Source organism: Streptococcus hillyeri (genome assembly GCF_003686955.1).
GTDB lineage: Bacteria > Bacillota > Bacilli > Lactobacillales > Streptococcaceae > Streptococcus > Streptococcus hillyeri.
Genome location: NZ_RCVM01000006.1, coordinates 1 through 57,671, shown reverse-complemented (window position 1 = coordinate 57,671; position 57,671 = coordinate 1). Strand labels below are relative to the sequence as shown.

Sequence of the window (57,671 nt, the reverse complement as noted above, 5' to 3'; positions counted from 1 at the left end):
TCACGTTCTCCCAAGTGGACAATATTGCCAAAAGAATCTCCCAAGATTTGCACTTCGATATGACGTGCTGGATAAATCACTTTCTCAATATACATAGCGCCATTACCAAAAGCAGCTTGGGCTTCTTGAGAGGCAGATTCAAATGCCGGCTCCAATTCTTCGTGACTGTTCACTTTTCGAATCCCTTTTCCACCGCCACCCGCTGAGGCTTTAAGCATTACAGGATAACCTAATTGGTCTGCGACAGCTATTGCTTCTTTAGCAGTAAAAACTTCTCCATCAGAACCTGGGATTACTGGGACCTCTGCCTTTATCATTTCAGCACGAGCGTTGATTTTATCGCCCATTTTATCCATGACTGCTCCAGATGGTCCTATGAATTTAATATTCATCTCTTCACACATGGTTGCAAATTTTGAATTTTCACTTAAAAAACCAAATCCTGGGTGAATCGCTTCCGCCTTTGTCACAATCGCTGCTGATAGCACCGCGTTCATATTAAGATAGGAATCTGTGGATTTTGCAGGACCGACACAGATAGCCTCATCAGCAAGAGCTACATGAAGAGCTTCTTTGTCAGCTTCTGAATAAATCGCAACCGTTGCAATTCCCAGTTCACGCGCTGCACGGATAATGCGCACCGCAATCTCGCCACGATTGGCAATAAGAATTTTTTTAAACATAATTATGAGTCCATAAACAACATCTCAACCTATCGCAGAAATGCCATTTACGTTTCATCCTCTCTCATTTTTTAAAGACTAATGCGTCATCATTTGCCACTACCATTATGGCTAGACAAATGAAACCATCCCGATATAAGTTATCCCATTTAATACAACTTAATCGGTTCACAGGAAGATGCCATTAGTTTCCAATGGCAAATGTGAGGACACCACTCGCAGCTAGTTTGCCATCAACTTCTGCTTTCGCTTCAACGACAGCAATAGTCCCACGACGCTTAACAAATTTAGCTGTCATCACAAGTTGATCTCCTGGGATAACTTGTTTTTTAAATTTAACCTTATCCATCCCTGCGTAGAAGACCAATTTCCCCTTGTTTTCTTCTTTAGATAGCTCCAAAACACCTGCAGTCTGTGCCAAGGCTTCCATGATAAGAACGCCAGGCATTACAGGGTATTGTGGAAAATGACCTTGGAAAAACGGCTCATTAATCGTTACATTTTTGATGGCTACAATTTCATCTTCTGAAACTTCAAGAACACGGTCAACCAACAAAAATGGGTAGCGATGTGGTAAGGCTTCTTTGATTTGAGCAATATCTATCGTCATTTGATACGCACCAATCCTTTTCCAAAGTCTACCACTTCTTCATTGGCTACTAAAATTTCTGTTACCACACCATCCTTTGGTGCTGGAACTTCATTCATCACCTTCATGGCTTCAACAATGAGAAGCGTCTGACCTTTTTTAACGGTATCACCAACGGATACAAAGGTAGGTTTGTCTGGTCCTGGTGACAAGTAGGCAATTCCAACTAGAGGACTTTCAACCACATCCCCCTCTGCTGCAAGTTGAGCTGGCGAAGAACTTTGACCCTCTTCTTTTTGAGGAGTTGGCACAGTCTCAACAGCTGCCGTTTGCATAACAGGTGCTTGGCTTTCTACAGGGGCTGCAGAAAAATTGCTTTGCTTATTTTTTGAAAACGACAATTCGTTTCCGTCTTTTTTATAAGTAAATTCACGAAGACTCGATTGATCAAATTGAGCCATCAAATCTTTGATTTCACTAATATTCACGTTTTAATCCTCCCAACGCTTCAAGGCAAGAACCGCATTATGCCCACCAAATCCAAAGGTATTTGAAATCGCATATTTAACTTCTCGTTCTAAACCTTGTCCCATAACGACATTGGCCTCAATGTCTTCTGATAATTCTTGCGTTCCCGCAGTTTTAGGAATAAAGCTATGGCGAATGGCTTCAACAGTTGCAATCGCCTCAACAGCTCCAGCAGCACCCAATAGGTGACCTGTAAATGATTTTGTTGATGATACTGGGACATCTTTGCCTAAAACCGCTACGATAGCTTGGCTTTCACCTTTTTCATTAGCAGGAGTTGACGTTCCATGAGCATTAACATAATCAACATCCGATGCTTCAATACCTGCTTCTTGAAGGGCAAGTGACATTGCCTTACGAGCACCCAAACCTTCTGGATGCGGTGAAGTCATGTGGTAAGCATCGCAGGTATTGCCGTAACCAACTACTTCTGCTAAGATAGTCGCTCCACGTTTTTGTGCATGCTCAAGACTTTCTAGGACAAGCATCCCTGACCCTTCTCCCATGACAAAACCATTACGGTCTTTGTCAAATGGAATAGAGGCACGTTCTGGATTTTCTGTTGTAGACAATGCTGTTAAACTTTGGAAACCAGCAATCGCAAAGCGCGTAATTGACGCTTCTGCTCCACCAACTAGCATGATATCCTGTAAACCAAATTTGATAGTACGGAAAGCATCACCAATAGCATCATTCGATGAGGCACAAGCTGTGTTTACAGACTTACAAACACCGTGAGCATTAAATGCCATTGCAACATTTCCTGCCGCCATATTTGGCAAGCATTTTGGTAGCGTCATTGGTTTCACACGTTTTGGTCCTTTTTCGTGCAAACGAATAACCTGCTCTTCAATTTCTTGGATACCACCAATACCTGAGGCAACGATAACACCAAAACGGTCTGTATCAATCGTTTCAACATCTAAATTAGCATGATTGACAGCTTCGTTAGCGGCATAAAGAGCATATAATGAATACAAATCGTAACGGTTTGTATCTTTCTTGACAAAATACTTATCAAAAGGAAAATCTTGAATTTCAGCTGCATTTTTAACTGCAAAGTCGCTTGTGTCAAACTTCGTAATTGGCTTGATTCCAATCTTACCATCACGAAGACTAGCCCAAAATTCTTCTGGTGTATTTCCGATTGGCGAGGTCACACCATAACCTGTGATTACAACACGATTTGTCATCTTCTTTCTCCTTGGCAATCTGCCTTCTCACTTATCTTTCCTATTTAGCAACATAAACGCTTTATTGACTTGGCTTAACCTTGCATGGTCATGCCACCATCAATAGCAATCACTTGACCAGTTAGGTACTCTTGTTGGGCTAAGAAAACCGCAACTTCTGCAACTTGTTCAGGTTTTCCAATCACTTTCATTGGAATTTGTGACAACATTGCTTCTTTCATTTTTTCTGGAATAACATCAGTCATATCTGACTCAATAAAGCCAGGAGCAATAGCATTGACACGAACACCACGCATGGCTACTTCTTTAGCCACAGACTTGGTAAAACCAATGAGCCCCGCTTTTGAAGCTGCGTAATTAGCCTGACCAATGTTACCAGCTAAACCGACAACAGATGACACATTGATGATAGCACCTTCTCTGGCTTTAGTCATCGGTTTTAAGACTGATTTTGTCATGTTAAAGGCACCAGTCAAATTGATCTTGAGAACTTTTTCAAAGTCTTCCTCAGTCATTTTAAGCATTAATTTGTCATTAGTGATACCAGCATTGTTGACTAAGATATCAACACTACCTAAAATAGCAGTTGCTTCCTTAACCATACGTTCGGCATCTTCAAATTTTGAGATGTCGCCAGAAATAGCACACACTTTAACGCCATAATCAGCAAATTGCGCCAGCAATTCTTCAGAAATAGCAGAGCGACCATTAAGAACGACATTAGCACCAAGGCTAGCAAATTTATGGGCAATCGCGAGACCAATTCCTCGAGTTGACCCTGTGACAAAAACATTTTTTGATTTAATTTCCATTTAATTACACTCCAGAAGATATTGTAAAGAATCTAAATCCTCTACTGTTTTTACTGGAAGGTTTTTATCAATTTTTTTAATAAATCCTGACAAAACCTTACCAGGCCCAATTTCAATCACTTCTTCTATACCAAACTCCTGAATAGTTGCTACCGAGTCATAAAAACGAACAGGTTCCATCACTTGACGAGCAAGTAAAGACTTAATAGCCTCTTTAGCCATTATGTTAGCTTCGGTATTTCCAACTAAAGGACAATTAAAGTCCGAAAAATCAACCTTATCAAGTTCACTAGACAATTTCTGAGAGGCCGATGCTAGTAGAGCTGTATGGAACGGCCCAGAAACATTAAGCGGAATTAATCGCTTAGCTCCTGCTTCTTTCAACAACTCGACAGCATAGTCGACTGCTTCCACTTCACCGCCGATAACAATTTGTGCGGGAGTGTTGTAGTTAGCAGGAGTTACCACACCCTTTTCAGAGGCTTTTTGGCAAATCTCTTCAATTAAAGCAGGATCTGTATTCATAACCGCGACCATTTTACCACTACCAGCCGGTGCGGCAGTCTCCATAAATTCACCACGCTTAGCAACCAGAGCAACTGCATCTTCAAATCGCAATGCACCACTTGCTACAAGAGCTGAGTATTCACCAAGAGACAAGCCAGCTACAATATCAGGAGTCATTCCCTTTTCAGCTAAAAGACGGTAAATAGCAACCGATGTTGTTAAAATAGCTGGCTGAGTGTAACGAGTCTGATTTAATTTTTCCTCATTGTTATCAATCAACTCACGCAAGTCATAACCCAAAATGCTACTAGCGGTATCAAAGGTCTCCTTAACAATAGGATAGGCATCATAAAGATCTCTAGCCATCCCAAGTTTTTGAGCACCCTGTCCTGCGAATAAAAAAGCTTTTTTAGACATGTTAATATCCTTTTTGAGCATTTGCCCATCTTTTCTTTATTTTTAATAGTTATTAGATAGCTACTATTATTAAACTAATAACAAAGACACTTGCTTCGTAGCAAATTCTTAATCCATCCAGCGTTTTGCTTCTGCCAGAATGACTTGACGTGCTCCGTTATAGAGGTCTTCCAAGATTTCTTGACAGGTTTCTTCTTTGCGTACAAGTCCTGCAATTTGACCTGCCATTACAGAACCGTTAACGACATCACCATCAACAACAGCATTTTTGAGGGCACCTGCACCAAGTTCTTCAATTTCTTCTGCTGTTTTTCGACCTGCTAAAAATTCTTTTTCTGCGTTAGCATAGCTCGTCGATAATTTATTTTTAATCGCACGAACTGGGTGACCAACGACAGAAGCTGATACTACGGTATCAATGTCTTTAGCCTTCAAAATTTTATCTTTGAAATTTTGGTGAGCATTTGACTCTTTAGCGACAACAAAACGAGTTCCAACTTGAATCGCCTCAGCGCCTAGCATAAAGGCAGCAGCTGCGCCATTTCCATCAGCAATACCACCTGCTGCAATCACTGGAATATCAACTGCATCAACCACTTGGCGAACAAGCGTCATTGTGGTCAATTTACCGATGTGACCACCAGCTTCCATCCCTTCCGCAATAACGGCGTCTGCCCCTAATTTTTCCATACGTTTAGCAAGAGCTACTGAAGGAACAACTGGAATAACCGTGATACCTGCTTCATGGAAACGTTCCATGTATTTTCCTGGGTTTCCAGCCCCTGTTGTCACAACCTTAACTCCCTCTTCAATCACAAGATTGACAATGTCATCAGCAAAGGGAGATAAAAGCATGATATTAACCCCAAAAGGTTTGTCAGTGATTGCTTTTACCCTATCAATATTAGCTTTTACTACCTCTTTCGGAGCATTTCCACCACCTATAATTCCAAGGCCTCCTGCATTTGAAACGGCACCAGCTAAATCACCATCAGCCACCCAAGCCATGCCCCCTTGGAAAATAGGATAGTCAATCCCCAAAAGTTCTGTAATGCGAGATTTCATTTTTCTACTAACCTTCTAACAAATAAACTTCATATAATGATTTGAAAATCAAAGTATAGATTTAAGAAGAAAGGTTGGATATTACTCACAACCTCATTTCTTCTTTTAAACATTCACTGTTTTATTTTGTTTTTTCTTCAACGTAAGCAACAAGGTCACCTACAGTGTTAAGACCTTCTTCAGTTTCAATTTGGATGTCAAAAGCATCTTCAATTTCTGAGATAACTTGGAAAACATCAAGTGAGTCTGCATCAAGATCATCAAAAGTTGTTTCCAATTTTACTTCTTCTGCTTCTTTACCAAGTTCTTCAACGATAATTTCTTGTACTTTTTCAAATACTGCCATGAGATTTCTCCTCTGTATAATATAAAATTTTATTTGCGTTTTACGCAGATTAACTAAATTCTAACAATTAAATTGCCCCAAGTCAAACCTCCACCGAATCCTGATAGAAGAATTTTTTGAGAGCCATCTAATTTAAGGGTTCCGTTTGCGACATTTTCAGAAAGCAAAATCGGAATAGATGCTGCACTTGTATTACCATAGTGTTGCATGTTGGCTAAAAACTTGTCGCGACTGACGCCAATTTTTTTAGCCATTTTATCTAAAATACGTTCATTGGCCTGATGGAGCAAGAAATAATCTGGTTCTCCAGCTTCCTCCATGATAGCCAAAATACTCTTAGAAACTGTTCGAATGGTGAAGTCAAAGATAGCTCTCCCGTCCATCTGAATGAAGGGATTTACCTCTTCTTGTTCTTCTGAGAAAGGAGAACAAACCTTAGTATCTCCTCCTAGAAGTCCACCTTTACTTCCGTCAGTATTAAGCGATTCTGCTAAAAAATGCGGAGTTGACGCCTTTTCCAAAAGGACACCACCGGCACCATCACCAAACAGAACGGCGGTTGAGCGGTCTGACCAGTCTAATTGCTTAGACAAGACCTCTGCTCCAATAACTAGACCTTTGCCGTAGGCACCTGAACGAATTAATTTTTCAGCTGTTGCAAGAGCAAAAACAAATCCCGAACAAGCAGCTGATAAGTCAAAAGCAAAGGCATTTGTTGCACCAAGGGCACCTTGAACACGCGCTGCCGTTGATGGCATCATTGAGTCAGGAGACATTGTTGCGACAAGGATAAAGTCAAGTTCCTCTGGAGCTAGATGAGATTTTTCGAGCAATTGCCAAGCTACTTTAATCGCCAAATCACTCGTATTTTCATTCACTGAGATATGGCGCTCACGAATACCTGTTCTGCTTGAAATCCATTCGTCTGAGGTATCCATAATCTTAGCTAAGTCATCATTACTCACTACCTGTTGAGGAACATAATGTGCCACTTGACTAATTTTTGCAAAAGTCATTATCGTCTCTCCTCCAAGAATGTATGGAGATTAACAAGGCCACGTTCTAAACCTTCCAATTCATTTTCTGACATGCCAGCTAAAATCTGGTCAATCATCACGCGATGGAATTTCTTATGCAAGTGATAGACGACACGACCTTTTTTGGTCAAACTGAGGTAGACAACCCGACGATCTTCTTGAGAACGGGTACGGACAACATATCCTTTACTCTCTAATTTGTTAAGAGCAGTTGTGACTGTTCCCAAAGTGACCATCAGTTCTTTGGCAATATCGCTTGGCGTCACCAAACGGCTCTTACCAATAATATCAATGGTATGCACTTCCTTGATCGTACAATCGCTAAATGGGCTACTACGCAAAGTGTTTTCTTCAATAACTAAAATGCGATTAAAGATGTCAACGAGATAATCATTAATCTGATGAAAGTCCATATCAGACTCCTTTATAATTTGATGATAAAATTATATCTCATTGTAAATCATTTGACAATTAGAACAATCTACCATTCACCTGAAAAATTTGGTCTACGGCGTTCAGAATAAGCTTTCACACCCTCTTTAAAATCCTCTTTAAAGGCAAGAGCTTCTTGAAGCTTTAATTCCATACCAGCATATTCTTTCCAACCGGAAAAGAAACTTTGCCAAACCAATTCTTTCATCGCACGATAAGAATTGAACGATCCTCGCTTTAAGCGTTTAATGAGCTGTTGCGTTGTCGTTTCTAATTTCTCCGACAAACAGGTCTTATAAACAAAACCATAATCTAAGGCTTTTTCAGCAGTAACAGCTTCACCTGTCATTACTAAATGCGTTGCCTTATTCATGCCGACAGCTCGCATGAGTAGGTAGAGACCACCTGCATCAGGTGCTAACCCAACATTGACAAAGGCCTGAATAAACTTAGATTTTTCACTAGCAACACAAAAGTCTGCTGCCAAAACCATGTTAAATGCCGCACCAGCAACAGGGCCATCAACAGCCATGATAACTGGTTTAGGAAGTCGTTTCATCTGATAAGAAATGTCTTGAACCAATTTAGCAATATCAACTAATGACTGAATGTCATCAGATTCAACTGCTCTTTGCATTTCAGACAAATCGCCACCGACAGAAAATACTTTCCCCTCTGCACGGATTAAGACTAGTCTGACAGAAGAGTCTTCCTCAGCAAGTTTCAGTGCTGTTAAAATCTCCTCACACATTGGAATATTGAATCCATTTGACACTTCTGGACGATTAAACGTCACAGTCGCTAAATCACCCGACACATCGTATAGGATGGTTTGAAAGTTCATATAACCTCCTCCTTAAAATTATTTATTTGATTTATAAATAATTTCTGTATCAAATTATATCACAAAGAAATTATTCGTCAAGCAAAATATCGATAAGATTTTTTAAATTTTTAAAGTAAATGACAAATTATCAGAATTTTGCTATAATTATCTCACTTTTGATTTTTAGAGGATTTATATGAAAGTTATCAAATTTGGTGGCAGTTCCTTGGCTTCAGCTGAGCAGCTTAAAAAAGTTTTAAACATTGTAAAAAGTGATTCTACTCGTCGTTTTGTCGTGGTTTCTGCACCTGGTAAACGCCATTCAGAAGATACTAAAGTTACTGATGCACTCATCAAATACTATAAACACTACATTACCGACTACAATTTTAGTGAAGATCAAGATTGGATTATCAACCGTTACCAGTCAATCACTGACGAACTAGGACTTCGCCCTGCTATTTTAGAAGAAATTGCTGGCGCTATTAAAGATTTAGCAACGCTACCAAAGGAAGATAACGCCTTTTTATACGATACTTTCTTAGCAGCTGGAGAAGATAATAATGCCAAGCTCATTGCAGAATATTTCCGTACCGAAGGCTTAAATGCACGTTACATCCATCCTAAAGAAGCTGGGTTAATCGTTACTAGCGAACCTGGTAATGCTCGTATTTTGCCATCTAGCTATGATAAATTAGAGGAGCTTCGCGAAAGCGATGAGATTTTAGTCATTCCTGGCTTCTTTGGGGTGACCGTTGACAATCACATTTGTACCTTTTCTCGAGGCGGTTCTGACATTACAGGTTCTATTATCGCTGCAGGTGTTAAGGCAGATCTTTATGAAAACTTTACAGATGTTGATGGGATTTTTGCCGCCCACCCTGGTGTTGTCGACAAACCACACTCCATTAAAGAGTTAACCTATCGCGAAATGCGTGAATTAGCCTATGCTGGTTTCTCTGTTCTCCACGACGAAGCGCTTATTCCAGCCTATCGTGGTCAAATCCCGCTTGTTATTAAAAACACCAATAATCCAGATCACCCTGGGACTCGCATTGTACTTGAACCAAGTAGTAGTGCTACCCCTGTTGTGGGAATTTCTGGCGATAACGACTTTGTAAGTATCAATATGTCCAAATACTTGATGAATCGAGAAGTTGGCTTTGGACGAAAAGTCCTCCAAATCCTTGAAGAACTCAATATCCGCTTTGAACACATGCCAACTGGAATTGATGACATGTCCATTATTGTCCGTGGACGTGAGTTAACCCCTATCAAGGAACAAGAAATCATCTCTCAACTGACCCGTAAATTAGAAGTAGATGAAGTTTCTATCGAGCGTAATCTCTCTATTCTAATGATTGTGGGCGAAAACATGAAGAGTAAAATCGGTGTTACTGCAACTGCTACCAAAGCACTATCAGAAGCAGGCATCAACCTGATGATGATTTCGCAAGGAGCCAGCGAACTTTCTGTCATGTTTGTCGTTAGAACTGAGGACGAAAAAACAGCTGTGCGCGCACTCTACGACGCTTTCTTTGAGTAGAATAATCCGTTAATAACACTTAAAAAGAGGTTGGAAATCCCCAGCCTCTTTAATATTACTTCGGATATAGTGTTTTAGCTTTAATACTTAACCAAAATCAAAAATTACTTTTTTGCTTCTTTCTAAAAAGGTGCGGACGCAAGCAACCTCCTTTGGAGTTTCATTGCTACTTTTTGAGCCTAGGTCTCAAAAAGTCCGTTATAATCAAGAGTAAACTCTTGATTATAATACCACCATGGCGAAAGAAGCGCTGGGAAATTGATACCTTTATTGGTCCTTGAGTTTGCTCAATATGCTAATTTTGATTTTGGTTGAGTATAAAATAGTAAACTCGTTTAAGATAAATTGTCTCAGTCACAATGAATTTCCCTTCAACATACGGTTGTTTTATAATATCTTATTGCTGGTATTTTCTGCAATCACTGCGAGCGACGAAGTCGCCACAACTAGCACTTTCCGCAATTTCGAAGAAATTGACTTCGTCGTCCCACCTCCGCACAGTTTGATTAGGATGTCCGCTAACGATTGCGTGGTAGTAAAATAGTCCAGTGGACTATTTTAGGTGGACACTTGAAAATGAAGAAGTGTCCAGTTGCAGACCTCCAATCAACCACTGCGTCAATCTGTTATTACCATTAAAAATAGAAGGTTGAGATATTTATGTCCCAACCTCGTGGGGCTGAAATTGTCCAGTGGACAGTTTCAGCCTGAGCTTAGAAAATAGAGAGCGAAGGAAACCTAGGCTTGCCAAGAAGAAATGGAACTCTGTAGGAGGGGAGGTTCTGACACTGACTTAGTCAGCTTCATTTCCCACCTCAAAAGGTCTCCTAGACCTTTTGAGCGTCCCACACCACATTAGGAGAAGTGCTAACAAAAATACTAAATAAAAACTAATTGACTTTAAAACAAAAAACAACCGATAGATTCTTGAAAACATAACAAGATAACTATCGGTCTTTTTGGTGAGATAACTTACGATTTGGGAGCGGCGTGTCGTTTTTGCTGATAAAGGTCTTTAAGTGATATTAAAAAGACGGCTAGTAAAATCAAGAGCATTCCCAGCAAATCAATCAGATAAAAAGTCTCTTTCATGATGAGTATGCCAAAGACGACAGAGGCAATTGGTTCTACTGAAGCTAGTAAACTGCCTTTGACGGCTCCGACTATGGTTGTTCCTTTTAGAAAAACGGTATAGGCAAAAATGGTACCAATCCCTACTATTCCTATCAGCGCCAGCACATTTTCCGTAGAAAACGTCAATTCATACCGCCACGCTTGAACGGCAACTGGAAAAAAGATGCCACTCAATAACATGCCTGGTCCAATAACGATTAAACTTCCTAATTTACGGATTAAGCGAGCAGGAATTAAAATGTATAGGGCGTAGGTCACCGCGGATAGAAGTCCCCAGAAGAGCCCTTTGGGTGTCATCGCTAAACTCGTCCACTGCCCGTGGGTAGCAATGATATAGGTTCCCAAAATAGCTAAGATAATGGCAGACAATTCACCAACTGTCGGCATTACTCGGCCTTTTAAACATACAACTGCCAATATTAAAACTGGCGTAAGATACTGTAAAACCGTTGCTGTTCCTGCATTTGTATAATGAATGGCTGATAAATAAGCATACTGATTTAATAAGAGCCCAAACAGGCTAAACAAGGCTATTCCAAGCCAGACATCTTTTCGCTTCATAGCTGACATAAGACGTTCTCGCTGAGTCATGAACGCTAGGCCCGTCAAGGCTATTCCAGAAACCAACAATCTCAAACTAGTCAATAAATTAACATGCACACCATTCGCCATCAAATATTGCCCTGACACTCCTGAAATCCCCCAAGCGATACCTGCAATAACAACCATGAGTGAACCTTTTAATGCTTTACTCATTCAAATCTCTCCCATCTATAATGTTATTATTTTAGCATATTCATCATGTTTTAAAAGAGTTTTCTTCTAATTTATTATAAAAATATGACAGGCCGTATTTTCAACTTATTACTTAACAAAAATCAAAAAACTTAAAATCCGATTAAGTGATTTTAAGTTTCTAAAATGCTTATTATAATGATTGGACTAGATAGTTAAAAAGTCCTTGACTTTGTGTTTCCCCATCTTCTAATAAAAGTTCTGGGTGCCATTGTAAACCTATGAGTGGCGCTCCGTTTTTAGCCTCATAAGCTTCAATTGTCCCATCACGAGGGTCACGAGCCGTAACTTTAAGACCTGGTGCTAATTTTTTAACCGATTGTCTGTGGATAGAATTAACACGACTATTAGGTGATAAGAGTTGACTAACACGGCTATTTTTTTCAATGATAACTTCATGAGAAGTTCCTGTGTATTCATTTTGCCAATGGTTCTCAACCTTTTGATTAAGGGTTCCACCAAGAGCAACATTAAGCAACTGCATCCCACGACAAACCGCCATAATAGGCTTGCCTTGTTTCAAGGCTTCCTTAACAAGAGCCAATTCAAATTCATCACGCTCTACATGATAATCATCACAATCAATTTCACGATCTTCACCATAAAATCGAGGATCAACATTTTGACCACCAGATAAGATTAATTTATCAATCATATCAATGTAGGTTTTAGCTAAATCTGGAGTCCCTAGGGGCAAAATAATCGGCACGCCCCCAGCCGCCTTAACTCCTTCAGACAAGTGACGTGAGACGGCATCAAGACGAACGCCAGCCATAGATGTACATGTCCTTTCATTTCCTGTAATGCCAATAATAACTGGTTTCATGCGATACCCTCACTTTCCATTTCTAATATCTTATATTTTATCGTAAAATTAAAACGCTGGCTAATACAGAAAAGTTATCACTGATATAATATAAAACTATCATCGCCGGAGAAACGTTAACTTCAAAAATAGTCTTTGTTCAGAAGGTAGCGTATTGTAATTAGCCACAACCTATCACTACTGAAAGAGATAGGGACTGAAGTCACGATTCCAAAGAAATCGGATTCCCTTTGCTATCTTATTTCTAAAATCAGGCTGGAACAATCTGGTATATGCTGAATGTGACGAACAATGGTTATATGATGACCGCTAACGATTGTGGGGTATAAACCATCCAGTATGTTTAGGTTCAAGTTTGAAAATCATAGAGCGAGGATAATCCAGTGAATGTTTTAGGTAGATACTGGAAAATGAAGAAATATCCAGTTATATACCTCCAACCACCCACTACATCAAATAATCAGTACTAATGCTCATTCAAAATCAAAATTAGCAGTTTAAGTAAAATCAAGAACCAATAAATGGCTTGATTTACCAGAGCTTCTTTCGCTATAGTGGTATTCTTATTAGTGAAACGGTCCAGTGGACAATTTCAGCCTTAGCTTAGAAATCAAAAAGCGAGGGTAATTGGCTTGATATGAACGGATTTTTGGGAGAACTACAGAAATTGAAAGTCAATTTCGTAGTAGTTCCTCCGCAAGGATGATTGGGGTGGACGCTGTCGAGTCGTCGACAAGTACAGCCAATCATCTACTGCGATAGAGATAAGCTCAAATCTAGTAATGAAACTCCGTAGGAGGTTTTGACGCCGAATTCTTCAGCTTCATTTCCCACCTCCAAAGGTCTCCCAGACCTTTGGAGCGTCCGCACTTTTAAGAAAGAAACAAAAAGTAATTTTTGATTTTTGTTAAGTATAAAAAGACTGGAATACATTTTATACGAAAACTTCAAAAAAGCCCTCACTAAGAGTATAGCACTTAGCGAGGGTTCTTTGCCTATTGGTTTTCATTGTTTTGAGGGCGTGGGCTTTGCCATCGTGCTGGTTTGTCTCAGCCTCTTTACGTTTTTATGACTTACCCATCGTAACGTTACCCATTATTTTTTTCTATATGCTTTTTTACTAAGCATACCTAAAGTAAGTAGGGCGGCTCCAGCAACAAAAGCACTAAGTCCTGAAGCATCACCCGTTTTAGGTAATTTAGGAGTCTTTTTCTTGCCTTCTGTTGTTGACTCGGTGGTAGACTCGGTCGTTGTTTCAGTTGTACTTTCCGTTGTTGACTCAGTCGTTGCTTCAGTTGTACTTTCCGTTGTTGACTCGGTCGTTGCTTCAGTTGTACTTTCCGTTGTTGACTCGGTCGTTGTTTCAGTTGTACTTTCCGTTGTTGACTCGGTCGTTGCTTCAGTTGTACTTTCCGTTGTTGACTCGGTCGTTGTTTCAGTTGTACTTTCCGTTGTTGAATCGGTAGTAGACTCGGTCGTTGTTTCAGTTGTACTTTCCGTTGTTGAATCGGTCGTTGCTTCAGTTGTACTTTCCGTTGTTGACTCAGTCGTTGCTTCAGTTGTACTTTCCGTTGTTGACTCAGTCGTTACTTCAGTTGTACTTTCCGTTGTTATTGGAGTATAAACATTTTTAAATACAGGCTTCTGATCATAGCTAACCTCTCCCATTTTAACTCCATTCACATCTGTCACTGAAACAGTAACATGATATTCTGTCGAGTCGTAACTAATTTCTTGATTTGAACCTGCAAGCTCTTTGATGACATATTGATAGACTCCCTCTTGACTGTAACGGATCGTATCAAAGGTTACTGTACCATCATTGGCATTTGTCTTTGTTTGAAGTGGCGTTGTTAAATTATCTGCAGCATAAAGTGCAAATGTAAACTCACCCTCTTTCAACTCACGTCCCTCTAGAAGTTTCGTTGCCTTTAAAACAACATTTTCAGATTTTTCAGAGGAAGCTTTACCAGAACCAGCCTGCAATTTAACAAGAGCTTCGATAACTTTACCAGCAGTAGTTGTCGAGGACCATGACAAATCATTGCTAAGCGTTGCACCTTCCACAGTATCTTCTGGAATATGAGTCGCATACTCAAAATAAACCACGCGCCCCTCGTTATTACCGTATGGTAAAGTAAAACCTGTAACATCACCTGTAACATTACGGTTAAGAATAGCTTTATCTGTAAGATTTGTTAAGGCATCCAATCCCCATAGCTGATCTTCTGATTTTATCGCCTCAGGCTGTTTTGCGTAATCAACAATACGTAGACTTCCCTCAACTAAGGTTTGATTTTCGCCAAAACTATCAACAATCACTAAATCCTCAAGAACAGACTGCCCCGCATTTATCACAATGCGCCATTGGATTTGATCTGGATTTTTAGCATCTTGGTAGCCGTATTTCATCTCAGTAAATCCAGCACTGCCTCGGTTATTCTTGAAGGTAAACTTGAACAGACCACCACCGTATTGAACCATTTTTTCGCCATCAGCCACATTACTACGGTCAATAACAGCATCAAATGAAATTTCTAATTTTTTATTTTCAGGAACTTTCGAGAAGTGATCCGTAAAGGTCAGCGTTATCGTATCCGTTTCAGGATTTGCTACCGCTTGAGCAACTATTGTTCCTTCTGCATTTTTAACTGGAAAGGTCATTACTGTAATGAGATTAAATTCCTCTGGAATTTTCAAAACCAGCGTATCGCCTTCTTTGATGATTTGACTATCTGGGAAAGACAATTTGTTCACAAATCTAAAATCAACTCCCGGCTCTGCCACAACATTAACAGTTTCGCTCGTAATCTGAATATTACTTCTGTCTGGATCATAATACAATGTCGCTTCACCGCTATAATCTGTAATTTCATTAGCCTTGATATGCCATTTCGGAACAGAAATAATTCCTAAGATTAAAAACAAAAGTGATAGCATACTTAACCACTTAAATTTCATAAATATTTTCTCCTAAAATATTTTTAAAAAGAAACCATTTTCTTTTCAAAGTAATTTTATCACTTTTTCATAAAATGTAAAGTTTTTTTGAATAAAATTATAAATTTTTGAATGAAATTATAATTTCATTATTGAAGTGATTTTATTAGACAAACTATTCCAGACGCATTACAATCCAAATTATTCCCATACCAAAAACAGCAGTTGTATCTGTTGAAAACAAATTAAAAGTGCATAGAATTGCATCGTCATTAACAATGCTGCTATGCACTTGATTGTCTATCTCATCACATTAAGCATCACTTGCTTTTTTCAAAAGCTCTTGCATTTTTTTAGCTTGTTCTTCTGTTAAGTATGGAGCCATTGCGTCAATGTAGAGTTGGATTTCTTCTTTAGTTGCCTTAGACGCCTCTGCTTCCAAACTAGCATAAAGTTCATTGAACTCTTCATCAGTCATTTTAACTTCTTCAGTTGACGCACTCATTTCTTCCGTCATCAAGTTTGTCAATTCGTCTTGAGAGACAATGTCAGATTTTGAAGGAACTTTTGGTGCTTTGTAAGTTACCTTCTTATAGTCAAGAGTCAATTTTAATTCTGAAACAGATTCGCCAACACCAGCTGCTGTTTTCAGCTGAATTTTTGCTTTACCATTTCCTTTTTCATCTAGAGTCATCACAAATTTTGAACTGTCATCAATGCTTGCTTTAGCTAAATCCAAATACGTTTTTAGTTGTTCAGCACTTACATCTTTGAGCTCTTTTTGAGAGTTTTTAACGACTTTATTAGTCAAATCAAATAACTCATCAAATGATAAGGTCATCGTAACTTTATCGCCATTTTTTGTAAAGTTCTTCTCATCTACCTCTTCAAATAGCTCAGCATTTGCCTTGTTTTCTTTTGACAACTCTGCTAGTGAAGGCATTTTTTCACCAGAAAATTCCTCAAGGTCTGCAAATTTTCCATCCAGAGAATCTGAAGCGAGACCTGCTGAAAATTGCGCAACAGGAGCAACGCTCATATAAGCTTTATCGTCAGAATAAATAAAATCAAAATCTGATAACTCACTGTTAAAATCTGATAAGTTTACTGTCAATCCAATCAAACCATTTTTCAAATCTTGTGAAGCTGTCGCTTTTACGCTCTTACCTTTAAAAGACTCCAATTGAGAAGCCATTTCACCACTAGCTTCGTCTAGTTTAATCACATATTCATAAGCACCCTTGTCTTCATTCTGTTGCTTTTTAATCAAGTCAAGGAATTCATCCTTAGGTGATTTTGAGCAAGCGGCCAAAGTCAGCGCCAGCGGCAGGGCAAGTAACATTTTAATCTTTTTCATAAAAGTTCTCCTTAAATTTAAACGTTTGTATTATTTTAGCACTTTTTAAAAAAATATGCTATTTTTTTATAATTTTATTCTTTTATCCGAATCCTCACCTGCTTATTAGCGTTAATACTTAACCAAATTCAAAAATGACTTTCTTTGTTTCTTTCTTAAAAGTGCGGACGCGCAAAAGGTCTGGGAGACCTTTTGAGGTAGGAAATAAAGCTGACGAAGTCAGTGTCATAACCTCCTTCGGAGTTTCATTGCTATTTTTTGAGCCCCTCTCACACCACCGTGCGTGCCGTTCGGCACACGGCGGTTCAACTAAATTTTAACGAGAGAGCCTAAACTCCCTCATCTCTCATTCTGTAGAGTCGTTCTATTTGTCCTGTCCTATATTTATGAACAATAGCCATCATTTACGTTTTCAGTCTACCGTCTTTTCAGACCAAGAATTGAATAGACAACTCTAATTTAAGCGATAATCATCTGGTATCTTGTATTTTCAACACCAGACTTCAAACAGTCTCTCCCCAGACTGTTTGAATATTCAGCCCTTCGCTCCACTTCCATTACAGAAGTTTCTTCACTACTATGGCCTCGGCTGACTTCTCATGATTCGTTGTTACTACGTCTTTGACGCTCATGAGACCTCACGGGATAAGTCGTACATCTTTCCTCGTTTACTCTCGTGATTTACGCATATAGGTTACGACTACCTATTTGGACTTTAGAGTTTCTAGCCCCCTCATCCGCTATATACGCCTTAGTATCACGTTTCTGTTCGTAGAGCCACGATTTCGCTATCCCTTCCTCTCCCCTCTACCTCACGATAGTCAGGCTTGGGAATCGCTATTGGGTTCTACCTTCAACGGGTCCCCACGGAGGACTTGCACCTCAGATGTACGACATGCCCGTCGTACTAGAAAAAGCCAAGCATTTCTGCTTAGCTTTCTAATCTTAGTCTTCCAATAATTTCTGCAATTCTTGAGCAAGGAGTTGCTGAGCAACCTGCGGGTTGGCTTGACCTTTTGTGGCTTTCATAAGAAATCCGGTAAAGGCTTTGTCTGCATTTCGTTTTCCTGACTTAAAGTCTGCTACGGCAGCTTCGTTATCCGCAAAGACTTGGTGGATAATTGGAATCAAGACGGCTGGGTCTGATACTTGTACTAGACCAGCTTTCTCAACGTATTCCTTAGCAGAACCACCATTTTTAGCTAGATGCACAAAGACTTTCTTAGCAATCTTAGATGAAATCGTACCGTCTTGGATGAGACCAATCATTTCCACCAAGTTTTCTGGAGTCAAGGCGATGGTTTCAATGGTTTTGTTTTCCGCATTGAGGAATTGAGCCACTTCACCTTGTAACCAGTTTGAGACTTGTTTAGCATCACCACCAATAGCCACAGCTTGTTCAAAGAAATCAGAAAGGGCTTTAGTAGCCGTCAACTGACCAGCATCGTAGCCCGAAAGACCCAATTTTTCAACATATTCCGCGCGACGCTCTGCAGGGAATTTTGGTAATTCCGCACGCATTTCCGCAATCCATTCATCTGAAATCTCATAAAGCGGAAGGTCTGGTTCTGGGAAGTAACGGTAATCTGCCGCACCTTCTTTGACACGCATGAGGATGGTTGATTTATTCGCCTCGTCATAACGACGGGTTTCTTGCTGGATAATACCACCTGAGCGAAGGATTTTTGCTTGACGCTCCACCTCATACTCCAACCCTTTGCGAACATTGCTGAAAGAGTTCAAGTTTTTCAACTCAGTCTTAGTACCAAATTTTTCTTGACCATACGGACGAAGGGAAATATTAGCATCCACACGCATTGATCCCTCTTCCATCTTGACATCTGAAATCCCTGTGTACTGGATGATTTCTTTCAACGCTGTCAAATAGGCATAGGCTTCTTCTGGTGAACGCATATCGGCTTCCGACACGATTTCGATCAATGGCACCCCTTGACGGTTGAGGTCAACGTAAGAATAACCGTCCGTTCCATGAGTGTTTTTACCAGCATCTTCTTCAAGATGGGCGCGTTCCACGCGGATTTTCTTGGTCGAACCATCCTCCAAGGTAATATCAATCCAGCCGTTGTAACCGATTGGCTCATCAAATTGTGAAATTTGGTAAGCTTTGGGATTATCTGGGTAGAAATAATTCTTACGGTCAAAGTGCATGTGCTGGTGAATGTCCATATTCAAAGCTAGCGCAGCCTTGATACCCGCATCAATAACCCCTTTGTTCATCACTGGAAGCACTCCTGGGAACGACCAGTCAATCACGTTGGTATTGGCATTAGGATCCTCACCAAAATGCGCTGATGAAGGTGAGAAAATTTTTGAATTGGTATTTAATTCCACATGGACTTCAAGTCCGATAATGGTTTCAAAGTTCATTAGTTGTCACCTCCAAAAATCACTGGTTGTTGTTTGTGATAATCTGTTGTTGCTTCAAAAGCTGCTGCTGCTTGATAAATCGTCTCTTCACTGTATTTTGGACCAATCAACTGCAAGCCAACTGGCAAACCATCGACAAATCCAGATGGAATAGAAATCCCTGGAAGTCCTGCAAGGTTCACTGGAATCGTCAACAAGTCAGCCAAATACATAGCGACTGGGTCCTGACTTTGACTGCCCAAATCATAAGCAACTGTCGGAGCCGTTGGACCAAGAATCAAATCATAATCCGCAAAGACCTTCTCAAAATCTTGAATAATCAAGGTACGAACCTGACCAGCTTTCTTGAAGTAAGCATCGTAATAACCTGAAGACAATGAGAATGTACCAAGCATGATACGACGTTTCACCTCTTCACCAAAACCTTGGCTACGTGTGTTAACATAAATCTCATCAAGATTTGTCGCGTCTTCTGCACGGAAACCGTAACGAATCCCATCAAAACGTTGCAAGTTTGATGACGCTTCTGATGACGCAATAATGTAGTAAACCGCTACCCCGTACTTGCTATGTGGAAGAGAAACTTCTTCAATAATGGCACCCAATTTTTCAAACTGTTTAGCGGCCGCCAAAATATTTTCCTTAATTTTAGGATCAATTCCTTCGCCCAAGTATTCTTTAGGAAGAGCAATCTTCATCCCTTTGATGTCTTGGCCAATCTTGCTGGTAAAATCAGCCACTTGTACTGGTGCAGAAGTCGCATCTTTGCTATCTGCTCCTGCAATGACATTAAGCAGCTGAGCATTTTCTTCAACCATTTGAGAGAACGGCCCGATTTGATCCAGCGAGCTACCAAAAGCAAAGAGACCAAAACGGGATACGGTTCCATAAGTTGGTTTGAGACCGACAATGCCGTTAAAGGCAGCCGGCTGACGAATGGAACCACCTGTATCAGATCCCAATGATAAACGCACTTGTCCAGAAGCAACCGCTGTCGCCGAACCACCTGATGACCCTCCAGGAACCTTTGAATGGTCCCAAGCGTTTTTCGTCTTCTTGAAATAAGACGTCTCCGTTGAACCACCCATGGCAAATTCATCCATGTTAGTCTTACCAACCACAATCATGCCATTTTGATAGGCATTGGCAACCGCTGTCGCATCAAAAATCGGTTCGTAGTTGTAAAGCATCTTTGAGGCAGCGGTTGTCAATATTCCCTTAGTTGAGATATTGTCTTTAACCGCAAGGGGAATCCCTGACATGATATTGTCTGCATCAATTCCTTTTTCATCAATCGCTTTTGCTTGGGCAAGCGCAGCTTCTTCTGAGACAGTGATGAAAGAGCCGACCGCTTCTTCACGTGACTTGATATCATCAAGCGTGGCCTGTGTCAATTCTGTTGCTGAGATTTCTTTGGCTACCAAGAGATCGTGCAATTCGTTAATCGTTTTATGATTGAATGACATTAAGCATCTCCTCCTTCTTCAAAGATAGCTGGTACCTTGATAAAGTTATTTGCACTTTCTGGTACATTTTTAAATAACAATTCACGATCTGTTCCCACTTCAGCTTTATCTTCACGAATAACTGTTTTGCGATCTGCCATCGTTGTGGTGACTGGCACACCAGTTGTATCGACTTCATTTAACAATTCCACCATATCGACAATTTTTGTCAATGTTGTTGCAAATTCAGCTGTTTCTTCGTCTGAAAATGACAATTTCGACAACTTAGCAACATGGCGTACTTCTTCTTCAGAAATTTTCATGAGTTACCTCTTCTATTAGTCTACATAATCTTTTTTATTATATCATAAAGACGCCTGTACCGCTATTTTCATAAAAGAAATCATCACAAAAAGCCCCTAATTGAGGCTTTAGCATTTATGCACGATCATCATAACCTTTTGGATGGCTTGAGTGCCATGCCCAAGCAGTTTCAATGATTTTTTCAATATCATCAAATTGTGGTTTCCAGCCAAGTACTTCACGCGCTTTTTCTGAACTTGCAATCAGCGTGTCTGGATCACCAGGACGACGGTCTGCTAATTCAGCTGGGATTTCTTTACCAGTCACTTTACGCGCTGCTTCTAAGATTTGCAAGTTTGAGAAACCTGTCGATGATCCCAAGTTAAAGGCTGTTGACGCTCCGCCATTGCGTAAATAATCAACCGCTAAAATATGAGCATCTGCCAAGTCAAATGGATGTACATAGTCACGAACATTAGTTCCATCTGGAGTGTTGTAATCATCACCAAAGATCATGATTTTCTCGCGCTCACCTTGAGCAACTTGCAAGATAATTGGAAGCAAGTGTGTTTCAGGTCCGTGATCTTCACCAATAGACCCATCTGGCTTAGCACCAGCAACATTGAAATAACGAAGGGCTACAAATTTAATGCCATAGGCACTGTCAGACCATTTCATAATAGTTTCCATCATCAACTTACTCTCACCGTAAGGATTGATTGGATTTTGTGGTGTGGTCTCAAGGATTGGAATTTGCTCTGGAATGCCATAAGTGGCTGCTGTTGATGAAAAAACAATGTTTTTCACGCCACATTCATTCATCACTTCCAGTAAATTCACCATACCTGAGGTGTTATTGTCAAAGTATTTCAAAGGATTTTCCATAGACTCCGCGACCAATGAAAAGGCCGCAAAGTGAATCACAGCATCTACATTAGGATTCTCAGCGAAGACACGGCGCATAAACGCCTTATCGGCTAAATCTCCCTCGTAGAAGACTGCATCTGGATGGACCGCTGCACTGTGTCCTGTCACCAAGTTATCAACTACGATAACTTCTTCTTTTCCTTCTGAAATCAAACGGTCAACCATGTGAGAACCGATATACCCAGCCCCACCTAGAACGACTACTGTCATGCTTATCTCCTTTTATTTAAGTGCCCTTATTATATCAAAAAACGTTTTATTTGACTATTTGATACCAACAGACGCTATGAAACGTTTAAAAGCAGCTTGTCCAGTCACATCCGTTTTGTACACCCCAGCATCTTCTAGCACACGTGCAAAAACATTACCAACCGCTCCCTGTATAATACCAGTCACTGTCTCAGCTGTCACCTCTGGATGAGTGATTTTGATTTGTTTTGCCCAATCCAAATGATAGTCCGCCACCTTATGTTCTTGGCCTAAAAGATATTTTTCAACCTCTTGCAATTCTTCTTTCAAGCGAGGCGGTAAAATAGCCAAGCCCATCACTTCGATGAGACCAATATTTTCTTTTTTGATGTGTTGCACATCTTGGTGTGGATGATAGACGCCATCTGGATGTTCTTCAGACGTGTGATTGTCTCTCAAGACCAAATCTAATTCAAATTTGCCATCGCGTTTACGAGCAATCGGAGTTACCGTATGATGTGGTGTATCGCCTGTATAGGCAATAATATCCACAGCATCATCACTATAATCTCTCCAAGCTAGACGAATCTTCTCAGCCAGGTCAACCAAATCATCCTTATTCTCTGATGTCAAACGAATCACTGACATAGGCCAGTTGACTATCCCTGCTTCTACACTGTCAAACCCTTTGAAGGTGAAACACTCTGTCAGCTCTGCTATTTCCATAGGGAAGGTATGTCGCCCACCTTGATAATGATTGTGAGTCAAGATGGAGCCACCAACAATTGGTAAGTCAGAATTAGAGCCAGCAAAGTATCCTGGATACATCTCTACAATATCTAGCAACTGCACAAAGGTCTCACGGCTAATCACCATTGGTACATGCTCCGTATTTAGGAAAATGCAGTGCTCATTGAAATAAGCATAGGGCGAATATTGAAAGCCCCATGTTTCCTCACCTAGCTTCATCCGAATAATGCGGTGATTGGCACGGTCTGGATGGTTAATGCGGCCTTGATAACCTTCATTTTCCATGCACAACTGGCACTTAGGGTAATCACTAGCCTTGGCTAGCTTGGCCGCCGCAATGGCTTTGGGATCCTTTTCAGGTTTAGACAAATTAATGGTAATCTGCATATCCCCGTATTTAGAAGGCGTTGAAAAAGCAATATTTTTAGCAATGGCATCAACTTTAATATAGTCATTTTTCTGACTAAGTTCATAGAAATCTGCAATAGCTTTTGCTGGACTTTCATTATAGGTTTGCCAAAAACTTTGATTGAGCACACTCGGAATGGGCGTGATGAAATCCATCAATTCCGCACCCAAACAGTTTTTTTCCTCCTGCAAGATGCCACATTTCCCATTTTCCACAGCTATATCCACAAGACGATTTTTTAGAGGAATTAAGAATGTCTCATCCGTTTCTTCATTAACCTGTTCCTCACCAACCAAGGCCATGATCCGATTTTTTAAGTAAATAGCATCTAAGTCAGTGTAATCGCTATTCGCAATAACACCTACTACAAAACGTTCTAATATTGTCATAAGCTTACTTTCTAGAAAGAACTCGGCTGCCACCGGCTACTTCTGCAATATAAAAAGCTGGCGCATACCCAATTTTTTCTTCATAAATATGACCAACAGTTTCAGTAAACTGCTCCACCTTGTCCTTTTGGACAATTGCAATGGCACAGCCACCAAAACCAGCACCAGTCATTCGAGCACCAAGGACACCCTCTTGTTCCCACGCTGTATGAACAAGAGTATCAAGCTCAACACCAGTTACCTCGTAATCATGCTCTAAAGACACATGAGAAGCATTGACTAAACGACCAAATTGGTCCAAATCACCAGCAACCAAGGCCGCCTTGGCTTTCAGAGTCCGTTGATTTTCCGAAACTGCATGGCGAGCACGCTTGATACGATTGCCATCTTTAATGAGATAAGCATATTGATCAAAGGTTGCTTCATCAAGCTCACCTAAAGTTTCGATAGATAGCAGAGCATTTAATTCGGTCACAGCCGTTTCACATTCGCTACGGCGCTCGTTATATTTGGAATCCGCTAATTCACGACGTTTATTAGTGTTCATGATAACAACAACATAGTCACCTAAATCAAGTGGTACAAGCTCATATTCCAAAGTATTTGTATCCAAATAAATTGCCTGCTTATCTGCGCCCATTCCAATAGCGAATTGGTCCATAATACCTGAGTTAACACCAATGAAGTCATTTTCAGTTTGTTTCCCAATTTTAACCAAATCAAGACGATTAAGTGTCAACCCAAACAACTCTTCACAAATAACACCTATCAACAATTCCAGCGAAGCAGATGAGGACAATCCCGAACCATTTGGAATATTACCATAAACATAGACATCCATACCAGATTCAATCACATGCCCTGCTTCTTTCAAAAACTTAATCACTCCTTTAGGATAGTTAGTCCAATTATCCTCTTTTTTGAACACAAGATCATCCAAACTCAACTCAATGATTCCCAGATCTTCAAAGTTGCCTGAATAAAAACGTAAGGTGCGGTCATCACGTTTACGAGCAGCCCCATAAGTCCCAAGCGTAATCGCTGCTGGAAAAACATGACCACCATTATAATCGGTATGCTCCCCAATCAAATTGATACGACCCGGTGAAAAGAAAGTTGCATCAGGTGCAACACCAAAATTGTCTAGAAAAGCCTGTTTTAATTGTTCAGTATCCATAAAATACTCCTTTGATATCGTTTTCAGTTATATTATAAAATGATATAAATAGACAGTCAATATTTTTACTAAAGTTTTACTAAATAATCATCTTATGTTATACTATAAAAAACAAAAAATAAGGATATATTATGGCTACACTTAAAGATATAGCTAGACTGGCCAACGTTTCCCAAGCTACTGTCTCACGTGTTCTTAATCGTGATGAAAGCCTATCTGTAGGTCAAGAAACAAGACATCGCATTTTAGCTATCGCTGACGAACTAGGGTACACTAAACATCAAAAATCGACAAACTCCTCTAAAACTAAGCAAAAAATTGCTATTTTACAATGGTATAGTGAGCAAGAAGAATTAAATGATCTCTACTACTATGCTATCCGCATGGGAATTGAAAAACGAGCCCAAGAATTGGACTACGATATTGTCCGCTTTTTTAACGATAGTATTCCTACAAATTCTACAGATATTTGTGGGTTGATTGCAATTGGTAAATTTAGTAAAAATCAATTACGTAAACTAGCTAAACTTTCTTCCCAATTAGTTTTTGTAGATAGTGACACACTCAGCTTAGGTTATTCCTGTATCACAACTGATTTTGAATATGCTGTAAAATCTGTTATTGATGATTTTTCCCATAAAAAGCTAACTCCTATAGGTATGCTAGCTGGTCAGGAAATAACTACAGATCAAAAGGAAACACTATCAGATCCACGGCTAACATTTTTCCAACAATATGCTGTAAATAAGGGTCTTTCCAATCGTGACTTGATTTTTCAAGGAAACTTTTCAACACAATCTGGATATGATTTAATGAAAAAAGCCATATCAACATTAGGTGAGCAACTTCCACCTGCCTTTTTCATCGCAAATGATACCATGGCAATCGGCGCTCTTCGAGCCTTACACGAGGAAAAAATTGCCGTTCCTGAGCAAGTCAGCCTCATCTCTTTTAATGACACACCTTTAACACGCCAAGTTTTTCCACTATTAAGCAGTGTGACAGTCCATACACACGAAATGGGACGGACTGCAGTTGATATTTTAAATCGTCAGCTAATTAACTCCAACACAGTACCAACAATGACACGTCTAGCTACTACATTAACCATTAGAGATAGTAGTTTATAGGAGAAATATATCATTATGCCAGTTAATCCTAAAATGCACACCGGAGACCTTTATCTTCCAAATGATCCTGAGATTCTTGAAAAGCAATTAAAATGTCAAGAACGCTTATATGATTTATAACCACACACATCCCTCCGAGAAAGAAAAACGGAACGATTTATTAAAAATGATGTTTGCGGAGGTCGGTCATAATGTTTACATAGAACCACTTCTTCATGCGAATTGGGGTGGCCACTTCTGTAAACTAGGTGATAATGTCTATGCCAATTACAATCTAACTCTTGTTGATGATACAACGATTACAATCGGTAGCAAGACAATGATTGGTCCCAATGTAACTATCGCAACTGCCAGCCACCCTCTTTCTCCAAAACTACGTGACCTCTCTTATCAATTTAACTTGCCAGTTACTATAGGTGAAAATTGTTGGTTAGGGGCTAATGTGACCGTACTTCCAGGAGTAACAATAGGTGATAATACCGTCATAGGAGCTGGTAGCCTAGTAACTAAGGATATTCCTAGTGGGGTTCTAGCATATGGTCAACCTTGTCGAGTTATTAAAAAATTACTTGATTAACATACAATACAGAAGCATGTCTAATTAACCAAAAAACTGAACTGGTGATTTGAGTCCTAGTTCAGTTTTCATATTTTTATCTAATCTTTACGCAGAAAGCATCCCAAGGAGCTAGACAATGATTATTAATAATAACCGCTTCATCTGTATTTGAAATAATAATTTCAATGTAATCAACATCAATACTAAATGACTGTTCCTCATCTGATAAGTTCACGACCACTAAATAAGATTCCTCATCAGTGTACCTTCTATAGGCAAAAACTTTATCCTCCGTTTCCAGTAATTCAAAATCGGCATCTATCAGCCAACTTTTTTCTTTACGAAGATTAACCAACTTTTGATAAGTATAAAAAATAGAATTAGGGTTACTTACTGCTTCTTCTACATTAATCAATGTGAAGTTTGGATTAACTGGTAACCAAGTTTCATCAGATGTTGAAAATCCTGCATTCTTTTCAGTATTCCACTGCATAGGTGTACGAGCGTTATCTCGACCAATCATTCGAATGTTATCCATAATAACTGCTTCTGATTGTCCAAGGTCTAAGGCTTCCTTAGCGTAGTTGAGGGACTCAATATCATCCAATTCAGACAAACTTTCAAAAGGATAGTTAGTCATTCCAATTTCTTCTCCTTGATAAATGTATGGCGTACCACGCATCAAATGAAGTAAGATAGCAAGTGCCTTAGCAGATTTTTCCCTATATTCACCTGTATTACCCCAAATAGATAGAACCCGAGGTAAATCATGGTTATTCCAAAATAAAGAGTTCCATCCCTCGCCTAATTTCAATTCTGTCTGCCACTTATTGAAAATCATTTTTAACGCAGGAACATCTAATTCTTTGATGTATTCCCATTTCGGTCTATTTTCTTTATGTTGTAAACCAATATGTTCAAATTGGAAAACCATTGACAATTCTTTTTCATCCGGATTAGAATAACGTTTTGCAATTTCAGGTGTTGCTCCCCAAGTCTCACCCACAGTTAGCAAGTCCTTGCCAGCTAGTGTATACTGATGCATCTCTTTTAAATAATCATGAAGCTTTGGCCCATTTTCTTTAATAAGTTGATCAGGTAATTTTCCTAATAAATCGATGACGTCCATGCGGAAACCACCAATACCTTTGTCAACCCAAAAATTTATCATCTCATAAATCTTATGCCTAAGAACTTCATTTTCCCAATTCAAATCAGGCTGCTTTTTACTAAACAAATGAAGATAGTATTGTTGTGATTGTTCATCAAATTCCCAAGCAGAACCGGAAAAGGTAGAGACTAATTCATTAGGTTCGTTACGCCAAATATAAAAATCTCTCTTTTCACTATGAGGGTTATTTTTAGCTTCAACAAACCAAGCATGTTCATCCGAGGTATGATTGACAACCAAATCCATAATAATCTTAATGCCTCTTTGATGTGCCTGTTCAATTAGTTCTTCCATATCAGACATATCTCCAAAAATATCAGCAATAGCTTCATAATCGGATATATCATAACCATTATCATCCATAGGAGATTGGTAAACTGGTGATAACCAAATCGCTGTAATCCCTAACTTCTCCAGATAATCTAATTTACTAATGATACCCTGTAAATCACCAACACCATCTCCATTACTATCCATAAAAGATTTTGGATAAATTTGATAGATAGTTGCTGTGTGCCACCAATGTTTTTCCATGTTGACCTTCTTTCTCTATAAAAAGAGTTGACTCAATCAGCCAACTCTAAGGGAGCATTACTCAAATACAATTACTTAATCCTTTTCCGCCATAGCATGAGCTGAGTTCACTAAGTCTAAATTCACTGCTGAGTCGTTAAACGGAGCAAAAACTTACTTATCCATTGACAGAAAAAGTGCAAAAAGTAACTATCACTAACTGTCCCTCTAAAAATCCTCATCTAAAATCTAATCATATTCTTTTATATTATCCTTGCTATCTGAGCATGTGATAAACATGATTTTATTTCTAATTTCTATAAAAGTTTCTTTTCTATTTAACTGAACCACTTGTCATTCCAGAAATGATATTCTTTTGGAAGATTAGATAAACGATTAGAATTGGTATAATACCGACGACATATGAAGCAAAACTTGGTCCGTAGTCACTAAAATATTGTCCTTGGTAATTATATTGAAAAAGTGGCATTGTCCATGTACTTGAATCTCTGTTAAGTACAAGAAGAGGCATCAAGAAGTCATTCCAGACCCACAAAGCATTAATAATCAATACAGTGGCATGCATCGGTTTCATCAAAGGAAAGATAATTTTTCGATACATCATAAAGCGACCGGCACCATCAATAGCTGCTGCCTCATCCATTTCTGTTGGGACAATAGTTTTAATATATCCCACATATAGAAACAGGGTCTGAGGAATCGCATAAGTAAGATACAAAATAGTTAAACCAACCAGATTAGTCATCCCAAGATTACTCATCAATTTAGCCATTGGCAACATGATAACTTGAAAAGGAACAAACATCCCTATGATTAACAAAGTATACATGATAGCAAATACTTTCTTACGATCCATATGGCGGGCAATGGCAAAAGCTGCCATCGGAATTACCAAGATAATTAATCCCACACTAACAACTGTTAAAAAGGCTGAATTAAGAAAATAATGAACAATGCCATCATTAAATAGACGTTCATAGTTAGACAAGGTCCACTCTTCAGGCAAACCAAAGAAATTCCCTGTAATCTCTTTAGTTGTCTTAAACGAACTAATAATCGTTACCGCTAATGGGATTAACATGAGAAAAATCCCGATGCTTAGCACAGTGTAGGCAACGATATTATTTTGTTTCTTAGATTTCATAATAGTTTACCTCACACTTCATATTTTTTAGAAAGAGTAATTTGTATCACTGAAATAATGGTAATAATTACAAACAGAACAACTGCTAAGGCATTAGCATAACCAAATTGGTTATTAGTAAATGCATTATCATAAACCAATAGACCCAAGGTCCTAGTCGCCCCATCTGGACCACCTTTTGTCAATGAATAAACCAAATCAAAGGCTGTAAGACCAGATTTCATAGCTAAAATAAAAACCATAGAAATAGAAGGAAGCAAGAATGGTAGTTCAATTTGGAAAAATTGTTGACGCTTATTGGCTCCATCAATGGCTGCCGCTTCCTTAACATCCTCAGGAATAGACTGCAAACCAGATAAGAGAATAACGACCGGCATTGCAAGACCTTGCCATAGGGCTACAAATAGAACAGACCAAAATACTGATTTTTCTTGAAAAAGAAGATTGGAACTTAACCATTTGATTCCAAATAACTCACCAATCTGAGGCAATCCATAGTTAAACAATTGACTAAAAATTAAACCAATCGTTACCGTTGATAGAACTGCTGGAAAGAAATACCAAGTTCTAAAGAATCCAACCGCACGAATTTTACGATTTAATAAAGTTGCTAGCCAAATACCAATTGTAATTTCCCCAACAACTAACCCTACTGTAAAAAGAAGAGTAAATCCTAAACTTTTATAGAAAGCCTGATCTTGAAAGATCTTGACATAGTTTTCAAAACCTATAATATTATAATTGCGAGTTAAACCAGTCCAGTCTGTCAATGAATAAATCAATCCATTGACAAGCGGGTAAAAGAAGAAAATTAACTGAAGAAGCACTGGTATAGCTACAAAAAGATATGCCCAATATTTACTAATAAAACCTTGTTTTTTCATGCAAGTCTCCTTAATCACTAAGTCAAAGAGTCTGGTTAACTATCCAGACTCCTTACTTTCAATAAGATACTATGATGGTTTATTTCATTGTATCAAAGAATGTATTCAAATTACCAATGTAACCGTCTAAGTCTTTGTTCTTGATGTAAGATACATTTGCGTCCCAGAATGTTTCTTCAGAAGTCCATTCTGAATGTAACCAAATCGCTTGTTTATCTGTGAAGGCAAGTGAAGCTACGTCAGCCAATTCTTCAAATTTTCCATCTGTCTTAATACCCTTAACAGAAGTTGGTGAGCCGTCAACATCATAGTATTTCTGCATTGCTTCTTTTGAGCTTAAATATTCAACAAAGTCTTTTGCACCATCTACATTCTTAGAATCCGCAGAAACTGAAACAGCCATATCTGCTGCACCAACTGTCATTGCCGGAGCATCAGCTGCCAAGCCTGGCATCGCAAAGAAGCCAACTTCAAAATCAGGTTGTTGCTGATTGATAACTGTCAATGCCCATGATCCGTTAGCCATCATCAAAGCTTTACCTTCTGCAAAGACTGCTACTGTATCTGCATAAAGAGCTCCATCAGAGTTAGATTGACCATTGCCAGCAAGTAAATCCAAATATGCCGCTACGTTTTTAGTTACTTCGTCGGATTTAATACCACCTTTATCACTGAAACGAAGAACATCGTTTGCCTTATCAGCACCACCAGCACTTTGAATCCAAGCTAATTGTGCAAATCCATTCACTGTCCAAGCATCTCCGAGTGCTTCTGCAAATGGTGTTTGACCATCTTCCTTAATTTTCTTAACAATATCTTGGAATTCAGCTAATGATTTTGGAACTTCAATACCTAATTTTTCAAAAGCTGTTTTATTATAGTAAACACCAGACACATTTGTGGTTAAAGGAACATTATAAATTTTATCATCTACTGCATATGCTTCTGCTGCACCTTCATTCAAGTTACCAAGAATATCTTTTTCTTTTGTTAAATCAACGAATTGACCATCCTTAGCCCATCCTTTAAAATCTGCATTTTGAGGATAAATATTCACAACATCCGGTGTTTCTCCATTTGCAATACGTGTTTTTAAAACAGTTCCTGCATCTGGTACACTTGTTAATTTTACTTTAACATCGTCTTGTGATTTATTATAATTATCTACAATTTCTTGTAAAGTGGCTTGCATTTCAGGTTTTTGTGAGAAAAATTCAATTTCTTTAGCATCACTACCTGAACCACCGTTACCACAAGCTACTAGGAAACTTGCAAAGCTACAAACTGCAGCACATTTTAAAACTGTTTTGAATTTCATAAAAATTCTCCTTATTTTTTATTGAAAATATATTGTAAACTAAAATAATCTTTTTGAACATAGGGAATTGTTAACCCAATATTCATTAATTCATCTCCACCAAAACTAGCAGATAATTTCTCACAGTAATAGGTAGCTTCTGGATCTAAACCTTCTAATCGAACTCTAATAAAGGGAGCTTCTGGTTGTGATAAAATTTTGACAAAGGTAAATACAACTTGACTCTTATCTTTTGATATCAAATTGTAAGCATAGGTATTATCAGTTTTTTGTAAACGATAATAATCACCGAATTGAACAGTTTGACGAATTGATTTATAGGTTTCTACTTGTTCCGCAATCTCTTCTAATTCACTTGACTCTAATTGTGTCAAATCAAGTTCATAACCCAAATTTCCTAACATAGCAACATTTCCACGAGTTTCTAGTGGTGTGATACGTCCAACTTGATGGTTAGGAACAGCTGATACATGAGAACCCATGCTGATTGTTGGATAAATCAGACTAGTCCCTTCTTGAATTGATAATCGACCAATCGCATCTGTATTATCACTAGCCCAAGCCTGAGGCATATAGTAAAGCATACCTAAGTCATTACGACCTCCGCCTCCCGAACAACTTTCAAATAAAACATTCGGGAATCGCTGATTTAGCGTCTCTAAAATACGATACAGACCTAATATATAACGATGGTAAAATTCATGTTTTTCATGGTTAGCTTGATTCTCAGGAATATTTGTTATATTTCTATTCATATCCCACTTAACATAACCAATATTTGCAGAATTTAAAACATTTGAGACACTTTCAATAATATAGTCGCACACCTCATCCTGAGATAAGTCAAGCACTAATTGCTCACGACTATAAGTATGACCTCTTCCAGTAATTTGAATAGCCCAGTTAGGATGTTCTCTATACAAATCACTATCTTCTGAAACCATCTCTGGTTCAAACCATAGACCAAAAGTCATTCCTAAATCGTTAACTTTTTTAGCTAGACCTTTAAGACCATTAGGCAATTTTTCTCTATTTTCTACCCAATCGCCTAGCGAACAGGTATCAGAGTTTCGTTTACCAAACCAACCGTCATCAAGAACAAATAACTCAATACCAACCTTAGCAGCCTCAGAAGCTAGAGAAATTAATTTATCTTCGGTAAAATCGAAGTAAGTCCCTTCCCAGTTATTAATTAAAATAGGACGCTCTTTCTGAGCAAATGTTCCTCTAGTCAAATGGTGACGAATAAATTCATGACTATCTCTAGTCATTCCTGTAAATCCCTTATCTGTGTAAGACAAGATTGCTTCTGGTGATTGGAACTCTTGACCAGGTTCTAAGACCCATCTAAATTTCTCATCATTTAGGCCCATTCCCAGACGAGTAGTATGAATGGCAGTCGTTTCAGCAAAGGCTGTAAAATTTCCGCTATAAATCAGATGAGCAGAATAAATCTCTCCACTTTGCTCAGTCGCTTCTGGACTAGCAAGAGCTATAAATGGTGTACGTGAGTGACTTGAGGCCCCTCGAATACTACCAATACTATATTTTCCTTGAGTTAAGGGTGTCTTTGTCCATTCTTTCTCATAGCCATACCTACCAGTTAAAGTATGGACATCAAAGTCTTTATGAGGAAAATCCAAAGTGAAACTGAGTAATTTTTCAAGATGAATAGCTGTTTTTCCAGCTATAACCTTAGCTGACCGAGTAATGACATTACGCTCTTCAAAGACGCTATAAGATAAAACCACCGTAACATCTGACAGAGAATCATACAACTCAATTTCAAGTGTCTCAACCACATCCTCATTACCAAAACTAGCTGGTAGGCCTTTCAGATAATCTTTACCTTGATAAATTCTATGACTCTTGTACTTCAAATCTAATGCTGTACCATACTCATTAGACACCTCAATTGCAGAAGTTCTAAAATCTCCTAAACCATTACTACTAAACTCCAACGGCAACGTATCTAAGGAGAATGTTCTATCCTTACTTGTTGGATTTGGAGAAAATGCACGATCTTGATATGCTATTTTGTTATCATCACTAAAGTATTTTATTTTTTTCCCAAAATAACGATTAATAAGAAGATTATTCTCTAAAATTTGTATAACATACGAAAATTCTCGTGTTTTCAAATGAAAAAGCCGCTTACATTCCTTATATTCAATCATACTCTCTCTCCTTTTATGATTACATTATAGGACTTGAAAACGTTTTAATAAATGGAATTATGTTCTTATAATATGGTAAAATGTTAGGTGGAGGTGTTTTATGATTTTTTCTGAATTTCAAAACGATACGATTGATCTCAGCATTGACTTTTACGGTTTTGAACAATGTCTACCAAAATATGGATTTGGTCCTGCTATCCGAGAAAATTACGTTTTGCATTACATCGAAAGCGGAAAAGGGACATTCTATTATAAAGGAACTAAAACACAATTAAATGCAGGTGATTTATTTCTCCTAAAACCCAATGAATTAACCTACTACGAAGCAGATGAGCACGATCCGTGGAGCTACTACTGGATTGGGATAAGCGGAAGTAAAGCCACCGATTACTTTAACCTATCAAAAATTAACAGAGACGCTATCTTGATGACAACCAATAAATCAAAAACAAAGACAATTTATCGTTTAGTCAAATCAATCATTGAACAAAGCGAAAAAATGCAACACTCTGTTCCAAGCCAACTCCATCTCCTAGGCGGGGTCTATGAACTTCTTTTTAACCTTGCAACAATAGCACCAGAAATAAAACACAAGGAAATCCATCCCTCTGAACAGCTTTGCATCAATTGCCGTCGTATCATTGAAACAACCTACACATCAACCAACCTCACAATCCAAACAATCGCCGATACACTCAATGTTAACCGAAGCTATCTCACTAACACATTCGGTAATTATTTTAAAATATCTCCCAAAGAATACCTCAATCAAGTTCGAATGAAACGGGCAAAGTATCTCCTTGAAAATACTCAAGAACCTATCAAATTCATCGCCTATTCTGTCGGCTTTTCAGATCCTCTATATTTTTCAAAGGCTTTTAAACAGTATTTCAAAAAATCACCTACCAGCTTTCGCAAACCACAATGAAAATGGAGCCTTTTTGTGAGAGGCTCCTTCTTTTTTATTAATTCACATTCTCATAAACAAAAACAATTTCATATGTTTTTTCTTCACCAGGTTTCAAGAAAACTTGGTTAAAATTGTCATGGTTAACGGCATCTGGCAAATCTTGAGGCTCTATCGCAACACCTTCCTTCGCCTTGCCTACTAGTCCATTATCACGCGCAAAATAGACTCCATTTTCAAGTGAGTTCATCGTATAAATAACAACTCCTTGCCGCTCTGAGAAGATTCTAAGTTGATCGCCACTTTCTTCATCAGTTAAAATTACAATCGGCTCGCCAACTTTGCTATTAACCACCCAAGCATCATCGAAACCATCGTTTTTGGAAATAGCAGAGCTTAAATTTTGTCCTCCTCTAAAATCATAAGGAGTATTCGTCACATCTAAGAAATTTCCTGAAGGAATCAATTCATGATTCACTTCCAAAACATGATCTGCTCGAACTTCCAAGCGGTGCGTATGCAGATCCTGATACTGACTCAGATTAAAATATGGGTGAGTCGTTGGGTTAAAAAGAGTTGTCTCAGTAGCATTTTTTCCAGTGAAAGTCATCGTCAAACGGTTATCATCGCTTAAAGCAAAAGTAGCTACAACATCCATATCCCCTGGGTAACCATCAATCTCCTGCTTCGCCTTATAGCTAAATTTAACTGCTACAAATCCATCACCTTCAACAATTTTATAGTCCCAAACTTGGTTGTGAAATCCATTAGGACCACCATGAAGCGTATTAGCATTATTATTGACTGGTAATCGATGAACTTTTCCATCAATAGTCGCCTGACCATTTGCAATTCGTCCCGCTGTTCGCCCAATGGTATGAGCAGCATAGAGTGTATTTTTCCCATAATCATTAGGTTTATCAAACCCTAATAACAGATTTTTAGAGTCACCAGCACCTGTTGGTACCAAAAATTCTTGCCAGGTCGCTCCCAATGTTAAAAAACTTGCAGTAATTTGATTTTTATTGACTAACCGAATTTGAACAATTTCTTTACCATCAATAACCTCTAAAACCTTTGTTTCAACCGTCATAAAATAGCTCCTTTAATTTTTATAAGCTTATTTTACAACTCAGCATATTATCTGTAAAGAGGAAAATGTCGTTCAGGTATCATTTTTTGAAAACGATAACATTTTATTACAAAAGAAAAGAACCCTAAGGTTCTTTTCACACTAATTATTTAGCGATTTTTGCGAAGTACTCAAGAGTACGTACAAGTTGTGAAGTGTATGACATTTCGTTGTCGTACCATGAAACAACTTTAACCAATTGCTCACCATCAACTTCAAGAACTTTAGTTTGAGTTGCGTCGAACAATGAACCAAATGAGATACCTACGATATCTGAAGAAACGATTTGGTCTTCAGTGTAACCAAATGATTCGTTTGAAGCAGCTTTCATAGCAGCGTTAACTTCTTCAGCAGTAACTTTTTTGTCAAGAGTTGCAACCAATTCAGTTACAGAACCTGTTGGAACTGGAACACGTTGTGCAGCACCGTCAAGTTTACCGTTAAGTTCTGGGATTACAAGACCGATAGCTTTAGCAGCACCTGTTGAGTTAGGTACGATGTTAGCTGCAGCAGCGCGAGCACGACGAAGGTCACCACCACGGTGTGGTCCGTCAAGAACCATTTGGTCACCAGTGTAACCGTGGATTGTTGTCATAAGACCTTTTTGTACACCAAAGTTGTCGTGAAGAGCTTTAGCCATTGGTGCAAGACAGTTTGTAGTACATGAAGCACCTGAGATAACTGTTTCAGTACCGTCAAGAATGTCGTGGTTAGTGTTGAAAACAACAGTTTTAACGTCGTTTCCACCAGGAGCTGTGATAACAACTTTTTTAGCACCATTTGCATGGATGTGTTGCTCAGCTTTTTCTTTAGAAGCAAAGAAACCAGTAGCTTCAAGAACGATTTCTACACCGTCAGCAGCCCAGTCAATGTTAGCTGGTTCGCGTTCAGCAGAAACTTTAACGAATTTACCGTTAACTTCAAATCCACCATCTTTAACTTCAACTGTACCGTCGAAACGACCTTGAGTTGTATCGTATTTCAACAAGTGAGCAAGCATGTTTGGATCTGTAAGGTCATTGATACGAGTAACTTCAACACCTTCAACGTTTTGGATACGACGGAAAGCAAGACGACCAATACGTCCGAAACCGTTAATACCAACTTTAACTACCATGTGTGATTTCCTCCTTATGAAAATCAAGTAAATATTTTTATTAAGGGTTACCCCTTTAGCAATTGTGAAAAGCTTAACTTGAAAAGGTACAAGCAACTTTCAACATATCTATTATATAACTTATAAGAAGAAAATGCAAATTCTTAAACCGCTTTCCTCTGCTTTTTTTGTTAGTCTTTTCACAACATAAAAAATTCATTTATTCTCACTTTATACTTAACAAAAATAAAAAATTACTTTTTGTTTCTTTCTTAAAAGTGCGGACGCTCAAAAGGTCTGGGAGACCTTTTGAGCGCCCCACACCACATTAGGAGAAGTGCTAACAAAAATACTAAATAAAAACTAATTGACTTTAACTTCTAAGCTCAGGCTGAAACTGTCCACTGGACAGTTTCATTAATAAGAATACCACTATGGCGGAAGAAGCTCTGGAAAATCAATCCATTTATTGGTTCTTGATTTGACTTAAACTGCTAATTTTGATTTTGGATGAGTATTATTTTTGACAGAGACCTTCTAATAATCTCTAAAGCTACAACCACAAAAAAGCACCTACACTAGGCAGGCGCTTTGGAGAATTATTCTCCTTTGTTTTTCTTAATGATTTCTTCTTGAACTGACTTAGGAACATCTTCATAGTGGTCAAATACCATCATGAATGTACCACGTCCTTGAGTTGCAGAACGAAGAACTGTTGCGTAACCAAACATTTCAGCAAGCGGAACGTAAGCACGTACAACTTGTGTGTTACCACGAGCTTCCATACCGTCAACACGTCCACGACGAGCTGTCACGTGCCCCATAACATCACCAAGATTATCTTCTGGTGCTGTGATTGTAACAAGCATCATTGGCTCAAGGATAGCTGGTTGTGCTGATTTAGCAGCTTCTTTAAGAGCAAGTGAAGCAGCGATCTTGAAGGCAGTTTCAGATGAGTCGACATCGTGGTATGAACCATCGTAAAGTTTAGCTTTAACGTCAACCATTGGGTAACCAGCAAGAACACCGTTTGCCATAGATTCGATCAAACCTTTTTCAACCGCTGGGATGAATTCACGTGGAACCACACCACCGACGATAGCGTTCTCGAACTCGAATCCTTTACCTTCTTCATTTGGTGTAAATTCGATCCAAACATCACCGAATTGACCTTTACCACCAGATTGGCGTTTGAAGAATCCACGAGCTTGAGTTGATGCACGGAATGTTTCACGGTAAGATACTTGAGGAGCACCTACGTTAGCTTCAACTTTGAACTCACGACGCATACGGTCAACAAGGACGTCAAGGTGAAGTTCACCCATACCTGAGATAACTGTTTCACCAGTTTCAACGTTAGTTTCAACGCGGAATGTTGGATCTTCTTCAGCAAGTTTTTGAAGGGCAACACCCATCTTGTCTTGGTCAGCTTTAGATTTAGGCTCAACCATCAATTGGATAACTGGTTCTGGAACGTTGATTGACTCAAGGATAACTTTCGCTTTCTCATCAGTCAATGAGTCACCAGTTGTTGTATCTTTCAATCCAACTGCAGCGGCGATATCACCAGCGTAAACAGTTTCAATTTCTTGACGGCTGTTTGCGTGCATTTGAAGGATACGTCCGATACGCTCACGTTTACCTTTAGATGTGTTCAATACGTATGAACCAGAGTTAAGAACACCTGAGTACACACGGAAGAATGTCAAACGACCTACGAATGGGTCAGTCATGATCTTGAAGGCAAGGGCTGCAAATGGCTCTTCGTCAGATGCTGGACGAGTTTCTTCTTCGTCTGTATCTGGGTTGATACCTTTGATTGCAGGGATATCAATTGGGCTTGGAAGGTAGTCAATAACTGCATCAAGCATCAATTGAACACCTTTGTTTTTGAAGGCTGAACCACAAAGTACTGGGAAGAATTCAACGTTGATAGTCGCTTTACGGATACCAGCTTTCAATTCTTCGTTAGTGATTTCTTCACCTTCGAGGTATTTCATCATCAATTCTTCATCAGTTTCAGCAACTGCTTCAACCAATTTTTCACGGTATTCATTTGCTTGATCAACATATTCAGCTGGAATATCTTCTTCAAGGATATCTGTACCAAGGTCATTAGTATAGATTTCAGCTTTCATTTTGATCAAGTCGATGATTCCACGGAAGTCATCTTCTGAACCGATTGGCAATTGAATTGGATGAGCGTTAGCTTGAAGACGGTCATGAAGTGTGCTTACTGAGTAAAGGAAGTCAGCACCGATTTTGTCCATTTTGTTAGCAAATACGATACGTGGAACACCGTATTCAGTCGCTTGACGCCATACTGTTTCAGTTTGTGGCTCAACACCTGATTGTGAGTCAAGAACTGTTACCGCACCATCAAGTACGCGGAGTGAACGTTGAACTTCGATTGTAAAGTCAACGTGTCCTGGGGTATCGATGATGTTAACGCGGTGACCATCCCATTGTGCTGTTGTCGCAGCAGAAGTGATTGTGATACCACGTTCTTGCTCTTGCTCCATCCAGTCCATTTGTGATGCACCTTCGTGAGTTTCACCGATTTTGTGGATTTTACCAGTGTAGTAAAGGATACGCTCTGTTGTTGTTGTTTTACCGGCATCGACGTGAGCCATGATACCGATGTTACGAGTTTTTGCAAGTGAAAATTCGCGTGCCATTAGGTTATTTCTCCTATAAAAATTTGTTTACGTTTTATTATAGCATATTTTAACAAAAACGGATAGGCAGAGGCCCACCCGTTTTAACGTTTATGCGTTAAATTGAACTCGACTTGAGAGCGAACGGTCAAAAAGATAAATCTTCCTAGACTTTTCTTGACGCCCTCGCATCCTGTTCTTAGTTGAATTTTAGCTACAAATGTCTGCCAAGAAGATAAAATTTCCTAGAAACTGAGATTCCTGCGTCAATTTCCCTATTTTGGCTAGTATTTGTTTAACGCTAAAATATCCTATCTTACCAACGGAAGTGAGCAAACGCACGGTTAGCTTCAGCCATTTTGTGAGTATCTTCACGTTTCTTAACTGATGCACCTGTGTTGTTAGCAGCATCCATGATTTCTTTTGCAAGACGATCTTGCATAGTGTGTTCACCACGTGCACGTGATGCGTTTACCAACCAACGAAGACCTAAAGTTGTACGACGCTCTGGACGAACTTCAACTGGGACTTGGTAGTTAGAACCACCGACACGACGAGCGCGAACTTCAAGAACAGGCATGATGTTTTCCATAGCTGTTTCGAATACTTCGTTTGCATCATTACCAGTAGCTTCTTTGATTGTTTCAAAAGCACCGTAAACGATTGACGCAGCAGTACCACGTTTACCGTCAAGCATAACACGGTTGATAAGACGTGTTACAAGTTTAGAATTATATAATGGATCTGGCAAAACTTCACGTTTTGGAGCACGGTTTTTACGACTCATTTATCTTATCTCCCTTCCTTATTTAGCGCCTTTAGGGCGTTTAGCACCGTATTTAGAACGGCTTTGTTTACGATCAGCAACACCTGCAGTATCAAGTGCACCACGAACGATGTGGTAACGTACCCCTGGAAGGTCTTTTACACGTCCACCACGGATAAGAACAACACTGTGCTCTTGCAAGTTGTGTCCGATACCTGGGATGTATGCAGTAACTTCGATAAGGTTGCTCAAACGTACACGGGCAAATTTACGAAGGGCTGAGTTAGGTTTTTTAGGTGTCATTGTTCCAACACGTGTTGCAACACCACGTTTTTGTGGTGCAGAAACGTTTGTTTGAACTTTACGGTGACTGTTGTAACCAACGTTAAGTGCTGGTGATTTAGATTTTTCAACTTTTGATTGACGTGGTTTACGTACCAATTGGTTGATAGTAGGCATCTACATTTCTCCTGTGTTTTTTTAATTCTGGTTGGAAAGAGCGTTTGGTGACAACCTCAATCCTGTGTGTACTTTTGCAACATTTGTCAGCACGTCTCTGTACACTTTTGAGAGACCAAAAGTAAAAAGTACCGTCTAATATAATATCAAATACGGTACTTTAAGTCAACTATTTTTTCTTAGAAAATCATTTTATTTCGCTTTATTTTGTGGGAAAAGCAAGGCTTGGTTTGGCGTTAAGAGATAAGTCAGCAAAATGTCCGTTTTCATATTCAACAACGCTTGCTAAGGCAATCATTCCTGCATTATCACCACAGAGACGAAGCGGAGGAATAACGACATCGATATCAGTAATTTCTTTCGCCAATCGCTCTCTAAGTCCTCGATTAGCCGCCACACCGCCTGCAACAACCAACTGCCTAACAGGATAACGTTCTAAAGCTTTTTTCGTTTTTGCCAATAAAATGTCTAGCACTGCTTCTTGAAAAGAGGCACATAAATCTTCTGTTACTAACGTTTCTCCTTTTTGAGCAGCATTATGATGGAGATTGATAAAAGCTGATTTCAGACCAGAAAACGAAAATTCTAGGTGATCTTCTTTAATCATTGCTCGTGGGAAATTGTAAACATCTTGACCTTTGTGTGCCAACTCATCGATTTCACGACCTGCTGGATAGGTCAAGCCCATAACACGGCCGACCTTGTCATAGGCCTCACCAACTGCATCATCTCTGGTTTCACCGACAATTTCATATGCGCCAGCTTTTTCCACGTAAACCAACTCCGTGTGGCCACCACTGACCAAAAGCGCCATCAAGGGATATTGGAGTTCCTGCGTCTGATTCGCAGCCATCAGATGCCCTGCCATGTGATTAACAGGGATTAGCGGGAGATTGTGAGCCCACGCAAAAGCCTTTGCCGCAGCCATACCAACCAAGAGAGCTCCTACCAACCCTGGACCATAGGTTACCGCCACCGCCGACAAGTCTTTGGGTTCGATACCTGCCTCTGTCAAAGCATCCGCAATACAAGTTGTAATCACTTCAACATGATGACGGCTGGCAACTTCAGGTACCACACCACCAAACCGTTTATGACTCTCAACCTGACTGGCAATAATATTGGTTAATAATTCTTTATCATTTTTGACAATTGCCACACTCGTCTCATCACAAGAGGACTCAATGGCTAAAATATATCTATCTGTCATAATTTAAGCAAGAAGAATCTCTCAGATTCCCTCGTTATTTCCTTTCTCTTCTCATTAAAATCGCATCTTCAATCGGATTGTGATAATACTCTTTACGACGTCCAATCATTTCAAAATGGTATTTCTGATACAAAGCCTGCGCGGGTAAATTACTTTCTCTCACTTCCAAAAAAACAGTTTCAGAACGTTCGTCCAACTGTTCCATCAAGCGTTTTGCAACTCCTTGACCTTGATATTCTTTTCGCACTGCAATATTGGTAATTTCTAGCTCTCCAACTAGATTTTGAATAGATAAAAAACCGCCAAGCTGACCGTTCATGTATTCAAAAAAATAATCCGTATTTTCCTGTTCTAAGTCAGTAATAATCTGTTCGAGATTCCAAGGAGAAGTTCCATAGACGTCTGTTAAAACCTCGAAAATTTCACTTGCCCTATCTCTCATCTTACACTCGCTTAATATAAGTTGTCTCAACTTCTTGATTCGTTTTAAGCCAATTTTCCTCTGCTTCTACTTTTTTCAGATATTCTGGGACAAAAGCATGCGCTGAAACTGGCGATAAAGATTGACCAATTTTTCCAATCGTCGTAGCCGATGGCAAGGTCGGTTGAATACTCGCATTTGGCAGAGCTTCAACAATTTGGCTTCGAAATGCTTCCACTTCACCAACAAAAGTCACTTGAGCCATATCTTTTAGCTGATCTAAAAGTGTTGTAAAATTGATGTGACAATCTTGTTGTACTGCTCTGCCATTTTCATAAAAACCAGCATAAACGTTATTCCGACGAGCATCCATTACAGGAACTACTAAGCCTTCTATTTTGGGGCACAGCGCTTGTAGACTTGACACACCGACCAAATCAATATCAAGTGTGTAAGCCATTGTCTTTGCCGTTGCTACAGACACACGAAGCCCAGTGTAAGATCCTGGTCCTTGTGCAACGGCAATACGATCCAAGTCAGTTGGCACCCAATCAAGTTGCTTCATCAGAAAATCAATTGTTGGCATCAAGCTAATGCTATGATTTTTTTTGATATTAAGTGTTTGTTCTGCCATTACCTTGTCGCCATTTAAAAGAGCGACCGATAATGCTGTACTTGAGGTATCAAATGCTAATACTTTCATTGTTCTTCCTTTGATATAATCTTTTTCAATTATACCATAAATCACAAATACGAACCTTTGCAAAGATTTTCAATTGATTTTTTTACTCAAAACAGACTTTATGATATAATTATAATAATTGTAAACTCGGGTAAAAATTGATTAGACTGATCTTAACATAAAAATCATTCAAAACAAGGCTAGTTTTGGAAGGCTTTTTGCACAGTCAGCCCGCTCAAAAGAAAGGAAATCTAATGATTTATAAAGTATTTTATCAAGAAACCAAAAACCGTAGCCCTCGTCGTGAGACGACTAAATCTCTCTATTTAGAGATTGATGCTCAAACAGAACTGGAAGGACGCATCAAAGCCCGTAAGCTAGTTGAAGAAAAAACTGCTTATAATATTGAGCACATCCAACTCTTGGATGATAAATCACTTGCCTACGAAAAAGAAACTGGCGTATTCAACTTAACGGAGCTTTAATATGTCTAATATCAATCTAAAACCACATGAGGTTGGGGTTTATGCGATTGGTGGTTTAGGTGAAATCGGAAAAAATACTTACGGTATTGAATATCAAAACGAGATTATTATCGTAGATGCTGGTATTAAATTCCCAGAAGATGATTTACTTGGCATCGACTACGTTATCCCAGACTACTCTTACATCGTTGAAAACTTAAACCGTGTTAAAGCCTTGGTGATTACTCACGGGCACGAAGACCATATCGGCGGTATCCCATTCTTGCTCAAGCAAGCTAATGTCCCAATTTACGCTGGACCACTTGCTCTTGCATTAATTAAAGGTAAACTGGAAGAACACGGCTTACTTCGAGATGCGACTCTTCACGAAATCAATCACAACACTGAGTTAACCTTTAAAAATCTCAGCGTAACCTTTTTCCGCACAACTCACTCAATCCCAGAACCACTAGGTATTGTTATCCACACTCCTCAGGGTAAGGTAGTTTGTACGGGAGATTTCAAATTTGACTTCACTCCTGTAGGGGAACCAGCTGATTTACACCGCATGGCAGCACTTGGTGAGTCAGGTGTCCTCTGTCTGTTGTCAGACTCTACAAATGCTGAGGTGCCAACTTTTACCAATTCTGAAAAAGTCGTTGGGCAATCAATCATGAAAATTATCGAAGGTATTGATGGACGTATCATTTTCGCTTCCTTCGCTTCAAATATTTTCCGTCTCCAACAGGCTGCAGAAGCTGCTGTTAAAACCGGGCGTAAAATTGTTGTCTTTGGTCGCTCTATGGAAAAAGCCATCATCAACGGTGTTGAGCTTGGCTACATCAAAGTCCCAAAAGGTACAATCATTGACCCTAGCGAGATGAAAAACTACCACGCTAGTGAAATCCTCATTATGTGTACAGGTTCTCAAGGGGAATCCATGGCTGCGCTAGCACGTATTGCTAACGGTATGCACCGTCAAGTGACCTTGCAACCAGGTGATACCGTTATTTTCTCATCAAGTCCAATTCCAGGAAACACAACTAGCGTTAACAAACTCATCAACACCATTCAAGAAGCTGGTGTCGAAGTTATTCACGGTAAAATCAATAACATCCATACTTCTGGACACGGTGGACAACAAGAACAAAAACTCATGCTCCGCCTGATGAAGCCAAAATTCTTTATGCCAGTACACGGTGAATACCGCATGCAAAAAGTCCATGCCGGACTAGCAGTTGATACCGGCGTTCCTAAAGAAAATATTTTCATCATGGAAAATGGTGACGTACTTGCTCTGACTAAAGATTCAGCTCGTATGGCTGGAAAATTCAACGCGCAAGACGTTTATGTAGACGGAAACCGTATCGGTGAAATCGGCGCTGCAGTCCTTCGTGACCGTAAAGATTTATCTGACGATGGTGTCGTACTAGCAGTTGCTACCGTTGATTTCAATTCAAAAATGATATTGGCTGGTCCAGATATTCTCAGTCGCGGCTTTATTTACATGCGTGAATCTGGCGACCTTATCCGCGAGAGCCAACGCGTGCTATTTAATGCTATTCGTATCGCACTTAAGAATAAAGACGCTAGCGTTCAAACCGTTAGTGGCGCTGCGGTCAATGCTCTCCGTCCATTCCTGTACGAAAAAACAGAGCGTGAACCAATTATCATTCCGATGATTTTAACACCCGATGAATAGACTATTTCCGAGTTCTTACGAACTCGGTTTTTTCACGCTCAAAAAGCTCTCCGTCATAGAGAGCTTTTATTTTTTATACTTAACCAAATTCAAAAATTACTTTTTGTTTCTTTCTTAAAAGTGCGGACGCTCCAAAGGTCTGGGAGATCTTTTGAGGTGGGAAATAGAGTTGACAAAGTCAACATCAAAAACCTCCTTTGGAGTTTCATTGCTAGATTTGAACCTACTTTTCTCAGTAGATGATTGGATGTACTTGTTGACTACTCAACAGCGTCCAACCTAATCATCCTTGCGGGGAACTACTACGAAATTGACTTTCAATTTCTGTAGTTCTCCCAAAAATCCGTTCTTATCAAGCCAATTGCCCTCGCTCTTTGATTTCTAAGCTTGGGCTGCAGCTGTCCACTGGACAGTTTCACTAATAAGAATACCACTATAACGAAAGAGACATTTTTTCTCGCTACGCTCTCAATGATATTAGAGATTCTAAAATGCTAATTTTGATTTTGAATGAGCATTAATAAATATCAAGGTAATTATCAATTTCCCATTGTGAAACAAAGGTTGCGTATGATGCCCATTCTATACGTTTAGCTTCTAGGAAGTTGTAGTAAATATGATCACCAAGAGCTGCTCTCACAACATCATCTTCTTGTAAAGCTTTAAGTGCATTGTGTAACGTAGAAGGTAAATCAATAATACCTGCTTCTCTACGCTCTTCAGCAGACATCGCATAAATATTTGTTTCAATCGGAGCTGGTGCTTCAATTTTATTTTCAATACCATCAAGTCCAGCCTCTAAGAGAACCGCAAGGGCAAGATAGGGATTAGCCATTGGGTCAACCGAACGAAGCTCCAAACGCGTTCCCATTCCACGTGAAGCTGGAACACGAATCAGCGGTGAACGGTTACGACCAGCCCATGCAATGTAAACTGGCGCTTCAAAGCCTGGAACCAAACGCTTATATGAGTTTACAGTTGGATTAATGATAGCCGTATAGTTGTAGGCGTGTTTCATCAAACCACCTAGGAAATAATAAGCATCCTCTGACAATTGCATTCCGCGTGGATCTTCTGGATCAAAGAAGGCATTCTCTCCTTTATCATTAAAGAGAGACATGTTACAGTGCATCCCACTACCTGCAATACCATATTTCGGTTTCGCCATAAAGGTCGCATAGAGCCCATGTTTACGAGCAATGGTTTTAACAACGAGCTTGAAAATTTGGATGTTATCACAGGCTTTTAAGACATCTGCATATTTGAAATCAATCTCGTGCTGACCAACCGCCACTTCATGGTGGCTCGCTTCCACTTCAAAGCCCATTTGCGTCAAGACATTCACGATTTCACGACGCGTATTATCTGCCAAGTCAGTCGGAGCAAGGTCAAAATAGCCACCTTTATCATTAACTTCAAGGGTTGGATTTCCTTGTTCGTCCAATTTGAAAAGGAAAAATTCTGGTTCTGGTCCAAGGTTAAATGACTTGTAGCCTACTTTTTCCATGTGACGCAAAGCCTTTTTAAGATTTCCACGAGGATCCCCAGCAAATGGCTCACCTTCAGCTGTATAGATGTCACAAATCAGACCTGCAACAGCCCCATTTTCATCTCCCCAAGGAAAAACTGTCCAAGTATCTAAATCAGGGTAAAGATACATGTCTGATTCGTTAATACGGACAAACCCTTCAATTGAGGAACCATCAAACATGGCTTTGTTTGATAACACTTTTTCCAACTGCTCTTCAGTCGCAGGAATTTCGACGTTTTTCATTACTCCAAGAATATCTGAAAACATCAAACGAAGGAAGGTGACATTTTTCTCTTTGACTTCACGACGGATGTCAGCTGCTGTGATTGTCATTTAAATTCTCCATTTTAATAAATCTTGATGCGCTATAGGCGCATACCACCAAATTGCGTACTAGGAGCTCCGAATCCCGCTTGAGTACGAAGTTCATCCTGTAAAAGTCGTCGAACATCAGCGTCTGTTAGAGCTTTTTTCTGTTGACTCTTAGTTTTTCTAGCCTCGTACTCACGCTTAATCGCCGCCATGTTAAGTCCTTCAGACAAGAAATCCTTAATCTCTAAGAGACGATCCATGTCATTTAATGAATACATGCGCCGATTACCTTCAGTACGTTCAGGCAAAATTAAACCTTGATCTTCATAATAGCGAATTTGCCTCGCCGTTAAATCCGTTAATTTCATAACGGTTCCAATAGGAAACACTGCTAACGTTCGCCTTAGTTCTTTTTCTTTCACAAAAATACTCCTGTTACTCTTACATTATAGGGGTTAAAAAAATGTCTGTCAAGTATTTATGTCACATTTTGTGACATCATTTTGAATTATTTTCTTTTCTGGATTAAAGTTCGTATTTTGTCAACATCTGCATTGACCAAAATTGCAATAAAAACACCGATAAAGGTTTCAAAGACCCTGACAATTGCATACTGAATCGGGCCACCAGATGGAGTGGACAAGGTAATAATCAAAAGAGCAGATACACCACCAATAATCCCTGATTTATTATTCATTGCCACATTGGTCATAATCGTCAGCATGGTACAAATAGGCACAAAAATCAAGAAAACCCACGATTGTCCATGAAGAATTTGAGACACAACAAAGAAAGCCACCGCATAAAGACCTCCGATGGTATTTCCCAAAATACGAGAACTTCCAAAGTGTAAACTCTGCCCAAAATCCTCACGTAGGCTGAAAACTGCCGTCAGGGCCGCGATATTTGTCCCTTCCCAACCTAAAAATTGAAACAGTAAAATAACTAAAAAAACTGATATTCCTGTTTTCAAAGTCCTCATCCCCAAACGAAACTTTTTAGGGTCAAAACGATAATTTTTAAACATAAGATTATTTTAACATGAACGAGAAGATTTTTGGGATAAATATGTTAGATAAAATAAATTCAACCTCTTTCTCAAAACATCCCAAAATTATTGATACAGACATTTCATATTTTTTCTCCTTGCACAAACACACGCCCTGCACAGCATTAATTTTTCTTCTTTAAAAAGAACATCACATAGATAAACCGTAGCAATTGAATAATCAGAAAGAGTGTTATTGCCACCTGAGCAATTTGCTTTGCAAGTTGGTTAACAACCAAATGATTATATCCATCTACATTGACTTTATCTTCAAAAGTCATAATAATGACAAAAAGGTAGCAAATACAAAAAAATGAAACTAAGTGAAAAAAAGTTTGGCACAGATTTAAAGCACGATGATTCCACAAATTCAAACTGTAATAAGGTAATATCCACTGTAAGAGAGCCATTCCAAAGGTAACCAATACAATAACTAGAAACATCGTTGAAAGCCAATAGCTAGTAACAAAACCAACGCTATAACTGATTAAAACAAAAGATACACAGAACATTATCCTCTCAAAGACACCGGTCAATTGAAATATCTGTCGACTTCCTTTTAGCATCCAAAGAATTAAAGACACCATCACCGCAAGAATAAAATAGTTAATAATCAACATACTCAAATCTCTTTTCTCTTTGTTGTAAACAGTTATTATTTTTATAGCGCTCAAATATTACTAGTCTTATATTTTTATTGCAATACAGAATAGATAAATTAGAAATAGCACGTCTTGCCATCAGTATAACATAATTGTATAAACAAAGAGAGGCCGTAACCCCTCTTTAAATCTCCTATTTTTCAGCAAGATCTGCCAATCTGGTAATACTTTACACCTTGCCAGATTTTCTAGTTCGCTACGCGTCACAGAAACTCTACGCCATGCACAGAGGCTGGGCAAAAAGTCTAAAAATAGCAAATGACTTAGAGTAACGTCGTCAAAAAACGTTGATTCTAAGCCATTTTATTTTGTTCAATTTTTAACAGCAAGGCGGAAATTTGAGTCTTGCCCAACCTCTAGCCTTCATTTTTGAACGCAGTAGCTGAATAGCAGTTCACTTCATTTCATTTGTGACCAACCTATTCAGCCTTGCGGGGGTGCGTCTACGAAATCAAAGATTTCTGACTTACCGCCTATTTTTCAGTTAATGCTGCAAGTCCAGGGAGAACTTTATACCTTGCTAGATTTTCTAACTCGCACTGCTTCGTAGAAACTCTACGCGATGTACAGAAAAAAGAGACCTGCGTCTCTTTTTTCTAGCCTTCAAGGCCTATTTTTCTGTCAATGCAGAAAGACCTGGTAAAACTTTACCCTCTAACAATTCCATACTTGCGCCTCCGCCCGTACTAATCCATGAGAATTTGTCTGCACGACCAAGGTTGATAGCAGCTGCTGCTGAGTCACCACCACCGATGATTGATTTCACGCCTGGTTGTTTAACGATAGCATCCATCACACCGATTGTACCAGCTTGGAAGTCTGGGTTTTCAAAGACACCCATAGGACCGTTCCATACAACTGTTTTTGCACCAGTCAATGCTTCGTCAAATTTAGCGATAGATTTTGGACCGATGTCAAGACCAAGGAAGCCTTCAGAAACAGCTTCACCTTCAGTATCGCGAACAGTTGTGTAACCTGCGAATGAGTCAGCTTCTTTTGAGTCAACTGGCAGGACAAGTTTACCATTTGCTTTTTCAAGAAGTGCTTTCGCAACATCCAATTTGTCTTCTTCAACAAGTGAGTTAGCGATTTCGATACCTTGTGCTTTGTAGAAGGTGTAAGTCATACCACCACCGATAAGGACTTTATCAGCTTTTTCAAGAAGGTTTTCGATAACACCGATTTTATCTGAAACTTTTGAACCACCAAGGATAGCCACGAATGGACGTTCTGGAGTTTCAACAGCTTCTTGGATGTAAGCAATTTCGTTTTCAAGAAGGAAACCAGCAACTGCTTTTTCAACGTTTGCTGAGATACCAACGTTTGATGCGTGCGCACGGTGAGCAGTACCGAATGCATCGTTTACGAAGATACCATCACCAAGTGATGCCCAGTATTTACCAAGCTCTTCGTCATTTTTAGATTCTTTTTTGCCGTCAACATCTTCAAAACGAGTGTTTTCAACCAAGAGAACTTGCCCATCTTCAAGAGCGTCGATAGCTGCTTCTAATTCAGCACCACGAGTAGCTCCTGGGAAAGCAACCTCTTGACCAAGTTTAGCAGCCAAATCAGCAGCTACTGGTGCAAGTGATTTACCAGCTTTATCAGCTTCTTCTTTCACACGTCCAAGGTGTGAGAAGAGGATTGCACGACCACCTTGTTCGATGATGTATTTGATTGTTGGAAGTGCCGCAGAGATACGGTTATCGTTTGTGATAACACCATCTTTCAAAGGCACGTTAAAGTCAACACGGACAAGAACTTTTTTACCTTTAAGTTCTACGTCTTTAACAGTCAATTTAGCCATTAGTAAGCTCCTTAAATTTTTAGTTTACTCGTTCATTATATCACAAAATGTTCAAAACTGCTAACATTCTGCCACAGTTTCTCGCTTTTTCATTTCTTCTGATGATAACTGACAAACCCCTGTCTTTTTGGTAGAATAGATAAGCACTAAATTGCACAAGACTGTATTTCTTGAAAGCGAGGAAAAAATGACAGATTATCCTATTAAGTACCGTCTCATTAAGACGGAAAAGCACACGGGTGCTAGACTTGGTGAAATCATCACCCCACACGGTACCTTCCCTACGCCAATGTTCATGCCTGTTGGGACACAAGCCACGGTTAAAACGCAGAGCCCCGAGGAATTGAAAGAAATGGGATCAGGTATTATCCTTTCAAACACCTATCACCTTTGGCTGCGCCCTGGGGATGAATTGATTGCCCAAGCTGGCGGATTACACAAATTCATGAACTGGGACCAAGCCATCCTAACAGATAGTGGTGGTTTCCAAGTCTACTCACTTGCTGATAGCAGAAATATTACTGAAGAAGGGGTAACCTTTAAAAATCATCTAAACGGCTCAAAAATGTTCCTCTCTCCAGAGAAAGCGATCTCTATTCAAAACAACCTTGGTTCTGATATCATGATGAGTTTTGACGAGTGCCCTCAATTCTACCAACCTTACGACTACGTCAAAAAATCAATTGAGCGTACCAGTCGCTGGGCTGAGCGAGGCCTTAAGGCACACCGTCGTCCACACGATCAAGGCTTATTTGGTATCGTTCAGGGAGCCGGCTTTGAAGACCTTCGTCGCCAGTCAGCTGCTGACCTTGTCAGCATGGACTTCCCAGGTTACTCTATTGGGGGACTTGCTGTTGGCGAAACGCACGACGAAATGAATGCCGTTCTTGACTTCACCACACCACTACTTCCTGAAAATAAACCGCGTTATTTGATGGGAGTTGGGGCACCAGATAGTTTGATTGATGGTGTTATCCGTGGTGTTGACATGTTTGACTGTGTCTTACCAACGCGTATTGCTCGTAATGGTACTTGTATGACCTCATTCGGTCGCCTTGTGATCAAAAATGCTCAATTTGCAGAGGATTTCACGCCACTTGATCCAGAATGCGATTGCTACACTTGCAAAAACTACACACGCGCTTATATCCGTCACTTGTTGAAAGCCGACGAAACCTTCGGTATCCGTTTGACAAGTTACCACAACCTCTACTTCTTGGTTAACTTGATGAAAAAGGTTCGTCAAGCTATCATGGACGATAACCTTCTTGAATTCCGTCAAGATTTCATGGAGAAATACGGCTATAACCGTTCAAACCGTAATTTCTAAACAACGACGTTTGGGGCACTGCTTGTCTCAAACGTTTTTTAACACACTGTCATCACTACTACAGGAGGCTTTCATGACTCAAGACTATATTTCATACATTCGCTCCAAAGTTGGACACGATAAGATTTTCCTAACCTTTGCGGCTGGTATTCTCACGGATAACTGCGGAGCTATTTTGCTGCAAAAGCGTGGGGACAAGGGCACTTGGGGACTTCTTGGTGGCTGTATGGAGCTAGGTGAAAGTTCCGTCGATACGTTAATTAGGGAATTTAAAGAGGAATCTGGTATTGCTATTATTCCCAAACGCCTGCTCAATGTCTATACGAATTTTGAAGATTCTTACCCCAATGGCGATGTCGCTCAGACAGTCGGAATTGTTTATGAGGTTGAAGCCAAGGAACCTTACGACATTAGCACCTTTTCAAACCAAGAAACCTTAGAGCTCCGCTTTTTTACTCAGGAAGAAACCAAGCAGATCACTATCGTTAATACCCAACACCAACTGATTTTGGATGAGTATTTTGCCCAAATCTTCCAACTAGGAAACTAGGAGGTACTTATGACCAAAATAGAACTACTAGATTATCTCCATAACTACCTTTCTGATGGTCAAAGGCACACTGTCCGTATTTTCGGACATGGCGGAGCAGGTAAGTCCACTTTTGCTAAGAAATTGCTGGAGATACTGCCTAGCGATAAGGTAAATCTTCTTGAAACAGATCCCTATATCATCAACGGAGAACTCAGGCAGCTGGTTTCTCCAAAAGCCTTTCCCAATCAAAAAGTGACAGCTAGCATGCCTATATCTCACGAGCTTAATAGCCTAAAAAGAGACATCACAGCCTTACAAATGGGGATGGACATCTTAACCATTGATGAACCTTGGGCGCCTAGCCGTATCCTTAAAGGCAGTAAACCTATTCTCATTATCGAGGGAATGTCTGCCGGCTTTTTAGAATAAGACACTTTTTGACTTGAGCATCGCACTGGTAACAGACGAAGAGACTGAGCTAAATCGCCGTCTCGAACGTGACACCAAAGTCCGAGGCCGACAAACTGACTTTGTCTTACAAGCACATCTTGCCAGGCGCCAACAGTATGAAACTTATTACAAATCCCACGAAGACTCTGCGGATATTATCATGTCGCAAATCGAACAACAGACAATAGTTATATCCAAAAACTAACATTACCTCTGTATGCATCATTTTTCAGAGGTTTTCTTTTTGTTTTTGTTAACCGATATTTAAAATTAGGTTGACACGGAAGATAAAAACCTTTAAACTATGACTTATGGAGATTAAAGGACTTGATTTAGATTCAGCTGGGCGTTGTCGTCATTATCATACATCCTGTGATATAGTGGCATTAAAGTGTGCTACTTGTCAACATTACTACGCTTGTTATCATTGCCATGATAGTTTGGAAAATCATCATTTTCAAGCTTCCAATGTCACTAGTGGCAAGCCAATTCTGTGCGGTAACTGTATGACTTATTTAGATTTTATAGACTATCAAACCGGTAGTTGCCCCAACTGTCATCATCCTTTTAATCCAAATTGTAAAGCACATTATTCTATTTATTTTAAAGGAGTTTAGTTTTATGTCAACCAAAGTAAGAGATCTAGTTTACATCGCAATGATGGCTACTCTAATCATCATTCTGGGTAATATTCCTGGTATTCCATTAGGGTTCATTCCAGTACCTATTGTCCTACAAAACCTTGCTATTATGTTAGCAGGGGTTCTATTAGGTGCCAAACGCGGTACTCTCTCTGTCTTACTCTTTCTCCTCTTGGGGACGATCATTCCTGCTTTCTCTGGCGGCAGCAATACTATTCCAGTCCTTATGGGGCCAACAGCAGGTTATGTCGTCTCTTGGATTGGTGTCCCACTTTTAATCGGAACTGGATTGTCAAAACTTCCCACTAAGAATCCCATTCTAACATTTGTTATTATTTGTCTTGGTGGGGTTTTATTCGTTGATGTTTTGGGAGCAATCTGGCTGGCGCATATGACTGAAATGACCCTGGATGCTGCACTCTGGGCAAACCTAGCTTTCATCCCAGGAGACACCCTAAAAGCAATTGTCGCAACGCTTGTTGCTGTGAAATACAGCCACGTTGTCAAAAATAGCAATTCATAATCACTTGAATTTGTTGTAATACATCTCTGCTTTCAACTTGCCGTACTTGCAACTCATTCATTCGACGATATAATCATTAAAGGCACCGGTTTGTTAACCGAGTGCCTTTTTACTATTAACTAACTTGGTATTTTCCTTCTTTTAAGTCTTTTTCTAATTGTAATCGTTGGATTTTCATGGTTGCCGTACGTGGTAGCTCGTCATAATCAAGAAGAATCGGTGCATTCAAGAACGGAAGTTCTGATACTGCCTGCCACCAAGCATCCATATCCATTGCTCTGCCTTTTTCCAAAGCAATAAAGGGCTGAGGTTTACCATGTTGATCACGAACCAGTACAACCTCTGCTAAGAAAGTCAGTTTATCCAGTAACATATCTTCAAGTGCGAGGTTACTATCTATTTTATCAATGAGGTCAACCTGTCTGTCCTTAAGGAAAAGATGGCCATCTTCATCCATACAGCCATAGTCGCCACTATCCCACCAGTCTCCATAAACATTATCTTGGAAACGCTGGTCTTCTTTGAAATAGGTCAGCGCACGCCCTCTTGAAAAGAGTTGGATGTGCCCATCCTGACCAACCGGCAAAGAATTTCCCTTGTCATCAGTAATGCGCGCTTTGGTCAATTCTCCCAAGCCAACACCCATATCACGGGCATTTGAATGTTTCAAACTTTCTCTTGTATGAGGTTTTAAAATCATTGGTCCACACTCACTTTGACCGTAGATTTGAAGGAAAATGGCTTGCGCATTGTCAGACGCTTCTAGAAAAGCCAACATGGTCGCGTTGTTAATGGCATCAAAAGTTGAGTGATAATAATTTGTCTTTGCAAAAACTGCTGGATGTTCACGTGCGATTGTTGCCCACTGTACAAAATGATTTGGGTGAGTTTCAACAGCTTGGGGCTGGTACTTGAGAAAGAGACGTTCAACTGTTTCGCGGTCAGTATTTGCCAAAGGAAGAAGCGGGAAGCCCATAATCATCAAAGAGGACATTCCGATATTAAAACGTGAATGTACCGGTGAAATTTGAAAACCAACAATACGGCGTTCTGGCATATGATTTAGGATGGTTTTTTGATATTTTGTACGCCAGCCCATAGTATTTGCCGAGTGACAAATTAATTTAGGAATTCCAGTCGTCCCAGAAGTATGTGTGATATAAGCAATCTGATCATCTGGAAGCGGACTGAAAGATACTTCAAGAGCATCAGTTGTTAACAGTTTCTCAATTGAAATCTTATGAACATCAGAAATGTTTTCAACCTCAGCCACAACAGCTGCCGTCACATCATCAAAAATGATAAAGGGATTTTCTAGACGATCCGCAAAGACTGAAATAACTTGGCTGTTAAAGTGATAAGAAACCATAACCGGCACCGCACCAAGGTAAGTGACTGCAACAGCCAACATATAAGTGTCAAAAGCCTGACCTTTAAAAATAATCACCTTATCTGATTTTTTAATTCCAAGGTGCGCCAGCTGTTTTGCACGCCTAACGATGGCATCATGACTGGCAAGATAAGTCGTTTCTGTCCCCAATTCAGGAAAAGCTATTGCAGGTTGATCAAAAATGATTTCACAATCAGGATAAGCCTGACTAGCTTCTAGATAATTTTGATACAAATTCATGGAACGATAAGGAAATAATTCTGTCATTAGAGTACGCTTTCTTTATACTTTTTTCACAATTATAGCAAAAACTCACCCAGTTTTCTAGGTGAGTTTCTAAGATTATAAGCTGTTTAGCATGTTATCCAAATGTTTAATCGCTTTTTCACGACCAAGCAAGAAAATTGTATCTGGCAATTCTGGACCGTGCATTTCTCCTGAAACCGCAATACGGATTGGCATGAAGAGGTTTTTCCCTTTGATGCCTGTTTCTTTTTGAACAGCTTTGATTTGTGGGAAGATATTTTCTGTTACAAATTCCTCGTCAGATAGAGCTTCTAATTTAGCTTTAAAGGCTTCAAGAACTGTTGGAACAGTCTCACCTGCCATCACTTCTTTTTCTGCCTCAGTTAATTCTGGGAAATCAGCGAAGAAGAGATCTGTCAAACCAACAATTTCATCTGCTGATTTCAATTGTGGTTTATAAAGTTCAACTAATTTTTCAGCCTTGTCTGTCAAGCGACCTGCTGCTTCTAAGAAGGGTTTACAAAGGGCAAATACCGTTTCAAAATCAGCATTTTTAAGGTAGTCATTGCTCATCCAATCCAATTTCTTCTGGTCGAAAGCTGCTGGTGATTTAGACAAACGATTTTCATCAAAGAGCTCAATCAATTGCTCACGAGAGAAAATCTCATCTTCACCACCTGGGTTCCATCCAAGAAGGGCAATGAAGTTGAAGACCGCTTCCGGAAGGTAACCTTTTTTGCGATAATCTTCGATAAATTGAAGCGTATTAGTGTCACGTTTTGAGAGTTTTTTACCTGTCTCAGAATTGATGATGAGGGTCATGTGACCAAATTCTGGCGCTTCCCAACCAAGAGCTTCGTACACCATCAATTGTTTTGGCGTGTTAGCAATATGGTCATCACCACGGATAACGTGTGAAATACGCATGTCATGGTCATCGATCACCACAGCAAAGTTATAAGTTGGGTAACCATCTTTTTTCTGGATAACCCAGTCACCACCGATATTGCCCCCCTCAAAAGTGATTTCACCTTTGACCATGTCATTCCATTTGTAGATACCAGCTTCATTGACAGCCAAACGAACTGTTGGAATCACACCTGCTGCCTCACGCTCTGCGATGTAGGCTGCTTTTTCTTCTTCAGACATGCCAAGGTATTCATTGATATAGCGCGGTGTTTCACCTGCTGCCTCTTGGCGCTCACGCTCAGCGGCTAATTCTTCTTCTGTCACATAAGACTTGTAAGCCTTGCCTTCTGCTAAGAGTTGGTCAATATATTTTTGATAAAGCTCCAAGCGTTCTGACTGGCGATAGTTTTCATGCGTTTCTGGACTTTCATCCCAATCAATCCCTAACCAGCGTAGGTTTTCAAGTTGCGAACGCTCACCATCTTCAACATGGCGCTTACGGTCCGTATCCTCAATACGAATAAGGAAAGTTCCGCCATGATGACGCGCATAAAGGTAGTTAAAAAGGGCAGTACGGGCATTCCCGATGTGCAATAGTCCAGTTGGACTTGGGGCATAACGTACACGAATTTCGTTAGACATTGTTTTCTCCTGTATAGTTTTCAATCTTTAATATTATAGCATATTCCGACACTTTGGGTGAATTATTTTATATAGAAAACGCATTTGAAACATGGAAAGGTAATTTCCCAAAGTAATTTCCACTTTAGCTTTCGAAGTGGAAATTAGTCTAAAACGGATTTTTATGGTGGAATTAAGTCTGAGACGTTTGTGTTAGAAATGAGTCCTTACTATGACAAAATATAA

At 39.5% G+C, this 57,671-nt stretch carries 50 protein-coding genes and 2 pseudogenes (1 of these 52 running past the window's edge); 11 read left to right on the top strand and 41 right to left on the bottom strand.

The window, feature by feature from the left end; translation table 11 throughout:
- The 11 genes from EAF07_RS04475 to fabM form a co-directional block, all read right to left on the bottom strand.
- Positions 1-683: the beginning of an acetyl-CoA carboxylase biotin carboxylase subunit gene (locus EAF07_RS04475; RefSeq protein ID WP_121835096.1), read on the bottom strand. Its footprint begins 688 nt before the window's first position; only the first 683 of its 1,371 coding nucleotides appear in the window; its start codon is at positions 681-683; its stop codon lies beyond the left edge, outside the window.
- 184 nt (positions 684-867) lie between these two features.
- A complete protein-coding gene (gene fabZ / locus EAF07_RS04470; protein ID WP_121835095.1) occupies positions 868-1,293 on the bottom strand; it encodes a 3-hydroxyacyl-ACP dehydratase FabZ in 426 nt (141 codons plus the stop codon).
- Complete coding sequence (gene accB / locus EAF07_RS04465) at positions 1,290-1,760, bottom strand: acetyl-CoA carboxylase biotin carboxyl carrier protein (RefSeq protein ID WP_121835094.1); 471 nt, start codon at positions 1,758-1,760, stop codon at positions 1,290-1,292. Before accB ends, fabZ begins: the two co-directional genes overlap by 4 nt.
- A gap of 3 nt (positions 1,761-1,763) precedes the next feature.
- Positions 1,764-2,993: a beta-ketoacyl-ACP synthase II gene (gene fabF / locus EAF07_RS04460; protein ID WP_121835093.1), complete on the bottom strand. Its 1,230-nt coding sequence runs from the start codon at positions 2,991-2,993 to the stop codon at positions 1,764-1,766.
- 74 nt (positions 2,994-3,067) lie between these two features.
- The gene (fabG, locus tag EAF07_RS04455) at positions 3,068-3,805 is read right to left on the bottom strand and encodes a 3-oxoacyl-[acyl-carrier-protein] reductase (RefSeq protein ID WP_121835092.1); all 738 of its coding nucleotides are present in this window, start codon (positions 3,803-3,805) and stop codon (positions 3,068-3,070) included.
- On the bottom strand, positions 3,806-4,729 hold the full coding sequence (gene fabD, locus EAF07_RS04450; protein WP_121835091.1) for an ACP S-malonyltransferase: 924 nt from the start codon (positions 4,727-4,729) through the stop codon (positions 3,806-3,808). It lies immediately after the preceding gene.
- Positions 4,730-4,837: 108 nt separating this feature from the next.
- A complete protein-coding gene (gene fabK / locus EAF07_RS04445) occupies positions 4,838-5,794 on the bottom strand; it encodes an enoyl-[acyl-carrier-protein] reductase FabK (protein WP_121835090.1) in 957 nt (318 codons plus the stop codon).
- Between the two features lie 121 nt (positions 5,795-5,915).
- Positions 5,916-6,140 carry an acyl carrier protein gene (locus EAF07_RS04440; RefSeq protein ID WP_121835089.1) on the bottom strand — a complete coding sequence of 75 codons (225 nt, stop codon included), beginning with the start codon at positions 6,138-6,140 and terminating at the stop codon, positions 5,916-5,918.
- A gap of 53 nt (positions 6,141-6,193) precedes the next feature.
- Complete coding sequence (locus tag EAF07_RS04435; protein WP_121835088.1) at positions 6,194-7,156, bottom strand: beta-ketoacyl-ACP synthase III; 963 nt, start codon at positions 7,154-7,156, stop codon at positions 6,194-6,196.
- On the bottom strand, positions 7,156-7,590 hold the full coding sequence (fabT, locus tag EAF07_RS04430) for a fatty acid biosynthesis transcriptional regulator FabT (RefSeq protein WP_121835087.1): 435 nt from the start codon (positions 7,588-7,590) through the stop codon (positions 7,156-7,158). Before fabT ends, EAF07_RS04435 begins: the two co-directional genes overlap by 1 nt.
- A 68-nt stretch (positions 7,591-7,658) precedes the next feature.
- A complete protein-coding gene (gene fabM, locus EAF07_RS04425; protein ID WP_121835086.1) occupies positions 7,659-8,453 on the bottom strand; it encodes a trans-2-decenoyl-ACP isomerase in 795 nt (264 codons plus the stop codon).
- Positions 8,454-8,631: 178 nt separating this feature from the next.
- Between fabM and EAF07_RS04420 the strand changes: the two genes are divergently transcribed.
- Positions 8,632-9,981 carry an aspartate kinase gene (locus EAF07_RS04420; protein WP_121835085.1) on the top strand — a complete coding sequence of 450 codons (1,350 nt, stop codon included), beginning with the start codon at positions 8,632-8,634 and terminating at the stop codon, positions 9,979-9,981.
- Positions 9,982-10,953: 972 nt separating this feature from the next.
- Here EAF07_RS04420 and EAF07_RS04415 read toward each other — a convergent pair.
- From EAF07_RS04415 to EAF07_RS04370, 10 genes are all read right to left on the bottom strand, one after another.
- Positions 10,954-11,871, bottom strand: coding sequence for a DMT family transporter (locus tag EAF07_RS04415; protein ID WP_121835084.1), 918 nt, complete (start codon positions 11,869-11,871; stop codon positions 10,954-10,956).
- A gap of 172 nt (positions 11,872-12,043) precedes the next feature.
- On the bottom strand, positions 12,044-12,736 hold the full coding sequence (locus tag EAF07_RS04410) for a gamma-glutamyl-gamma-aminobutyrate hydrolase family protein (RefSeq protein WP_121835083.1): 693 nt from the start codon (positions 12,734-12,736) through the stop codon (positions 12,044-12,046).
- A 1,095-nt stretch (positions 12,737-13,831) separates the two neighbouring features.
- Positions 13,832-15,697: a Spy0128 family protein gene (locus tag EAF07_RS04405; RefSeq protein ID WP_121835082.1), complete on the bottom strand. Its 1,866-nt coding sequence runs from the start codon at positions 15,695-15,697 to the stop codon at positions 13,832-13,834.
- A 292-nt stretch (positions 15,698-15,989) separates the two neighbouring features.
- Positions 15,990-17,033: a hypothetical protein gene (locus EAF07_RS04400; protein WP_121835081.1), complete on the bottom strand. Its 1,044-nt coding sequence runs from the start codon at positions 17,031-17,033 to the stop codon at positions 15,990-15,992.
- A gap of 945 nt (positions 17,034-17,978) precedes the next feature.
- A complete protein-coding gene (gene gatB, locus EAF07_RS04395) occupies positions 17,979-19,421 on the bottom strand; it encodes an Asp-tRNA(Asn)/Glu-tRNA(Gln) amidotransferase subunit GatB (RefSeq protein ID WP_121835080.1) in 1,443 nt (480 codons plus the stop codon).
- Entirely contained in the window at positions 19,421-20,887 is a 1,467-nt protein-coding gene (gene gatA, locus EAF07_RS04390) for an Asp-tRNA(Asn)/Glu-tRNA(Gln) amidotransferase subunit GatA (RefSeq protein ID WP_121835079.1), read from the bottom strand. The genes gatB and gatA overlap by 1 nt, the downstream gene beginning before the upstream one ends.
- Entirely contained in the window at positions 20,887-21,189 is a 303-nt protein-coding gene (gene gatC / locus EAF07_RS04385) for an Asp-tRNA(Asn)/Glu-tRNA(Gln) amidotransferase subunit GatC (protein WP_121835078.1), read from the bottom strand. The genes gatA and gatC overlap by 1 nt, the downstream gene beginning before the upstream one ends.
- A 115-nt stretch (positions 21,190-21,304) precedes the next feature.
- On the bottom strand, positions 21,305-22,306 hold the full coding sequence (galE, locus tag EAF07_RS04380) for a UDP-glucose 4-epimerase GalE (RefSeq protein ID WP_121835077.1): 1,002 nt from the start codon (positions 22,304-22,306) through the stop codon (positions 21,305-21,307).
- Positions 22,307-22,360: 54 nt separating this feature from the next.
- Entirely contained in the window at positions 22,361-23,833 is a 1,473-nt protein-coding gene (gene galT / locus EAF07_RS04375; protein ID WP_121835076.1) for a UDP-glucose--hexose-1-phosphate uridylyltransferase, read from the bottom strand.
- Positions 23,834-23,837: 4 nt separating this feature from the next.
- Entirely contained in the window at positions 23,838-25,010 is a 1,173-nt protein-coding gene (locus tag EAF07_RS04370) for a galactokinase (protein WP_121835075.1), read from the bottom strand.
- 131 nt (positions 25,011-25,141) lie between these two features.
- Between EAF07_RS04370 and EAF07_RS04365 the strand changes: the two genes are divergently transcribed.
- Positions 25,142-26,140: a LacI family DNA-binding transcriptional regulator gene (locus EAF07_RS04365; protein ID WP_121835074.1), complete on the top strand. Its 999-nt coding sequence runs from the start codon at positions 25,142-25,144 to the stop codon at positions 26,138-26,140.
- Positions 26,141-26,155: 15 nt separating this feature from the next.
- A pseudogene (locus EAF07_RS04360) lies at positions 26,156-26,717 on the top strand (sugar O-acetyltransferase).
- A gap of 76 nt (positions 26,718-26,793) precedes the next feature.
- Here the strand turns inward: EAF07_RS04360 and EAF07_RS04355 are convergent.
- The 5 genes from EAF07_RS04355 to EAF07_RS04335 form a co-directional block, all read right to left on the bottom strand.
- Positions 26,794-28,404 carry a glycoside hydrolase family 13 protein gene (locus EAF07_RS04355; RefSeq protein WP_121835073.1) on the bottom strand — a complete coding sequence of 537 codons (1,611 nt, stop codon included), beginning with the start codon at positions 28,402-28,404 and terminating at the stop codon, positions 26,794-26,796.
- Positions 28,405-28,717: 313 nt separating this feature from the next.
- On the bottom strand, positions 28,718-29,551 hold the full coding sequence (locus EAF07_RS04350; RefSeq protein ID WP_425452088.1) for a carbohydrate ABC transporter permease: 834 nt from the start codon (positions 29,549-29,551) through the stop codon (positions 28,718-28,720).
- An 8-nt stretch (positions 29,552-29,559) separates the two neighbouring features.
- Positions 29,560-30,432 carry a carbohydrate ABC transporter permease gene (locus EAF07_RS04345; protein ID WP_121835071.1) on the bottom strand — a complete coding sequence of 291 codons (873 nt, stop codon included), beginning with the start codon at positions 30,430-30,432 and terminating at the stop codon, positions 29,560-29,562.
- 79 nt (positions 30,433-30,511) lie between these two features.
- The gene (locus EAF07_RS04340; RefSeq protein ID WP_121835070.1) at positions 30,512-31,750 is read right to left on the bottom strand and encodes an extracellular solute-binding protein; all 1,239 of its coding nucleotides are present in this window, start codon (positions 31,748-31,750) and stop codon (positions 30,512-30,514) included.
- An 11-nt stretch (positions 31,751-31,761) separates the two neighbouring features.
- Positions 31,762-33,927, bottom strand: coding sequence for an alpha-galactosidase (locus EAF07_RS04335; protein WP_121835069.1), 2,166 nt, complete (start codon positions 33,925-33,927; stop codon positions 31,762-31,764).
- A 100-nt stretch (positions 33,928-34,027) separates the two neighbouring features.
- Between EAF07_RS04335 and EAF07_RS04330 the strand changes: the two genes are divergently transcribed.
- Positions 34,028-34,855 carry an AraC family transcriptional regulator gene (locus EAF07_RS04330; protein ID WP_121835068.1) on the top strand — a complete coding sequence of 276 codons (828 nt, stop codon included), beginning with the start codon at positions 34,028-34,030 and terminating at the stop codon, positions 34,853-34,855.
- A gap of 37 nt (positions 34,856-34,892) precedes the next feature.
- Here the strand turns inward: EAF07_RS04330 and EAF07_RS04325 are convergent, their stop codons facing one another.
- The 8 genes from EAF07_RS04325 to tsaB all read right to left on the bottom strand — a co-directional run bounded on the left by EAF07_RS04325 (position 34,893) and on the right by tsaB (position 43,278).
- On the bottom strand, positions 34,893-35,927 hold the full coding sequence (locus EAF07_RS04325; protein ID WP_121835067.1) for an aldose epimerase family protein: 1,035 nt from the start codon (positions 35,925-35,927) through the stop codon (positions 34,893-34,895).
- Positions 35,928-36,072: 145 nt separating this feature from the next.
- Entirely contained in the window at positions 36,073-37,083 is a 1,011-nt protein-coding gene (gene gap, locus EAF07_RS04320) for a type I glyceraldehyde-3-phosphate dehydrogenase (protein ID WP_121835066.1), read from the bottom strand.
- Positions 37,084-37,661: 578 nt separating this feature from the next.
- Positions 37,662-39,740: an elongation factor G gene (gene fusA, locus EAF07_RS04315; RefSeq protein WP_121835065.1), complete on the bottom strand. Its 2,079-nt coding sequence runs from the start codon at positions 39,738-39,740 to the stop codon at positions 37,662-37,664.
- 295 nt (positions 39,741-40,035) lie between these two features.
- Positions 40,036-40,506 carry a 30S ribosomal protein S7 gene (gene rpsG, locus EAF07_RS04310; protein WP_121835064.1) on the bottom strand — a complete coding sequence of 157 codons (471 nt, stop codon included), beginning with the start codon at positions 40,504-40,506 and terminating at the stop codon, positions 40,036-40,038.
- Between the two features lie 18 nt (positions 40,507-40,524).
- Complete coding sequence (rpsL, locus tag EAF07_RS04305; protein ID WP_121835063.1) at positions 40,525-40,944, bottom strand: 30S ribosomal protein S12; 420 nt, start codon at positions 40,942-40,944, stop codon at positions 40,525-40,527.
- Between the two features lie 202 nt (positions 40,945-41,146).
- Positions 41,147-42,154 (bottom strand): tRNA (adenosine(37)-N6)-threonylcarbamoyltransferase complex transferase subunit TsaD, encoded by a 1,008-nt coding sequence (gene tsaD, locus EAF07_RS04295; RefSeq protein WP_121835062.1) that lies wholly within the window; start codon positions 42,152-42,154, stop codon positions 41,147-41,149.
- Positions 42,155-42,188: 34 nt separating this feature from the next.
- The gene (rimI, locus tag EAF07_RS04290) at positions 42,189-42,596 is read right to left on the bottom strand and encodes a ribosomal protein S18-alanine N-acetyltransferase (protein WP_121835061.1); all 408 of its coding nucleotides are present in this window, start codon (positions 42,594-42,596) and stop codon (positions 42,189-42,191) included.
- A gap of 1 nt (position 42,597) precedes the next feature.
- On the bottom strand, positions 42,598-43,278 hold the full coding sequence (gene tsaB / locus EAF07_RS04285) for a tRNA (adenosine(37)-N6)-threonylcarbamoyltransferase complex dimerization subunit type 1 TsaB (RefSeq protein WP_121835060.1): 681 nt from the start codon (positions 43,276-43,278) through the stop codon (positions 42,598-42,600).
- Between the two features lie 233 nt (positions 43,279-43,511).
- Here tsaB and EAF07_RS04280 point away from each other — a divergent pair, with 233 nt between their 5' ends.
- A complete protein-coding gene (locus tag EAF07_RS04280) occupies positions 43,512-43,742 on the top strand; it encodes a DNA-dependent RNA polymerase subunit epsilon (RefSeq protein WP_121835059.1) in 231 nt (76 codons plus the stop codon).
- Position 43,743: 1 nt separating this feature from the next.
- On the top strand, positions 43,744-45,423 hold the full coding sequence (gene rnjA, locus EAF07_RS04275; RefSeq protein ID WP_121835058.1) for a ribonuclease J1: 1,680 nt from the start codon (positions 43,744-43,746) through the stop codon (positions 45,421-45,423).
- Between the two features lie 517 nt (positions 45,424-45,940).
- Here rnjA and glnA read toward each other — a convergent pair.
- The 5 genes from glnA to EAF07_RS04250 form a co-directional block, all read right to left on the bottom strand.
- The gene (gene glnA / locus EAF07_RS04270) at positions 45,941-47,287 is read right to left on the bottom strand and encodes a type I glutamate--ammonia ligase (RefSeq protein ID WP_121835057.1); all 1,347 of its coding nucleotides are present in this window, start codon (positions 47,285-47,287) and stop codon (positions 45,941-45,943) included.
- Positions 47,288-47,319: 32 nt separating this feature from the next.
- Positions 47,320-47,688 (bottom strand): MerR family transcriptional regulator, encoded by a 369-nt coding sequence (locus EAF07_RS04265; protein ID WP_121835056.1) that lies wholly within the window; start codon positions 47,686-47,688, stop codon positions 47,320-47,322.
- Between the two features lie 86 nt (positions 47,689-47,774).
- On the bottom strand, positions 47,775-48,293 hold the full coding sequence (locus EAF07_RS04260) for an FUSC family protein (protein ID WP_121835055.1): 519 nt from the start codon (positions 48,291-48,293) through the stop codon (positions 47,775-47,777).
- Between the two features lie 146 nt (positions 48,294-48,439).
- Positions 48,440-48,934: a hypothetical protein gene (locus EAF07_RS10595; protein WP_121835054.1), complete on the bottom strand. Its 495-nt coding sequence runs from the start codon at positions 48,932-48,934 to the stop codon at positions 48,440-48,442.
- Positions 48,935-49,586: 652 nt separating this feature from the next.
- Positions 49,587-50,783, bottom strand: a complete 1,197-nt coding sequence (locus EAF07_RS04250; RefSeq protein ID WP_121835053.1) for a phosphoglycerate kinase — start codon at positions 50,781-50,783, stop codon at positions 49,587-49,589.
- Positions 50,784-50,970: 187 nt separating this feature from the next.
- On the opposite strand from EAF07_RS04250, the gene tgt reads away from it, so the two are divergent.
- The 5 genes and pseudogenes from tgt (at position 50,971) to EAF07_RS04225 (ending at position 54,259) form a co-directional block, all read left to right on the top strand.
- On the top strand, positions 50,971-52,113 hold the full coding sequence (gene tgt / locus EAF07_RS04245; protein WP_121835052.1) for a tRNA guanosine(34) transglycosylase Tgt: 1,143 nt from the start codon (positions 50,971-50,973) through the stop codon (positions 52,111-52,113).
- Positions 52,114-52,186: 73 nt separating this feature from the next.
- Positions 52,187-52,663 carry an NUDIX hydrolase gene (locus tag EAF07_RS04240; RefSeq protein ID WP_121835051.1) on the top strand — a complete coding sequence of 159 codons (477 nt, stop codon included), beginning with the start codon at positions 52,187-52,189 and terminating at the stop codon, positions 52,661-52,663.
- A 9-nt stretch (positions 52,664-52,672) separates the two neighbouring features.
- Positions 52,673-53,300, top strand: a pseudogene (locus EAF07_RS04235) (uridine kinase family protein).
- A gap of 106 nt (positions 53,301-53,406) precedes the next feature.
- Positions 53,407-53,712: a CHY zinc finger protein gene (locus EAF07_RS04230; RefSeq protein ID WP_121835050.1), complete on the top strand. Its 306-nt coding sequence runs from the start codon at positions 53,407-53,409 to the stop codon at positions 53,710-53,712.
- Positions 53,713-53,716: 4 nt separating this feature from the next.
- Positions 53,717-54,259, top strand: a complete 543-nt coding sequence (locus tag EAF07_RS04225) for a biotin transporter BioY (RefSeq protein ID WP_121835049.1) — start codon at positions 53,717-53,719, stop codon at positions 54,257-54,259.
- Positions 54,260-54,374: 115 nt separating this feature from the next.
- Here EAF07_RS04225 and EAF07_RS04220 read toward each other — a convergent pair whose 3' ends face one another.
- Positions 54,375-55,916, bottom strand: coding sequence for an AMP-binding protein (locus tag EAF07_RS04220; protein WP_121835048.1), 1,542 nt, complete (start codon positions 55,914-55,916; stop codon positions 54,375-54,377).
- A 75-nt stretch (positions 55,917-55,991) separates the two neighbouring features.
- Complete coding sequence (gene gltX, locus EAF07_RS04215; RefSeq protein WP_121835047.1) at positions 55,992-57,446, bottom strand: glutamate--tRNA ligase; 1,455 nt, start codon at positions 57,444-57,446, stop codon at positions 55,992-55,994.
- Positions 57,447-57,671 lie beyond the last annotated feature (225 nt).

Coding starts and splice junctions, on each gene's coding strand:
- rpsG (WP_121835064.1), bottom strand. CDS start 40,506: ATGAGTCGTAAAAACCGTGCTCCAAAACGTGAAGTTTTGCCAGATCCA.
- EAF07_RS04410 (WP_121835083.1), bottom strand. CDS start 12,736: ATGAAACCAGTTATTATTGGCATTACAGGAAATGAAAGGACATGTACA.
- gap (WP_121835066.1), bottom strand. CDS start 37,083: ATGGTAGTTAAAGTTGGTATTAACGGTTTCGGACGTATTGGTCGTCTT.
- EAF07_RS04260 (WP_121835055.1), bottom strand. CDS start 48,293: ATGTTTAAAAATTATCGTTTTGACCCTAAAAAGTTTCGTTTGGGGATG.
- gatC (WP_121835078.1), bottom strand. CDS start 21,189: ATGAAAATTTCTGAAGAAGAAGTACGCCATGTTGCTAAGTTGTCGAAA.
- glnA (WP_121835057.1), bottom strand. CDS start 47,287: ATGACAATCACAGCAGCTGACATCCGTCGTGAAGTCAAAGAGAAAAAT.
- EAF07_RS04345 (WP_121835071.1), bottom strand. CDS start 30,432: ATGAAAAAACAAGGTTTTATTAGTAAATATTGGGCATATCTTTTTGTA.
- EAF07_RS04355 (WP_121835073.1), bottom strand. CDS start 28,404: ATGGAAAAACATTGGTGGCACACAGCAACTATCTATCAAATTTATCCA.
- fabT (WP_121835087.1), bottom strand. CDS start 7,590: ATGGACTTTCATCAGATTAATGATTATCTCGTTGACATCTTTAATCGC.
- EAF07_RS04240 (WP_121835051.1), top strand. CDS start 52,187: ATGACTCAAGACTATATTTCATACATTCGCTCCAAAGTTGGACACGAT.
- tsaD (WP_121835062.1), bottom strand. CDS start 42,154: ATGACAGATAGATATATTTTAGCCATTGAGTCCTCTTGTGATGAGACG.
- galE (WP_121835077.1), bottom strand. CDS start 22,306: ATGACAGTAGTCGTTCTAGGTGGGGCTGGGTATATCGGTTCTCACATG.
- EAF07_RS04225 (WP_121835049.1), top strand. CDS start 53,717: ATGTCAACCAAAGTAAGAGATCTAGTTTACATCGCAATGATGGCTACT.
- EAF07_RS04250 (WP_121835053.1), bottom strand. CDS start 50,783: ATGGCTAAATTGACTGTTAAAGACGTAGAACTTAAAGGTAAAAAAGTT.
- EAF07_RS04280 (WP_121835059.1), top strand. CDS start 43,512: ATGATTTATAAAGTATTTTATCAAGAAACCAAAAACCGTAGCCCTCGT.
- gatB (WP_121835080.1), bottom strand. CDS start 19,421: ATGAACTTTGAAACCATTATCGGACTTGAAGTCCATGTGGAATTAAAT.
- tgt (WP_121835052.1), top strand. CDS start 50,971: ATGACAGATTATCCTATTAAGTACCGTCTCATTAAGACGGAAAAGCAC.
- rpsL (WP_121835063.1), bottom strand. CDS start 40,944: ATGCCTACTATCAACCAATTGGTACGTAAACCACGTCAATCAAAAGTT.
- EAF07_RS04220 (WP_121835048.1), bottom strand. CDS start 55,916: ATGACAGAATTATTTCCTTATCGTTCCATGAATTTGTATCAAAATTAT.
- EAF07_RS04400 (WP_121835081.1), bottom strand. CDS start 17,033: ATGAAAAAGATTAAAATGTTACTTGCCCTGCCGCTGGCGCTGACTTTG.
- EAF07_RS04330 (WP_121835068.1), top strand. CDS start 34,028: ATGATTTTTTCTGAATTTCAAAACGATACGATTGATCTCAGCATTGAC.
- fabM (WP_121835086.1), bottom strand. CDS start 8,453: ATGAACTTTCAAACCATCCTATACGATGTGTCGGGTGATTTAGCGACT.
- EAF07_RS04335 (WP_121835069.1), bottom strand. CDS start 33,927: ATGATTGAATATAAGGAATGTAAGCGGCTTTTTCATTTGAAAACACGA.
- fusA (WP_121835065.1), bottom strand. CDS start 39,740: ATGGCACGCGAATTTTCACTTGCAAAAACTCGTAACATCGGTATCATG.
- galT (WP_121835076.1), bottom strand. CDS start 23,833: ATGACAATATTAGAACGTTTTGTAGTAGGTGTTATTGCGAATAGCGAT.
- fabF (WP_121835093.1), bottom strand. CDS start 2,993: ATGACAAATCGTGTTGTAATCACAGGTTATGGTGTGACCTCGCCAATC.
- fabD (WP_121835091.1), bottom strand. CDS start 4,729: ATGTCTAAAAAAGCTTTTTTATTCGCAGGACAGGGTGCTCAAAAACTT.
- fabZ (WP_121835095.1), bottom strand. CDS start 1,293: ATGACGATAGATATTGCTCAAATCAAAGAAGCCTTACCACATCGCTAC.
- EAF07_RS04420 (WP_121835085.1), top strand. CDS start 8,632: ATGAAAGTTATCAAATTTGGTGGCAGTTCCTTGGCTTCAGCTGAGCAG.
- EAF07_RS04440 (WP_121835089.1), bottom strand. CDS start 6,140: ATGGCAGTATTTGAAAAAGTACAAGAAATTATCGTTGAAGAACTTGGT.
- rnjA (WP_121835058.1), top strand. CDS start 43,744: ATGTCTAATATCAATCTAAAACCACATGAGGTTGGGGTTTATGCGATT.
- EAF07_RS04405 (WP_121835082.1), bottom strand. CDS start 15,697: ATGAAATTTAAGTGGTTAAGTATGCTATCACTTTTGTTTTTAATCTTA.
- fabG (WP_121835092.1), bottom strand. CDS start 3,805: ATGGAAATTAAATCAAAAAATGTTTTTGTCACAGGGTCAACTCGAGGA.
- EAF07_RS10595 (WP_121835054.1), bottom strand. CDS start 48,934: ATGTTGATTATTAACTATTTTATTCTTGCGGTGATGGTGTCTTTAATT.
- gltX (WP_121835047.1), bottom strand. CDS start 57,446: ATGTCTAACGAAATTCGTGTACGTTATGCCCCAAGTCCAACTGGACTA.
- tsaB (WP_121835060.1), bottom strand. CDS start 43,278: ATGAAAGTATTAGCATTTGATACCTCAAGTACAGCATTATCGGTCGCT.
- rimI (WP_121835061.1), bottom strand. CDS start 42,596: ATGAGAGATAGGGCAAGTGAAATTTTCGAGGTTTTAACAGACGTCTAT.
- fabK (WP_121835090.1), bottom strand. CDS start 5,794: ATGAAATCTCGCATTACAGAACTTTTGGGGATTGACTATCCTATTTTC.
- EAF07_RS04325 (WP_121835067.1), bottom strand. CDS start 35,927: ATGACGGTTGAAACAAAGGTTTTAGAGGTTATTGATGGTAAAGAAATT.
- EAF07_RS04230 (WP_121835050.1), top strand. CDS start 53,407: ATGGAGATTAAAGGACTTGATTTAGATTCAGCTGGGCGTTGTCGTCAT.
- gatA (WP_121835079.1), bottom strand. CDS start 20,887: ATGTCATTCAATCATAAAACGATTAACGAATTGCACGATCTCTTGGTA.
- EAF07_RS04415 (WP_121835084.1), bottom strand. CDS start 11,871: ATGAGTAAAGCATTAAAAGGTTCACTCATGGTTGTTATTGCAGGTATC.
- EAF07_RS04365 (WP_121835074.1), top strand. CDS start 25,142: ATGGCTACACTTAAAGATATAGCTAGACTGGCCAACGTTTCCCAAGCT.
- EAF07_RS04435 (WP_121835088.1), bottom strand. CDS start 7,156: ATGACTTTTGCAAAAATTAGTCAAGTGGCACATTATGTTCCTCAACAG.
- EAF07_RS04370 (WP_121835075.1), bottom strand. CDS start 25,010: ATGGATACTGAACAATTAAAACAGGCTTTTCTAGACAATTTTGGTGTT.
- EAF07_RS04340 (WP_121835070.1), bottom strand. CDS start 31,750: ATGAAATTCAAAACAGTTTTAAAATGTGCTGCAGTTTGTAGCTTTGCA.